The organism is Microcoleus sp. FACHB-672 (genome assembly GCF_014695725.1).
Lineage (GTDB): Bacteria > Cyanobacteriota > Cyanobacteriia > Cyanobacteriales > Oscillatoriaceae > FACHB-68.
This window is the reverse complement of the sequence record NZ_JACJOU010000018.1, coordinates 1-51523: the sequence shown is the minus strand read 5'-3', so window position 1 is coordinate 51523 and position 51523 is coordinate 1. Positions and strand designations below refer to the sequence as shown.

The 51523-nt window shown below is 47.0% G+C and carries 47 protein-coding genes and 2 pseudogenes; 29 read left to right on the top strand and 20 right to left on the bottom strand.

Annotated features, from left to right (window positions below; all coding sequences use genetic code 11):
• Positions 1 to 196: 196 nt before the first annotated feature.
• Positions 197 to 425: pseudogene (locus H6F56_RS26340) on the top strand (transposase); the annotation flags it as partial.
• A gap of 22 nt (positions 426 to 447) precedes the next feature.
• Here the strand turns inward: H6F56_RS26340 and H6F56_RS13650 are convergent.
• Positions 448 to 1344, bottom strand: coding sequence for a metal ABC transporter permease (locus H6F56_RS13650; protein ID WP_190669034.1), 897 nt, complete (start codon positions 1342 to 1344; stop codon positions 448 to 450).
• A 98-nt stretch (positions 1345 to 1442) separates the two neighbouring features.
• The gene (locus H6F56_RS13645; protein WP_242031997.1) at positions 1443 to 2168 is read right to left on the bottom strand and encodes a metal ABC transporter ATP-binding protein; all 726 of its coding nucleotides are present in this window, start codon (positions 2166 to 2168) and stop codon (positions 1443 to 1445) included.
• A 182-nt stretch (positions 2169 to 2350) separates the two neighbouring features.
• Here H6F56_RS13645 and H6F56_RS13640 point away from each other — a divergent pair, with 182 nt between their 5' ends.
• Both H6F56_RS13640 and H6F56_RS13635 read left to right on the top strand, forming a co-directional pair.
• Positions 2351 to 3331 carry a metal ABC transporter substrate-binding protein gene (locus tag H6F56_RS13640; protein WP_309236525.1) on the top strand — a complete coding sequence of 327 codons (981 nt, stop codon included), beginning with the start codon at positions 2351 to 2353 and terminating at the stop codon, positions 3329 to 3331.
• 148 nt (positions 3332 to 3479) lie between these two features.
• The gene (locus tag H6F56_RS13635; protein WP_190669030.1) at positions 3480 to 4772 is read left to right on the top strand and encodes a DNA cytosine methyltransferase; all 1293 of its coding nucleotides are present in this window, start codon (positions 3480 to 3482) and stop codon (positions 4770 to 4772) included.
• Positions 4773 to 4774: 2 nt separating this feature from the next.
• On the opposite strand, the gene H6F56_RS13630 is transcribed toward H6F56_RS13635, so the two are convergent.
• Positions 4775 to 6223, bottom strand: coding sequence for an LCP family protein (locus tag H6F56_RS13630; protein ID WP_309236524.1), 1449 nt, complete (start codon positions 6221 to 6223; stop codon positions 4775 to 4777).
• 298 nt (positions 6224 to 6521) lie between these two features.
• Here H6F56_RS13630 and H6F56_RS13625 point away from each other — a divergent pair, with 298 nt between their 5' ends.
• The 7 genes from H6F56_RS13625 (at position 6522) to H6F56_RS13595 (ending at position 14104) form a co-directional block, all read left to right on the top strand.
• Positions 6522 to 6662, top strand: coding sequence for a hypothetical protein (locus H6F56_RS13625; protein ID WP_190669029.1), 141 nt, complete (start codon positions 6522 to 6524; stop codon positions 6660 to 6662).
• A 46-nt stretch (positions 6663 to 6708) separates the two neighbouring features.
• Positions 6709 to 7770, top strand: a complete 1062-nt coding sequence (locus tag H6F56_RS13620; protein ID WP_190669027.1) for a mannose-1-phosphate guanylyltransferase — start codon at positions 6709 to 6711, stop codon at positions 7768 to 7770.
• A gap of 152 nt (positions 7771 to 7922) precedes the next feature.
• The gene (locus H6F56_RS13615) at positions 7923 to 9560 is read left to right on the top strand and encodes an ABC1 kinase family protein (protein WP_190669025.1); all 1638 of its coding nucleotides are present in this window, start codon (positions 7923 to 7925) and stop codon (positions 9558 to 9560) included.
• Between the two features lie 87 nt (positions 9561 to 9647).
• Positions 9648 to 11438: a bifunctional serine/threonine-protein kinase/formylglycine-generating enzyme family protein gene (locus tag H6F56_RS13610; protein WP_242031993.1), complete on the top strand. Its 1791-nt coding sequence runs from the start codon at positions 9648 to 9650 to the stop codon at positions 11436 to 11438.
• Positions 11439 to 11807: 369 nt separating this feature from the next.
• Positions 11808 to 12488: an N-acetylmuramoyl-L-alanine amidase gene (locus tag H6F56_RS13605; RefSeq protein ID WP_190669023.1), complete on the top strand. Its 681-nt coding sequence runs from the start codon at positions 11808 to 11810 to the stop codon at positions 12486 to 12488.
• A 106-nt stretch (positions 12489 to 12594) separates the two neighbouring features.
• Positions 12595 to 13206 carry a C39 family peptidase gene (locus tag H6F56_RS13600; protein ID WP_190669021.1) on the top strand — a complete coding sequence of 204 codons (612 nt, stop codon included), beginning with the start codon at positions 12595 to 12597 and terminating at the stop codon, positions 13204 to 13206.
• A gap of 94 nt (positions 13207 to 13300) precedes the next feature.
• Positions 13301 to 14104 carry an MOSC domain-containing protein gene (locus H6F56_RS13595; RefSeq protein ID WP_190669019.1) on the top strand — a complete coding sequence of 268 codons (804 nt, stop codon included), beginning with the start codon at positions 13301 to 13303 and terminating at the stop codon, positions 14102 to 14104.
• Positions 14105 to 14124: 20 nt separating this feature from the next.
• Here the strand turns inward: H6F56_RS13595 and H6F56_RS13590 are convergent, their stop codons facing one another.
• The 3 genes from H6F56_RS13590 to H6F56_RS13580 all read right to left on the bottom strand — a co-directional run bounded on the left by H6F56_RS13590 (position 14125) and on the right by H6F56_RS13580 (position 17220).
• Positions 14125 to 15321 (bottom strand): DUF3747 domain-containing protein, encoded by a 1197-nt coding sequence (locus H6F56_RS13590; RefSeq protein ID WP_190669017.1) that lies wholly within the window; start codon positions 15319 to 15321, stop codon positions 14125 to 14127.
• A gap of 910 nt (positions 15322 to 16231) precedes the next feature.
• Positions 16232 to 16420 carry a CsbD family protein gene (locus H6F56_RS13585; RefSeq protein ID WP_190669015.1) on the bottom strand — a complete coding sequence of 63 codons (189 nt, stop codon included), beginning with the start codon at positions 16418 to 16420 and terminating at the stop codon, positions 16232 to 16234.
• Between the two features lie 182 nt (positions 16421 to 16602).
• Entirely contained in the window at positions 16603 to 17220 is a 618-nt protein-coding gene (locus H6F56_RS13580) for a molybdenum cofactor guanylyltransferase (RefSeq protein WP_190669013.1), read from the bottom strand.
• Between the two features lie 557 nt (positions 17221 to 17777).
• On the opposite strand from H6F56_RS13580, the gene H6F56_RS13575 reads away from it, so the two are divergent.
• The 7 genes and pseudogenes from H6F56_RS13575 to H6F56_RS13545 all read left to right on the top strand — a co-directional run bounded on the left by H6F56_RS13575 (position 17778) and on the right by H6F56_RS13545 (position 24646).
• The gene (locus H6F56_RS13575) at positions 17778 to 18806 is read left to right on the top strand and encodes a hypothetical protein (RefSeq protein ID WP_190669011.1); all 1029 of its coding nucleotides are present in this window, start codon (positions 17778 to 17780) and stop codon (positions 18804 to 18806) included.
• The gene (locus H6F56_RS13570) at positions 18803 to 21646 is read left to right on the top strand and encodes a bifunctional diguanylate cyclase/phosphodiesterase (RefSeq protein WP_242031992.1); all 2844 of its coding nucleotides are present in this window, start codon (positions 18803 to 18805) and stop codon (positions 21644 to 21646) included. Before H6F56_RS13575 ends, H6F56_RS13570 begins: the two co-directional genes overlap by 4 nt.
• 106 nt (positions 21647 to 21752) lie before the next feature.
• Positions 21753 to 21851, top strand: a pseudogene (locus H6F56_RS27335) (transposase); the annotation flags it as partial.
• An 18-nt stretch (positions 21852 to 21869) separates the two neighbouring features.
• Positions 21870 to 22061 (top strand): hypothetical protein, encoded by a 192-nt coding sequence (locus H6F56_RS13560; RefSeq protein WP_190669055.1) that lies wholly within the window; start codon positions 21870 to 21872, stop codon positions 22059 to 22061.
• On the top strand, positions 22031 to 22183 hold the full coding sequence (locus H6F56_RS27330) for a hypothetical protein (RefSeq protein ID WP_190669009.1): 153 nt from the start codon (positions 22031 to 22033) through the stop codon (positions 22181 to 22183). Before H6F56_RS13560 ends, H6F56_RS27330 begins: the two co-directional genes overlap by 31 nt.
• A gap of 100 nt (positions 22184 to 22283) precedes the next feature.
• Positions 22284 to 22661: a hypothetical protein gene (locus tag H6F56_RS13550; RefSeq protein ID WP_190669007.1), complete on the top strand. Its 378-nt coding sequence runs from the start codon at positions 22284 to 22286 to the stop codon at positions 22659 to 22661.
• 5 nt (positions 22662 to 22666) lie between these two features.
• Positions 22667 to 24646, top strand: a complete 1980-nt coding sequence (locus tag H6F56_RS13545; RefSeq protein ID WP_190669005.1) for a caspase, EACC1-associated type — start codon at positions 22667 to 22669, stop codon at positions 24644 to 24646.
• Positions 24647 to 24712: 66 nt separating this feature from the next.
• Here H6F56_RS13545 and H6F56_RS13540 read toward each other — a convergent pair whose 3' ends face one another.
• The 4 genes from H6F56_RS13540 to H6F56_RS13525 all read right to left on the bottom strand — a co-directional run bounded on the left by H6F56_RS13540 (position 24713) and on the right by H6F56_RS13525 (position 28150).
• A complete protein-coding gene (locus H6F56_RS13540) occupies positions 24713 to 26086 on the bottom strand; it encodes a DUF4041 domain-containing protein (RefSeq protein ID WP_190669003.1) in 1374 nt (457 codons plus the stop codon).
• A 623-nt stretch (positions 26087 to 26709) separates the two neighbouring features.
• Positions 26710 to 26931 (bottom strand): DUF167 domain-containing protein, encoded by a 222-nt coding sequence (locus H6F56_RS13535; protein ID WP_190669001.1) that lies wholly within the window; start codon positions 26929 to 26931, stop codon positions 26710 to 26712.
• A gap of 48 nt (positions 26932 to 26979) precedes the next feature.
• Complete coding sequence (locus H6F56_RS13530; protein WP_190669000.1) at positions 26980 to 27420, bottom strand: dTDP-4-dehydrorhamnose 3,5-epimerase; 441 nt, start codon at positions 27418 to 27420, stop codon at positions 26980 to 26982.
• A 130-nt stretch (positions 27421 to 27550) separates the two neighbouring features.
• The gene (locus H6F56_RS13525) at positions 27551 to 28150 is read right to left on the bottom strand and encodes a DJ-1/PfpI family protein (RefSeq protein ID WP_190668998.1); all 600 of its coding nucleotides are present in this window, start codon (positions 28148 to 28150) and stop codon (positions 27551 to 27553) included.
• 209 nt (positions 28151 to 28359) lie between these two features.
• On the opposite strand from H6F56_RS13525, the gene rppB reads away from it, so the two are divergent.
• The 7 genes from rppB (at position 28360) to H6F56_RS13490 (ending at position 36370) form a co-directional block, all read left to right on the top strand.
• Positions 28360 to 29706, top strand: coding sequence for a two-component system sensor histidine kinase RppB (gene rppB / locus H6F56_RS13520; RefSeq protein WP_190668996.1), 1347 nt, complete (start codon positions 28360 to 28362; stop codon positions 29704 to 29706).
• Between the two features lie 175 nt (positions 29707 to 29881).
• A complete protein-coding gene (locus H6F56_RS13515) occupies positions 29882 to 31543 on the top strand; it encodes a TolC family protein (protein WP_190668994.1) in 1662 nt (553 codons plus the stop codon).
• A gap of 147 nt (positions 31544 to 31690) precedes the next feature.
• Entirely contained in the window at positions 31691 to 33013 is a 1323-nt protein-coding gene (locus H6F56_RS13510; protein ID WP_190668992.1) for a 3-isopropylmalate dehydratase large subunit, read from the top strand.
• Positions 33014 to 33451: 438 nt separating this feature from the next.
• Positions 33452 to 34144, top strand: coding sequence for an aquaporin Z (gene aqpZ / locus H6F56_RS13505; RefSeq protein WP_190668990.1), 693 nt, complete (start codon positions 33452 to 33454; stop codon positions 34142 to 34144).
• 231 nt (positions 34145 to 34375) lie between these two features.
• A complete protein-coding gene (locus tag H6F56_RS13500; protein WP_190668988.1) occupies positions 34376 to 34789 on the top strand; it encodes a VOC family protein in 414 nt (137 codons plus the stop codon).
• A gap of 297 nt (positions 34790 to 35086) precedes the next feature.
• Positions 35087 to 35809: a hypothetical protein gene (locus H6F56_RS13495; RefSeq protein WP_190668986.1), complete on the top strand. Its 723-nt coding sequence runs from the start codon at positions 35087 to 35089 to the stop codon at positions 35807 to 35809.
• A gap of 75 nt (positions 35810 to 35884) precedes the next feature.
• Positions 35885 to 36370 (top strand): gluconokinase, encoded by a 486-nt coding sequence (locus H6F56_RS13490; RefSeq protein WP_190668984.1) that lies wholly within the window; start codon positions 35885 to 35887, stop codon positions 36368 to 36370.
• A gap of 12 nt (positions 36371 to 36382) precedes the next feature.
• Here the strand turns inward: H6F56_RS13490 and H6F56_RS13485 are convergent, their stop codons facing one another.
• From H6F56_RS13485 to H6F56_RS13475, 3 genes are all read right to left on the bottom strand, one after another.
• Positions 36383 to 36613, bottom strand: a complete 231-nt coding sequence (locus H6F56_RS13485; protein WP_190669053.1) for a hypothetical protein — start codon at positions 36611 to 36613, stop codon at positions 36383 to 36385.
• Positions 36614 to 36756: 143 nt separating this feature from the next.
• Complete coding sequence (locus H6F56_RS13480) at positions 36757 to 37578, bottom strand: SDR family oxidoreductase (protein ID WP_190668982.1); 822 nt, start codon at positions 37576 to 37578, stop codon at positions 36757 to 36759.
• An 80-nt stretch (positions 37579 to 37658) separates the two neighbouring features.
• Complete coding sequence (locus H6F56_RS13475; protein WP_190668980.1) at positions 37659 to 38744, bottom strand: DUF2817 domain-containing protein; 1086 nt, start codon at positions 38742 to 38744, stop codon at positions 37659 to 37661.
• A 121-nt stretch (positions 38745 to 38865) separates the two neighbouring features.
• Between H6F56_RS13475 and psb32 the strand changes: the two genes are divergently transcribed.
• Complete coding sequence (gene psb32, locus H6F56_RS13470; RefSeq protein ID WP_199312823.1) at positions 38866 to 39591, top strand: photosystem II repair protein Psb32; 726 nt, start codon at positions 38866 to 38868, stop codon at positions 39589 to 39591.
• An 83-nt stretch (positions 39592 to 39674) separates the two neighbouring features.
• Here psb32 and H6F56_RS13465 read toward each other — a convergent pair whose 3' ends face one another.
• From H6F56_RS13465 to H6F56_RS13445, 5 genes are all read right to left on the bottom strand, one after another.
• Positions 39675 to 40058: a DUF4346 domain-containing protein gene (locus H6F56_RS13465; protein WP_190668978.1), complete on the bottom strand. Its 384-nt coding sequence runs from the start codon at positions 40056 to 40058 to the stop codon at positions 39675 to 39677.
• A 183-nt stretch (positions 40059 to 40241) separates the two neighbouring features.
• Positions 40242 to 42071, bottom strand: coding sequence for an aspartate kinase (locus H6F56_RS13460; RefSeq protein ID WP_190668976.1), 1830 nt, complete (start codon positions 42069 to 42071; stop codon positions 40242 to 40244).
• Positions 42072 to 42408: 337 nt separating this feature from the next.
• On the bottom strand, positions 42409 to 43668 hold the full coding sequence (locus H6F56_RS13455; RefSeq protein ID WP_190668974.1) for a tetratricopeptide repeat protein: 1260 nt from the start codon (positions 43666 to 43668) through the stop codon (positions 42409 to 42411).
• A gap of 335 nt (positions 43669 to 44003) precedes the next feature.
• Positions 44004 to 45572 (bottom strand): NAD(P)H-hydrate dehydratase, encoded by a 1569-nt coding sequence (locus H6F56_RS13450; RefSeq protein ID WP_199312821.1) that lies wholly within the window; start codon positions 45570 to 45572, stop codon positions 44004 to 44006.
• A 120-nt stretch (positions 45573 to 45692) separates the two neighbouring features.
• Positions 45693 to 46712 (bottom strand): hypothetical protein, encoded by a 1020-nt coding sequence (locus H6F56_RS13445; protein ID WP_190668972.1) that lies wholly within the window; start codon positions 46710 to 46712, stop codon positions 45693 to 45695.
• Positions 46713 to 46778: 66 nt separating this feature from the next.
• Here H6F56_RS13445 and mnmA point away from each other — a divergent pair, with 66 nt between their 5' ends.
• The 3 genes from mnmA to H6F56_RS13430 all read left to right on the top strand — a co-directional run bounded on the left by mnmA (position 46779) and on the right by H6F56_RS13430 (position 48710).
• A complete protein-coding gene (gene mnmA / locus H6F56_RS13440; protein WP_190668969.1) occupies positions 46779 to 47834 on the top strand; it encodes a tRNA 2-thiouridine(34) synthase MnmA in 1056 nt (351 codons plus the stop codon).
• Positions 47835 to 48046: 212 nt separating this feature from the next.
• On the top strand, positions 48047 to 48310 hold the full coding sequence (locus H6F56_RS13435) for a FitA-like ribbon-helix-helix domain-containing protein (RefSeq protein WP_190669038.1): 264 nt from the start codon (positions 48047 to 48049) through the stop codon (positions 48308 to 48310).
• A complete protein-coding gene (locus H6F56_RS13430) occupies positions 48297 to 48710 on the top strand; it encodes a type II toxin-antitoxin system VapC family toxin (RefSeq protein ID WP_190668967.1) in 414 nt (137 codons plus the stop codon). The genes H6F56_RS13435 and H6F56_RS13430 overlap by 14 nt, the downstream gene beginning before the upstream one ends.
• A 228-nt stretch (positions 48711 to 48938) precedes the next feature.
• Here H6F56_RS13430 and H6F56_RS13425 read toward each other — a convergent pair whose 3' ends face one another.
• Positions 48939 to 49376, bottom strand: coding sequence for a DUF3368 domain-containing protein (locus tag H6F56_RS13425; protein ID WP_206753407.1), 438 nt, complete (start codon positions 49374 to 49376; stop codon positions 48939 to 48941).
• 28 nt (positions 49377 to 49404) lie between these two features.
• Positions 49405 to 49659: a UPF0175 family protein gene (locus H6F56_RS13420; protein ID WP_190668962.1), complete on the bottom strand. Its 255-nt coding sequence runs from the start codon at positions 49657 to 49659 to the stop codon at positions 49405 to 49407.
• Between the two features lie 358 nt (positions 49660 to 50017).
• Between H6F56_RS13420 and sat the strand changes: the two genes are divergently transcribed.
• Complete coding sequence (gene sat / locus H6F56_RS13415; protein ID WP_190668961.1) at positions 50018 to 51199, top strand: sulfate adenylyltransferase; 1182 nt, start codon at positions 50018 to 50020, stop codon at positions 51197 to 51199.
• The last annotated feature ends 324 nt before the right edge of the window (positions 51200 to 51523 follow it).

Here is a 51523-nt window from a genome sequence, read left to right as displayed (position 1 = left end):
CTTTCTCTCTACTGTTTTATTAACTTTTGAATGAAGCTTTTGGCTACACAAAATCGTTTCGCCAATTCCCGTTGCGATATTTCTTCATTCTCATACACTTGGATTATTTTTTCCCGCAAGTCCAGTGAGTAGGCTTTCATCTTTACACCCTCAACAGCTCCCCATTACTGTACCTCTGTTATTCGAGAAACGCTATATTATTCTTGATAATACCTCTTTTCATAAAGGAGGAAATATCAGAGAAATTATCGAAGAAGCTGGATGCGAAGTGTGGTATTTACCCGCCCTACTCACCAGATTTAAATAAAATAGAAAATTGGTAGGCTGTGTTAAAAACGTGGATGAAACAGAGAGTGAAGGAATTTGAAACCGTCAGGGAATGTGTAGATGCAGCCTTCAAGTATTGTCCTAATGTTTTTGCGTAATGCTATAGCGCAAGGAAATGCTTCATGAACGAGAACGCATTAAAGCTTTCAACTCCTGCCACACCGGCATCTGTCTCGAACCGGCTCGGCGCTGAGTGAAGATACCTTGACTCGGACTAAACAGCAACGCTAACACAAACAACCCGGATGTAACGAGAACAATAGCAGGGCCAGAAGGCACGTTATAAAAATAGCTGAGATACATACCGGCAATGCTAGAAATAACCCCAATGCCGGCACCTAAAATCATGACTAAATGGAGACGCGAAACTAATAGATAAGCCGTCGCGCCCGGTGTGATTAGCAGCGACAAAACTAAAATAACGCCTACAGATTTCATACTCGCCACTACTGTTAGGGCGATCAACACCATTAAGCCAAAATTAAGTAAATTAACGGGCAAACCCGCCGCCTGAGCGCCCGCCGGATCAAACGTATAGAACAGTAATTCTTTGTACAGCAGCACCACAACCACCATAACAATTGCGGCTATGATGGCCGTGTCTCGAACTTCTGAAGTTGTAACACCCAGAATGTTGCCAAACAAAAAGTGATTAAGATCAATTTTGTTGTCTTTCTGGATAACCGTAATTAATGTAATTCCCAGGGCGAAAAATGCCGAAAAAACAATGCCCATCGCCGCATCTTCTTTAATCGGTGAGCGGGTGCGAATCCAGGCAATTGCCATTGCACTGAGAATGCCGGCAATGAACGCCCCCACAAAAATATTGACGCCCAAAAAAAACGCAATTGCCAGTCCCGGCAACACAGAATGACTGATGGCATCCCCCAGTAAAGCGAGGCGCTGCACCATTAAATAACTGCCAACCACAGCGCAAATTGAGCCAACTAAAATGGCAATAATGAGTGAGCGCTGCATGAACCCATATTGTAGCGGCTCTATTAAAGCTTCAAGCATAAGAATTTATGATAAAAATGCCATAGTTTTAGGGGAGGTGGTAAAAAATTTCTTGTTCTCCGAAATTCGGCTGTGGGAATCTCGAACGCTCTGACTGATTAGGCTGCTTCAGAAAAGAACATGACTTGACCCCCGTAAGCGCGGTACAAGTTTTCTTGACTGAGAACTTGCTGCCGGCTGCCGGTTGCCACAACTTCAGTATTCAGCAAAATCAAATCATCAAAGTGAGTAATTGATGCCCCTAGATCATGGTTAACAACGAGGACAATTTTACCCTTTGATGCTAATTCATGGAAAATATCAAATATTACAGCTTGAGTCTTTTGATCAATGCCAACAAACGGCTCATCGAAACAAAAAACCTCTGCTTCTTGAGCGAGTGCTCTCGCCAGAAACACGCGCTGCTGCTGTCCACCGGAAAGATCGCCAATTCGCCGGTTGTGGTAGTCACTCATGCCAACGCGATCTAAGGCATTTGCAGCAACTTGCCGGCTGACTGTAGAGAAGCGGCGAAACCAGCCGGTTTTTCTGACGCGTCCCATCATCACCACATCCCAGACAGTGGCGGGGTAAGTCCAGTCAATTTGCGAACGTTGCGGCACATAAGCCACTTGCTGCAACTGTTCTGACAGGGTTTTCTCCCCGTAGAGAACTTGGCCACTGGTGGCAGGAACTAATCCTAGCATGGCCTTTAAGAGCGTACTTTTACCCGCACCGTTTGGCCCAATAATGCCGGTGAGTCGTCCGCCGCGCACAACACAGCTTGCATCGCGCAACGCCTCTACCGTGCGGTACTGGACACCTAAATGACTAACGGTAATCATGAGATCGGAACTTAATAGGGTGTCGTTAAATTGATGTCCGAGTTGGGATATATCAAGATCGCGGGATAACTTGACGGTCTTCATAACCTGCTCTGTTGGAATGCTTTCTTTACAGCCTACTGCAAAAATGAAAGGAATATGAAAAAATCTATAAAGAGAAATAATCCGAGAGATATACAAAAGTGATTACTCACACACGAAGCATCAGAAACCTTTGGCTGCCGGCAGTTGCGGTTGTTTTGGGACTTTGGTTTAGTGGGTGTGGTCCCCAGGGGGGAAATCGTGAAGCATCAACCAGTGGCAAGCCAAATGTGGTAGCCACGAGCACGATTATTGAGGATTTAACGGAAGAAGTGGCGGGGGATGAAATACAACTCACCGGCATCTTGCAACCGGGTGCAGATCCTCACGTTTACGAGCCGGTGCCAGCGGATAGTGTTGCCTTAGAAAAAGCAGATTTGATTCTTTACAACGGCTACAATTTGGAGCCTGGGTTAATTAAGTTGATGAATGCTGCCGGTAACAAAGCACGTAAGGTGCCGGTGGGAGAAGTTATCAAGTCTTTGCAATTAGATAAAGCAGGAGAAAAAGTCCCCGATCCGCACGTTTGGGGGGATGTTAAAAATGTGATTCAGATGGTGAATGTCATTCGTGATGAGTTGATTTCGCTTTCACCAGAAGATCGAGAGAAATTCACCCAAAATGCAACGCGACTGACAGGGGAATTAAAACAGTTGGATAATTGGATTGGCAAACAAATCGCGACCATTCCTGCCGATAAGCGCCGGCTCGTTACCACCCACGATGCTTTTCAATATTATGGACGGGCGTATCAACTAAAAATTATCGGAACATTGATTGGCATTAGTACCGAGGAGCAACCGAGCGCCCAGACTGTGCGAAAATTAGTGGATGCAGTCAAAGCAGCGGGTGTGCCGGCAATTTTTGCAGAAACAACGATTAACCCGGCGCTAATTACAACAGTCGCGGAGGAATCGGGCGTAAAATTAGCACCCAATCAACTTTATTCTGATTCAATTGGGGCCGGCGGTGGCGCGGGAGATTCTTATATCAAAATGATAGTTGCTAATACCCGCACAATTGTAGAAGCCTTGGGAGGAAAATCTACGCCCTTTGAGCCGGCAGCTCAACCTCAAAAATGATTATAAGAAACCTATTTTATAACAAAGTAGAAGAAAAATTGATTAAAAATTTATGAATTTTTTGAACTTTGCTAAAATCCATCAGGGAAAATCTTAGTTACTGAGGCATTTTTGTCTTCTCTAATTGAAATAATGTAAAAAGCTTGTTATGAACGGAACGACCCGTCCAATCGGTGTTGATTTGTTTGCCGGCGCGGGCGGCATGACTTTGGGATTTGAACAAGCAGGATTTGATGTACTAGCTGCGGTGGAACTTGATCCCATTCATTGCGCGACTCACGAGTTCAATTTCCCGTTTTGCTCAGTTTTGTGCCAGAGTGTTGCCGATACAAATGCAGACGAAATCAGAAATTTATCTGCAATAGGAAATCGCGAGATTGATGTTGTGTTCGGTGGCCCTCCCTGTCAAGGATTTTCTCTAATTGGCAAAAGGGCACTCGATGATCCTCGCAACTCCCTCGTTTTTCACTTTCTGCGGCTGGTTTTAGATCTCAAACCGAAATATTTTGTGATGGAAAACGTGCGAGGTCTCACCCTCGGAAAGCATCAGAAATTCTTGGAGGAGATTATAGAGAAATTTAGATTAAATGATTATGAAATAGAAGAAAATTATAAAGTTCTTAATGCCGCTTACTATGGCGTCCCCCAAAATCGGGAAAGATTGTTTCTTTTGGGATGTAAAAAAGGCTTAACTTTACCGCGATACCCTCAAGTGATTACCTACCCTGCAACATTAAGCGGTAAAAATTCCAGCAAATTATCTATGTTTCCCGCTTGCCCTACCGTCTGGGATGCGATAGGAGACTTACCGGAAGTCGAAGATTACCCAGAATTGCTCAGCAAAGATTGGGTGATTGCAGAGTATGGAAAGCCGAGTCAATATAGCGGTCAACTTCGTAATCCTTACCCTATAGAGGATGATTACTCCTACCGGCGACCATTTAATTCGCAACTGCTGACTTCTAGTTTGGGCACACAACATACCCTGGAATCCATCAAAAGATTCGCCGGCACCGTTGCCGGTAAAATAGAGCCAATCAGTCGCTTCCATAAGCTTGCTCCGCAAGGCATTTGCAATACACTAAGAGCCGGCACGGCAAGCAATCGCGGCGCTTTCACCTCTCCTCGACCTATTCATCCATTCACGCCGCGATGTATTACGGTACGGGAGGCAGCGCGGTTGCACTCATACCCCGACTGGTTTAGATTCCATGTGACAAAGTGGCACGGCTGCCGGCAAATAGGCAACTCGGTGCCACCTTTATTAGCGAAAGCTGTGGCATCAGAGATTATCCATGTTTTAAATGTACCCCTGCAGAAGCCGGCAGAAATTTGGCAAATGGGAGAAGAAAAGTTACTCCAACTCAATATGTCTCAAGCAGCTAAGCTTTACGGTGTAAATTCACAAGTCATAGAACCGAGAACCAAGAGCAAAAGGTAAAATTAACGAGGAGGAGAAGCAGCGGATTTCAGATAAAACCTAACCCAATCTTGACCCACACGAATGGTCAAATCAGATTCTAGCTCGCCCGTAGAATCCGATTCAATATTGCCAAACCCTAATACTTTTTTAAGCTGTACTGCCCCTTGTAAATCACCTTTTTGAACAATAATCTGCGTCTTGAGCAGCCGGTCGGGCCAATCTTGCACAAGATAAACATTATCAAAGCCCTGGTTTTGGAGATAGTTAACTGCAAACATTGCAATTTCAGGCGAATCAGAGGCATTTTGAATTGCAATTCTCAGGGGACTGCGTGATTGGCGTGCAGCAAAGTTATCGGTTTTAGACAAGTCTGCCTCACCTTCTTCCGGAACCTTTGGTTTAGGTGCGAGGGCAAAATAATCGCGCATGACCCGATCTCGCCCTTCATTATCCAAAATCCAGTAGCTAGCCTCATATTCTTCTGGATCGCTAAAACGACCGGGTAACATCACCATTTTTAAATCATCGGGTTGCAGTTGAAGACTAAAATTCATCAGCGCTAGCATTTCTTCTAGGCTGAGATTCGTATCAATATACTTTTGCATCACCCGGATAATTTGAGGCAACCGAGGCAGCACCGTTGAACTGGAAAGCCGGTTTCGCAATGCTTTTAGTAAACTCTGCTGCCGCTGTACCCGACCGATATCACCTTTATTTTCATTGCGGAACCGGGCAAACTTTTCGGCCTGTTCCCCATCGAGGGTTTGCCAACCTTCGGCTAAGTCAATATTGAGTTTTTGGGTTTCATCCACATAAGACATGGGGTGAGGCACAAACACCTCAACTCCACCGAGAAGATCCACTAATTCCCGAAAAGCGCCGGTGCTGACGCGCACATAGCGATCAACCGGCACGCCGTTGAGGTTGCGATTCACCATCCGCGCGGCTAAAGCTGCGCCTCCCTTAACATTTGCCTCATTAATTTTCTGCGTGCCAAATCCCGGAATTTCCACCTGAGTATCCCTAGGAATTGACAGCATATTCACCGTGTTTTCCTTCGGATTGACCCGCAGCAGCAGCATCGTATCACTGCGACCAGCAAAAATTTCTGGAGAGTTTTCCCGCGCTTTGGGAACGCGGTCAATCCCCATAATTAAAATATTGACGGGTCGTGTCAGCCGGTAATTAAAGGTTTCTTGCCACACATCCTGAAGCGATCGCCCTGGTGGCTCTTTAGGGCCAAGCGGTAGGGAAAAAGGTGTCATCAGTGCTAGTGTTGCCCCCAGCGTGGCCGACATCGTTGCCGTCAGAATTAATCCTAAACCCCACAACATAGACCGGCTTGCGATCCCAGTGAATTTCAACACCGGCATTCGTTTGCCGGCGCTTGCAGACTTCTGTGGTTTTTCCACAACTTCCGATTGTTGAGAGTCTGCACCCTCTTTAAACGGATCTACTCCTTCTACCACCTTGACCTCACTCGCAAAACCACAGCCTGCGCGTACGGTTAAATTAAAATCAACGCGACTGATTATAGCCTGGGTTTTTTAATACACAGCGCCGTACCGATTGTAGATTTTAAATTTTAGAGTGTCGTTTCGCCGGCCAAGGTTAAAACAGTCCTGACTGTTGAAATCCCACAGAGATATCTAAAAGATTGTCTCGGTGATCGGCCAGACTTAAACCCGATAAAATCCGCACCCTGACTGTTTTCGAGCTTTAGGCAGACCGTGAAAATTTAACCCGAATCAACTGGATAAAAGAGCGTTGCTGAACCCTTACCCAATTTACATTTACGGGGCAGAACCGCTGGGTCGTATCCTCCCAATGGAAGATTTATCACCGGCAGCTCGACAATCATCGGTTGATCTTCACTCCACAGACGCAGAAAGCGGAAAAACCTTGTAGTATAAGGCGAAGAAAGATTGAGCTTCGCAACGACCTAGAGCCAACCATGAATCGCTCCTTAATCCCTGTTATTCTTGCCGGCGGCAAAGGTGAACGCTTCTGGCCGCTCAGCCGGCGGCACCGGCCTAAACAATTTTTAAGTCTCGACGGCAGTGGCAAAAGTCTCCTACAAGCAACCGCAGACCGCCTCCTGGCACTTGCCGGCGGTTGGGACGGGTTGTGGGTTGTCACCTCTGCCCAGCTTGCGGAAGGCTTGGGGGAACAGCTTCCCCAGTTGCCGGAAGAAAACTTACTGATCGAGCCAGAAGGACGGGACACCGCGCCGGCAGTCGCTTGGGCAACCTTAGAAATTCAGCGCCGCTACGGGGATGATACTGTCATCGGCTTTTTCCCTGCCGATCACTGGATTGGGGATGAAGTGGCATTTGGGCAAACGATTAGCGCCGCAACCCAACTAGCGGCCTCTGAGGCATCAATCGTCACCCTCGGCATCAAGCCGAACCTTCCCTCCACCGGCTATGGCTACATTGAGCAAGGCGAAAGTGCCGGCACCTTTGAAGAATTGCCGGTTTATCGCGTTAGCCGGTTTACCGAAAAACCTGACCGGCAGACCGCCGAAAGGTTTTTATCAACGGGGCATTTTAGCTGGAATAGCGGGATGTTTATTTTCCGGGCCGGTGTTGTCCTGGCTGAACTCCGCACCCACGCGCCAATCCTGATGCAGCAGCTAGAAGCACAAGGACGCGATGCTTACCCGCAATTAGAAAAGATAAGTATTGACTACGCCTTGATGGAAAAAACCCAGTTGGCCTACGTGCTGCCGGCCTCCTTTGGCTGGGACGACCTCGGCGACTGGAATGCCATCGAACGCCTGCTCAAAGGAGACGCCGTCAATGTTGAATTAGCCACCCATGTTGGGCTAGACACCACCGGCGCGATTCTCTACGCCGCAGATTCAGAAGAGGTGATTGTCACGATCGGTTTAGAGGATGTCGTCGTTGTCCGCGATGGCAACGTCACTTTAATCGTCAAAAAAGATCGCACCCAAGACATCAAGCAGGTGATCAAAAGCCTACAGGCAGACGCCAAATTCGAGAATCTGCTGTAAGAATAAGTCTGGAGTCATTTGGTCATCGGGCTTACGGTTTGGGGAGAGCTTGTGGTATTCCTCCACAGAAATAAAACACTGCTTACCCCATGCCCTAATGCCCGATGCCCGATGCCCCATGCCCAATTCCCAATTCCCAATTCCCAATCACCATGTTTTCTTTAACCAGAACCAGTGGCCGCCAGGGAGAAATCATCGAAGTAGTCTTACGCAACGGCTGGGACTATATGCGAGTGCTGCTGACCGGCGGCAAATCCGATGAACCCAAACTGCCCACACCGGCTGTCCTGCGTAAAATCTTAGTGGAGTTGGGTCCGGTTTATGTCAAGTTGGGGCAACTTCTGAGCACGCGCCCGGATCTGCTGCCGGCACAATACATTGAGGCCCTCACCGATCTGCAAGCCAATGTGCCGCCGGTTCCTTGGTCAGAAGTGGAAGTGGTGATCCGGCAACAATTGCAGAAGCCTTTAGAAGAAGTTTTTGCCACCCTGGAACCGCGTGCAGTCGCTGCCGGCTCAATTGCCCAAACCCATAAAGCCACCTTAAGAGATGGCCGGCAAATCGCCTTAAAAGTCCAGCGTCCCGGCATTGATGTCGTTGTCGCCCAAGATATCTCTCTGATCCGGGCTTTGGCTGAATTAGTTGCCCTCACAGAGTTTGGCAAAGATTACGATGTTGTTGCTTTAGCCGACGAATTTGCCACCGCGCTTCAGGCAGAACTTGATTTCACCCAAGAAGCCAGTTACACAAATCAGTTGCGGCGCAATTTGTCAACCAGTCGTTGGTTTGACCCTACGCAATTGATGGTTCCAGAAATTATTTGGGAATTAACCACTGAAAAGTTATTGGTTTTAGAGTGGCTAGACGGAGCGCCATTACTATTAGCTGATTTAAATGTCGGTTCTAATAATGGGGATGTCAGGGCTAAGCGTAAAGCTGTAACCACCCTGCTATTCCGTGCTTTTTTTCAGCAAATATACATTGATGGATTCTTTCACGCTGACCCCCATCCTGGTAATTTGTTTTATCTCAGAGATGGCCGGCTCGCTTTGTTAGATTTTGGGATGATGGGCCGGCTTGACCCGCGCACCCAGCAAGTTTTGACAGAAATGCTGTTAGCAATTGTTGACTTAGATGCGGCACGATGCGCTCAGTTGACCATGCAATTGTCGGATTCTGCTGTTCCGGATAAGCTGTCAAACTTGGAAAACGACTTTGCGCGGATGCTGCGGAAATATTACAACATCAGCCTCTCGCAAATTAACTTTTCTCAAGTATTTTACGAAGTGCTGCAAGTCTCTCGTGAAAATAAAGTTCGCTTGCCTGGTAGCTTGGGATTGTATGCGAAAGCACTGGCAAACTTGGAAGGAGTCGCCCGTCAATTTGACCCAGACGTTAATTTACTCGATGAAGTTAAACCCTTAATTACAGACTTGTTTCGCCGGCAGCTTTTTGGCGACGATCCACTGCAAGCCGTATTGAGAACTGCACTCGATATAAAAAGTCTTTCTTTGCAATCTCCCCGTCAAGTTGAGTTATTGCTAGAGCGAGTTACTTCTGAAACGTTGCGGTGGAATTTAACGGTAAAAGAACTCGACGGGGTTCGCCGCACGATGGATGATTCAGCCAACCGGCTCTCTTTTAGCATTGTCGTTGGATCACTGATCATCGGGGCAGCCATTGTCTTTTCTAACGGCCAAAGTGTCGTTAGCAGTGCCCTATTTTACGCAGCGAGTTTTCTGGGATTGTGGTTAATTGTCAGCATTTTGAGATCAGGCCGGTTGAGGTAATTTTAAACTGGGTCTTATTTTTTTAATAAGATTTCTTGAGAACAGCAAGATTGCCGGCGCGAGAGTGGTGCGGCAGTAAGGGCAATTATGCGAAAATCAATTAAATTGCCACTGCCCGGAGTACCCACTATGCTCGTTGTCGGCACCATACTGCGGAATCGTTACGAAATCGTCAAACTGCTGGGAAGCGGTGGGTTTGGCGAAACCTATTTGGCAAACGATTTAGATATTCCCGTCACCCCGAAGCCTAAATGTGTCGTCAAGCGGCTTCACCCCCAAACTATCGAACCGGATATCCAGCGGTTATTTCAAAAAGAAGCAGAAATTTTATATAAACTCGCGCAAAACCATGAGCGCATTCCCAAGCTGTTTGCCTATTTTGAAGAAAATCAAGAATTTTATCTCATTCAAGAATTTATCGAAGGGCATGACTTAAGCAAAGAATTGAGTCCAGGCAAAAAGTTAAGCGAAACCTATGCGATTAAATTATTACAGGATATTTTAGAAATCCTGGCCTATGTTCATCAGAACAATATCATCCATCGAGATATTAAGCCCCAGAATATCATGCGGCGAACAGATGGCAAGTTGATGCTAATTGACTTTGGTGCAGTTAAGGAGATTGGCATCCAGAAGACAATTTTATCAGGGAAAACTAGCCGCACGGTTTCTATTGGAACTCACGGCTATATGCCCAGTGAACAGGCAATGGGTAAACCAAAACCAAGCAGCGATATTTACGCACTGGGGAGGACAGTTATTTTTGCTTTGACTGGCATCGAGCCTTACTTACTCGAAGAAGATAATGAGGGTGAAGTGATTTGGAAAAATCATGCTTCTGTGAGTGACGCTTTAGCAGACATTTTAAGCAAAATGGTGCGAGATCACTTTACTGGGCGCTATGCGAATGCGACAGAAGCTTTGGAAGCACTGAATTCTTTCGTGTCAGGATCAGCGTTGCCAACAGCCCCATCTCAAATGAAGACTATTATCTCGGCACCAGTCCTTCCAACTCCTTCCGTCCCATCTCCACCGAGTAAAGCGAGCGCAGCACCCATCCTTCCAACTTCCTCTTTTCAATTCACAGGAGAATTTGTTAACCGGCAGCAAGGACAAGCTGACATTTTTGCAGAAAAACTCGGCAACAATGTCAGTTTGGAAATGGTGTCAATTCCGGGCGGCACATTTCTCATGGGTTCTCCAATAACGGAAAAAGAGCGATGTAGCGATGAAAGTCCGCAGCATCGGGTAACGATACAGCCGTTTTTCCTAGGAAAATATCCTGTCACTCAAGCGCAGTGGGAATTAGTGATGGGCAATAAACCCGCTAAATTTAAAGGCAATAACAGGCCGGTGGAACAGGTATCTTGGAATAATGCTATTGAATTTTGCCAGAAACTGTCGCAAATAACAGGGCGCAACTATTGCTTACCCAGCGAGGCTGAATGGGAATACGCCTGCCGCGCTGGCACCACTACACCGTTTCACTTTGGCAAAACTCTGACTCCAGATTTAGCCAACTATAATGGCAACTACTACTCTTTCGGCGGCCTTTACTGCTGGGAACTAGAAGGCGTTTACCGGCAACAAACAACCGATGTTGGGAGTTTCCGCCCCAACGCATTCGGGCTGTATGATATGCACGGCAATGTTTGGGAGTGGTGTCAAGATGTCTGGCATGAAAATTATAACGGTGCGCCTTCTGATGGCAGTGCTTGGGAAAGTGGTGGAGATAGCAATCGCCGGTTGCTGCGTGGAGGTTCTTGGTACAACTACCCCAGGAACTGCCGCGCTGCCTATCGTAGCGGTATCGTGCCGGACTTCAGGTACGTCGGCATCGGTTTTCGGGTGGCACTCGTTCCCGCGAGGACTATTTAACCCTTTTCTCTGTTACTCTTTTACCCTTTTTTTTAGCGTTTGATTTCACCGGCAATTAAAACACCAATTCTAAAACTATTGAAGTTTAGGGTGATCATCTCCTATCAATTGTTTTGATAAAGCACTGAGTCACATATTCCAGAATGACGGGTTGTCGCGTTAACCCTGATTCGCTGGGTTCAAAAAGTGATGCGACATGAAGCGAAGCATCATTAATTCGGGGCTGACGATGCCGGCTTTGCGCCAGTTAACGAATGTATCCGATAATTTACACAATTTTACATAAATTAGTCACTTTTTCTTCCTGATACTCTCTTTTCTGTCAGAAATAACTTCGTTATCACTAACCCTGAAACGAAAAATTAAGTTATGGCAAGCGATCCAAAAACCTATCAATTTGATCTTCCCACCACAAACCGGCCAACAGACGCTTCAATTCCCGAAACTTGGTATCCCGGCATTCGTAATCATTGGTCAGGATGTACAACGCAACGAGATGTCCATCCCATTGACGGCATTAAAGCAGTTGTCATTCACGCAACAGCCGGCGCGAGTTCCGAAGGCGCAATTTCAGTTATGCGAGACGGCAAAGCCAGTTTTCATTGGTTGGTTCCAGATGAGAATGAGCCTCAGCATGGTCAATTAATTTGGGCCTGTGTACCTGAAACCCTTGCAGCATGGCACGTTCGCAGCCAAGTGTCACACCCAGATGTGAATGCCGGCAAAACGAAAGTCAATCACTGGTCTTTGGGAATCGAAGTTGTCAACGCACAAACAAAAGCGGACACGTTTTCAGATTGGCAGATTGCTGTGACAGCAAAAATTGTTCGTTACTGTTGGGCAAAGTATCCCAATCTTCGCCATATTGTCTCTCATGCAAAGCTCGATCCAACACGTCGTAGCGATCCAGGTGTTAACTTTCCTTGGGATAAATTCAAGAATTTAGTTTTATCTTCAAATGAGCAAGCACCTTTTGCTGCTTTCACCACTACGGCTAGAAATGCCGATGATATTTCTCCAAGTGCCGGCGATTCAAATTGCTGCTTTTAGGCTTAGAATATCTGAGCTTATATTCTGGAGTCCACGCTTTCTGTCGGCATGGATTTCTTTCGGTAGCAATTATTTCAGAATCGTCCAAAATTTGTGAGGTCAAATCATGAAAGTTATTCAGGGTGTTCCCTACTTCTCGCAACTAGACAATAAGTTTGAACCCTACACAGCTTGTAACGTGACATCGCTCGCTATGTGCCTTTGGCACTTGGGAGTTCGAGGTAACGGCAGCCAGCGTCAATTAGAGGACGAACTCTATACACGTGCTGTTGATAACGGCTGGAATCGTTTTACGACGTCAGGTTTGAAGGGGATTGCTGAAAGTTATGCCGGCATCAAAGACGATCTCACTGAAAAAGGCACTCTCAAAGATATCCGAGAAGCCATTGATCAGGAAAAAATTTGTATCGTACACGGTTTTTTTACAGCAGTCGGTCATATTCTCGTGATCAAGGGATACACCGACAATGGATTTATCGTTAACGATCCAAATGGAGAATGGTCTCCCTGGACTTATGACAAGAATGAGGCAGGAGGTAACAATAAAAAGGGAGAAAGTGTTGAGTATTCTAACAAAGCTATTACAGCCTGCTGCGATAGTTGGAGTATCGGTGAGGCAGAAATTCGCTATTTTTCGCTAAGCGATTCTCAAGCAGAAAAAGAAGCAGAAACAATTTGGCTGCACCGCATCTATAAAGATAAAACCAGACTTGGATAAAGTGTTTTTAGCAATGGATTTGGTTGACATTTAATCACGCAATTAGCTTAAATTATTAAGGCATAATTGCAATTATTTTCGTCAATCAAATCCCATGACACCGGCAGCAATCAAGCAGTTATTTACTTATCCCATTAAAGGTCTGACGCCCCATGAGTGTGAGCGCGTCACCCTGGAAGCAGGGCATGGCATTCCCGGCGATCGCGCCTTTGCTTTAATGTACGTCGAAGCAGATAAGATTTCTGACCCTCAAGAAAGCATTCCCTGGCTGCCTAAAGGCAATTTTGCCATGCAGAACGATTGGCCTGGTTTAGCCGGCCTAGAGTGCCACTACGAGCCGCAAACAGGCAATTTAAGTGTTCACCGGCAGGGGGTTCCCCTATTCGTGGCAGACACCGGCACACCGGCAGGACGCGAACTCATCGGGGCATTTTTCACCGGATACCTGGCTTCCCTCGACCCCACCGCAACCGCACGGCACCCAGAGAAAGCCCCCCTGCGCCTCGTCGGCAGTGGCACCGGCACGACACGCTATCCCGACCGGCAGCCAGTGCATATTTCCCTCGTCAGTCAGGCAAGCCTTGATGCAATCACAACAGAAGCCGGTCAGCCGGTTGACGCCCGCCGATTTCGTCCGAACATCGTCATAGACGGCGTATCCGCTTGGGAAGAATTCAACTGGATCGGGAAAGAATTGCAGATCGGAGAATGCCGAATTGCCATCTCTGCCAGGATTGGCCGGTGTGCGAACATAGACGTTAATCCCGAAACCGGCGAACGCGATATTCCCCTATTCTCCTTACTTCCCCAAAAATTTGGCCACGCCCAAACCGGCGTTTTAGCCACCGTAATTGCCGGTGGCCCTATCGCGGTTGGTGAGCTTTTAAATCATCCCTAGAAGCGTTAGCGCCCTTGCAATTACGGTGTTGGGGTTGCTGATTCTGACTTGACGCAGTTCAACGTCCGCAGAGTCGCCGCAGCTGCGTAGTTACGGCGTGCCGCTTGATCTGGGTAGAAGGCGTTGCCGGTTTCATTCAGTGGGGAAGCGACATTACAATAGCCAGACATCTGAGTGATTAGGGGAGCTGCCCAGTGAGTTGAGGTGTCTGAGAAAACTTTAGGCGTTTGTTTGGCACCCAGTGTCGTGGGCAGTCCGCGCAGCGATTTGCCCTTTTCTGCCGCCCGTCGCAACACGGCCATCATTTCGGCCCGTGTCACCGACTGTGCCGGTCGGAAGGTGCCATCTTGATAACCACTGATCAAGTTGTTATCCCGTGCCCATTGAATCTTCGCTGCACTCCAGCGCGAGGTCTCCACATCCGGATAGGGGCTGGATGTCGCTTGAGTGGGGAGGGTGATATTGGCATTGGGGACGTTCTTCAAAGATTCCACCACCAAAGACACCAATTGCTCACGGGTTAAGGTTTCTTGCGGGCGGAAGGTATTGTCAGAAAAGCCGGCAACAAATCCTAGTTCCACAGCTTGATCGATTTCCTTGCCGTAAACATCCGTGCGGATGTCTGCGAATTTGGTTCCGCCGGTGTTACCCCCATCTGTTGGGGTGGCACCTAATGCTTGATCGCTGGTAAAGTAAATGTGCCCTAAAGTCTTGCCATCATAACTTCTTTTCGTCATCCGCCAGCCGGGATTCAGAACGATTTTAGAAAAATCATTGGAAACGCCATTCGTTCTTCCGATTTCAATCACAGGTGCATTTCGACTCGTGCTCGATCCCACCAGTCGCACATCTCCATCTCGCTTAACAACCCGCAGGCTGTACTGCAATCCTAAATCTTGATCCGCCATTCGGATAGAGTAGCCGTTACTGTCCAAGCTGCGCGAACAGATGCCGGTGAAGTCAAAGTTCAGCAGCAGCGGTTGCACCTGCACAGGACTCGACCCGCTTTCATTCCAGCAGGGACGTGCGCTCGATAGCTGTTCGATCACCAGCAGTTTATAAGTATTATTAGCAAGAGGTTGAGCCACCGCGACGAATTTATTTTGGTCAACTTCTGTTTTGCCAAAAGTTGCAGCGAGAAGTGGGCTTAAAGCGGTGATTGTTGAGAGGGCTGCTACGGTAAAGGCAGCGAATTTAACGGGAAAAGATGTTTTCATGGTGTCTGGGTTAAATTAAGCGGTTGGGTGGAGTGGGGTGCAAGGTAACTTTGTCTATGTATCGATTATTTCTGAGCGGCTTTCAACTGTTAAGAACATACGTTATGGTTTCTCAACTGTCTAGTAGGTTCTAAGCCGCAACTTACGTCCTTTTGAAGGGGGGAATGCTTCACCGGCATCCTTTTCAGGTTGTTTTTAGATGGTTTGCCGGCACCGCCTCCGGGAACTTTCCTTGTTGCAGTTAACAAACTGTCCAAATTTAGAAAGTTATTCCGGTTTAGGATAGCGAATAACTGCGCTGTGAGAGCGAACAAACAACGTCTACTCGCTGGACGGTTCTCGTTTGAGATGTGCTTACTTCAATCTCTAGGCTATTATCACCCTTATTGGTAATTGCTGAACTTATCTTTTAGAAGAAGTTGCAAACAGCCTTGTTTCATCAAGATTCTTAAGAAAATATTAAGACAATCGAATAGTGTGTAATTATAAGCTTTACCGCTCACTAATGAACGCCTAGCGCCGAGAAGACAATTTGGCCACTGCTAGAGAAAAACAAAACAGATGAAGTCGCTGGTTTTTGGAACTTCCCCTCAGCCCACCTCGTCCAAACACTAGACTATTCAGTGACTGTAGCGGCGCTATTTTAGGTGGCAGGCTCCGCTATAAGCTGACAAAAATACTGTTATCCAGCGATATTTGGGTTTCAAGCTCACAACGAGGATTTCTCAAAAAAGCAGTGAAGCTAACTCAAATTCGGAATCAAGCTTAATCGAAACCTGGGTGATTTTTAGCGGCAATTATTCCTAAAATTGCGTTCAGCTATGAATTTAAGTGGATTTTTATCAAATAAAAAATCCAGCATAGTTGATTATGCTGGATTTTTTATTATTCAAAGATTCAAGCAAAAACCTCAAGCTTTATCGATGAAGTTTTTTACGCCATCTTTAACGTCTTCTTTAGCGTGCATATTTGCCGCTTGTTCTTGTTTTACTTGACCTTCAACTTTGTCTTTCGGGTCACCTGTGACTTCACTCACCGCTTCTTGAATTTTACCTTCTATGTTTTTGGCAGTCGCTGCCGCTCTATCTTCAATGCTCATATTGTTCTCCGTTTTATTGAGTTTTGACTAAGAGGCTTTGTCATGCATTCATCTTAAGCAATTGAAAGAATAAGCAGCCTCTCTCTACAGTTAGACTTTTTTTAGACTATCTACCGAAAGGTAGAAGACGCAATCGGTGAACAATGAAGCTTAGGAGAAAATGTGATAATCGAGACAACTGTCTACGTTTCGCCTTTTACTTGTTCAAGATCGGTGGGGGTGTTGCAATTAAACAGCATTTGCCTATCGCTCACCGGCACCTCTTGCACAGGATATTGGGATAACCAGCGCTGAAATGATCGGCCCCCCTGGTTGATAAAGCCTGTGAGTGCCGGCAGACAACTGTGCCGGTAGAAGCCGCACAACGGTTGCCAGCCCTTGGCATCTCGCGGCAGCAAGGCAATCGCATCATCCTTGACATCATCCAGCAGCCCTATCCAACTCTGCAAAACCTCAACTTGCAACCGAGGCAGATCGCAAGCGAGTACCAGTACCCATTGTGTTTCCACCTGTGTCAATCCTTGGGCCAACCCCACCAGTGGCCCGTGGGGTTCCGTCTCGTCAGCCAAAGGCACCTCTCGGATAAACCGGCAGCTATTGGGCAAGATATCTTGATATCGTTCCGGCCAAGGTGTCACGACATACACCGGCGACGCGCACTTCACAGCAATCTCATAAACCTGTTTGAGTAGTGGAACGCCTTGAGGTGCAATCAAAGCCTTATCCCGTCCCATGCGGGAACTTTGGCCCCCCGCCAGCACAATCGCACTCAGCCCCTGATCGCTTTTTTCTACTTGCATAATTAATTTGCCAGAGTGAAATCTTATTCAAAATTTTAAGTTTTTCTGTAACTTAATTCCTCTGAAAGTGAGAGACTGTATTTTAGTAAGATTACCCTAGCCAAGTTAAATTTTGAAAATATTCCGATTGGGCCTGACTGTGCGAAATTATTAAAGTTATGAGCGTTACAGCTTGCTCAAATCCTAGCTGATTGAAACCGATATCAATCTTTTCTGCCACAGAAAATTATAAATTTGTCAAATTTGGCTATTTAGGAGAAAGAATTACCAGAACAACTCTAAATTTGGGTAGACCGGCAAGCGATTGCGTCTGAAAAGTAGATAGCGAAACAATTAATCAGTATTTATCCCGTAATAAAAAATGATAAGACACAAAAAGTTGCTAAATAAATTACTGATATCTTTAGCTTCTCAACATCGAGCAAATGTCGAAACATTTTTTCTCCCAACAGCCGCAGCCGCTGGTAAATTTGAGAGAAAAAATGTTGCTGTCTCTCCTGCCGGCCCATGAAGATAAGCATCTGTCCGGGCACTCTCAACGGTAACCTCACGCCGCCGTGAGTAGGCAGAATTTGAATAATTTTGTCACGACCGGCAATCGTGATGGGCGCATTCTATTGTGGAACACCACAGCGCTATTAATCGACGGCTGGAGTGTACAACAAATTCAAAGCAACTTTGTTGGGGTACTAGCTGCTGCTGTCGCTCACCACCCAAACCAGCCCCTTTGCTACGGAAGGAGTATCGCTCTGGAACCTATTGCAGTTGCAGATAGCAATCTTCATCAAGTTTTGTTAAAAGTCGCTCTTAACCGATTGCCAATCTGCTTGAGCAATAACAGGATTCCTTGTATTCGCTTTGCGATTGAGAAAGTAGAAAAAAGTGGGGAACCAGCAAGATTTTTCATCTGTGCGCCCACAAGTTGGGAAATTCAAGGACAAAGAAGGGGGAAGGGAAAAAATAAAAACTATCTGGGGATCTTTGAGTTTTCTGTGCCGGCTTGGTTAAACTGTTGGGAAGTGCCTGAAAAAGGCTGTCAATATAATGCCGATCAAGTGCCGATGAAAGGAGGGGTTTCTGGGCCAAATAAGCTTGATATCTTTTTTGATCAACTTTGGTTACAATTTACAGACAGAATCCTTCAAAAACAACTGGGCAAGAGCTGCCGGCTAGACAGGGATGTTGGGGATTTAGAGAACTGCTTAGAAAATTATTGGCCAGCCTTTCAAACTCATAAAATTTTTAGAAGGAAAGATAGCCGGCATGAGGATAATTGTTTGTTTTTAGATGCCGATCTCATCTGGCTGAGTGCGAAAGGTCAGTTAGTGGATCATGCCGATGCCGGTGCCGGCATCAATGTCTGGCCAGCAACGTGTATCTGGCCCAACCAAACAGGTGCCCAAATCGAGTACGGTGGTAGCGATGCCGACTTCGATCAAACCCCAGCAGAAGTCAAGCAGTTTCTACCTAACCTGAATAAATTTCACACAATAGAACAGCCCCTGCTGACACCGGCAGGCCAAACTCGAATTTCTCGGACACCGTCACCTACATTACTGAGTGCGATCAGACAGAAGCAGCTATGAAGAAGGCCAATAAGGAGCTAAAACCGACCGTAGAGAAGCTTGCCACCCCCCTATTACCCCCAGAAGACAGGAAACTCAAGCAAGCGAATGAGCAACTGCAACTTGAGATTGCTGAACGGGAATGGACGGCAAAAGCACTGCGGACTTCAGAGGCTGAACTTCGCGTCATATTAGCGGCAATACCCGATGTCATCGTCGTTTTCAACGCGCGAGGACGCTATCTTAAAATTGCGCCCACAAATCCCGCGCTTTTGTACAAACCGGCAACTGAGCTAATTGGCCGAGAACTGCATGAGGTTTTTGAGCCATCCCAAGCTGAACTGTTTCTCAGCTATATCCATCAGGCTTTAGAAACTGGGCAGATGATTAATGTTGAGTACGGTCTGCTTATGGGAGAGTCGGGAGGGGCGCACGGACAGGTGCCCACTCGATGGTTTGCCGCTAGCATTTCGCCAATGCAGGTAGACAAGGTGATTTGGGTGGCAAGAGACATTACACAACGTAAAGCCGCTGAAGAAGCCTTACGAGAGGAGCGTAACTTTGTTACAACCGTGTTGGATACTGCTGGTGCTTTAGTCGTCGTTCTTGACCCACAGGGGCGAATTATCCGCTTTAATCGGTGCTGTGAGCAAACCACGGAATACTCAGCGCAGGAAGCGGAAGGCCGGTTGTTCTGGGATTTGTTGCTACTTCCTGAAGAGGTTGAGCCGGCGGTTGCGGTTTTTAAAGAGCTGCAAACAAGCCAGTGTCCGCACCAATATGAAAATTACTGGGTGACAAAAAGTGGAAATCGCCGGCTGATTGCTTGGACAAATACCGTGCTTTGCGACCCAGACGGCTCAATCAAATATATTATCGCCACCGGCATCGATATCACCGAGCGCCAACGGGCACAAGCCGCACTCAAAGAGGCAAAGGAACAGCTGGAAATTCGAGTTGAGGAACGCACTGCCGCGTTAAAAGAATCGAACGACCAGCTAGTTGTGGAAATTGTAGAGCGCAAACGGGCGGAAAAACAGCTGCGTGAGCATAAGGAACACCTGCAAGAACTGGTGAAAGAACGCACTGCCGAACTCGAAAAAGCGAATGCAAAACTGCGCCAGGAAATCATCGAACGCGAATGCGTTGAACAAGCGCTGTTGCAAGAAAAAGAACTCGCTCAGATCACGCTGCACTCAATTTGCGATGCAGTCATTACCACGAATGCTTTGGGCTATATTACCTCTCTCAATCCCGCAGCCCAAAGATTGACTGGCTGGCCGGCTCAAGACGCCATTGGCAAGCCAGTGAGCGAAGTGTTTCGGCTTGTTCATGAAATCACCCGTGAGCCGGTGGACAACCCGGTAGAAGCCGCCCTGCGTGGCAACCGCATTGGAGAACTGGCTAACCCAACCCTACTCATTGCCAAAGACGGTACAGAGTTTGCCATTGATGAATCGGTTGCACCTATTCTCGCCAGTGCCGGTCAAATTATCGGTGCGGTGCTGGTATTTCACGATGTTACCGAAGAACGCGCCCTTGCCCGTCAGTTATCCTGGCAAGCCAGTCATGATGCCTTAACCGGCTTAATCAACCGGCGCGAATTTGAACAACATTTGAAACGGGCTTTGCTGATTGCTCAGACGCAAAATCAACAGCACGCACTTTGTTATCTGGATCTTGATCGGTTCAAGATTGTTAATGATACTTGCGGTCACGTGGCTGGGGATGAATTGCTGCGTCAAATTAGCACCCTTCTACAAGCCGGTGTGCGTAAAACGGATAGTCTTGCTCGTCTTGGCGGCGATGAATTTGCCGTGCTGCTTCACCAATGTCCCTTAGAACAAGCGCGGCGAATTGCAAATTCGCTCCGTGAAAGTATCCAAGCATTTCGTTTTGTTTGGGAGGATAAAACCTTTAGCATTGGTGCCAGTATTGGTTTGGTTGCAATTAACACAGAAAGTTATAGTTTGACCCATGTATTAAATGCAGCAGATGGGGCTTGTTATACTGCGAAAGAACAGGGACGAAATCGAGTGCACGTTCATCAAAGTGATGAAACCGAATTGGCACAGCACCACAGCCAAATGCAATGGGTTTCCCGAATTACGCAAGGGTTTGAAGAGAATCGCTTTCGTCTTTTTTTCCAACCAATTGTGCCAATTACAGATGGCTCATTAAACAGAGAGCATTATGAAGTGCTGCTGCGCCTTGAAGATGAAGCCGGCGATCTGGTTTCGCCAATGGCGTTTATTCCCGCAGCGGAACGCTACAACATTATGCACACGATTGATCGCTGGGTGATTCGCACGTTATTTACTCACCTGTCAGCGCACCACAATCAGTTGGATGCCGGCACCCCTCAACAGCCTGCCGGTTGCCTGCAAAGGCTTTATGGTATTAATCTTTCTGGTGCCACCCTTAATGATGACCAGTTCCATGATTTTCTGCAAGAGCAATTCGCTTTGCATGAAGTTCCGCCTCACGTTCTTTGTTTTGAGATTCCAGAAACAGTCGCCCTGGCTAATTTAACGAAAGTTGCTCAGTTCATCCACACTTTCAAGAAATTGGGCTGTTATTTTGCTTTAGATGATTTTGGCAGTGGCACGTCTTCTTTTGCTTATTTAAAAAACCTGCCGGTGGATTATCTTAAAATTGATGGCAGTTTTGTCAAAAATGTTGTGGATAACCCACTCGACTTTGCAATGATAGAAGCGATTAACCGCATTGCTCATGTCATGGGGTTACAAACGATTGCTGAGTTTGTGGAAAATGATGCAATCCTCATGAAGCTGCGGACGCTGGGAGTCGATTACGCCCAAGGCTATGGAATTGCTAGGCCACATCCCTCTCATTTTTAATCAGTCCTGTAAATTTTTGGAAGAATGCCGGCAGCGTAGGGATGAGGAAATTGCAAATGTAGCGGCTGCTGATATTTTTGCTGGGTAGGTAAATCCTCGAGAAGTCAGCTTAAGAGACGTTTTGAATGGGATTTTCTACCGAGCCGACAATGGCATCAAATGGCATAATTTGCCCAGTGATTTTCCAACGTGGCAAACTGTGTAAGGCTACTATTGGCTATGGATGAGATTAGGCATCTGGGAGCAAATCAATGCCGAGCTGGCGCAGCAAGTGCGAGCCAGTGAGGGGCGCTTGGCTCAACCGAGTCTGGCAAATATTGATAGTCAGTCGGTCAAACTGGGGCAAAAAGGCGCGAACAACACGGGTTTGATAGCAACAAAAAGGTGCAATGGCGCAAGCGCCACATTGTGGTAAATGTGTTGGGATTAGTTTTGGGTTGTTACGTCAGTTCTGCCAATACAGCAGATGTAAAAGCAGCGCCGCCGAATCTATATGCCTTTATTCAGCAGATAACAGGAAACATTTGTTTTTCTTAAGCTAGTCACTTTAAAATGTACGAGCGGACTTTCACCGTTGTAGCCGTTCCGCCACAGGCTAAAATCTTGTTCGATGCGTTTATAGCAAAGGGTTTACCATATGACGGATACTGCCTCTATAGAATTGACCATTGATTTTCAAAACTCTGGCACCAGTTCTACCCAACAGGAAAAGCTGACCCAAACCATCTGGAAGCAAATGCGCGATATTCCAGGTGTGAAAGTTGATCGTGTTTCTGACCCCAATCCTCCTGAAGAGAGCAAAGGAGCCGCATTTTTGTGGGGATTGCTCCAAGCCAAGGTTAGCTTAAGCAGCCTCAAGAATGTCTTTGGTTTCCTGGGCGATCGTTTGGGAGACAAGCCAATCAAAATCAAGGCGAAGTTTGCAGATGGGAGAGAGTTTGAAGTAGAAGCCCGTAGTCAACTAGAACTTCAGGCAGCAGAAGAAGCTATTCAACGATTCTCACAGTTGGAATAGCGCTAATGGCAAAATATGCATTGTTGATAGGGGTTAGTGAATATGAGCCGGGCTTAAAGCCGCTACCGGCAGCAACTAGAGACGTTGATGCAATGCAGGAGGTACTACTTGATCCAGAGATAGGTGAATTTGATGAAGTTATTCCCCTCAAAAATCCTAGATTGCTAGAAATGCGACGTGCGATTAGCAAGCTGTTTACGGATCGGGATGTAGACGATCTGTTGCTACTGTATTTTTCAGGACATGGAGTTACCGATGAGTTTGGAAAGTTTTTCCTCACAAATCGAGAGACGGAGAAACAAAGCCGTTTCGAGAAAGCAACCGCTTTGGAAGCCAGTTTTATACATGACCAGATGGATAATTGCGGCTCTGAACGGCAAGTAATCATCCTTGATTGTTGCCATAGTGGAGCGTTTCCAACAGGTATGGCCGCTAGGGATGGTGGCATGATTGACTTTCCACGGCAGCTTGGTGGCAAAGGGCGCGTTATCCTTACCTCCTCAGCAGCAACCCAATACTCTTTTGAACCGCGAGAAGGAGAACAACTAGCAGTTTACACACGCTATCTTGTTGAAGGCATTAAAACGGGAGCTGCTGACCTGGATGAGGATGGTTTTATCTCAATAAACGAGTTGCATGAGTATGTTAAGGAGCAAGTCCCTAAAGCCGCTCCTTCTATGCGACCAGAACGGTATGTTTTCCAAGAAGGGGAAGCGATTTTATTGGCAAAAGCAGCAAACAATGATCGCAAGCAACAATATCGCAAGCTAGTTGAACAATGTAGCTCTCAAGATGAAATCTCCCCAACTGGACGCCGCATCCTTGATCTCCAACGCAAGAAGCTCAAGCTTTCTGATGAGGAAGCTACCTTAATCGAAGCTGAAGTTTGGCAGCCCTACCGCGAATATAAGAGTAATTTAAAGCAATATGAGGAATGTTTCCAGGCAGAACTGAAGAACGACTTTTCCTTAGGCGATCACGCTCAACGGGAACTCAAAATTCTACAGCATGAGCTGAATCTTACGGATGAAGACGTAGAAAGTGTGACTAAGCGTATCTTCAGTAGTCTGGCTTCTTCCGCAATCCATCCTGACAAATCTTCAATTTCCATCCCCCCACCTCCCCCGCCTCCTTTATCTTTGCCTCTAAAACCCTTTTATTTTGATTACATAACTCTCGATAAGTTAGGTAAAGAAATTACTCGTCGTCGAGGGAATGCTTACTATTTCACTGAGAATTTTGACGATAAGGTAAAATTGGAAATGGTTTATATCCCTGGAGGGAGCTTCTTAATAGGTTCACCAGAGACTGAGTTAGGCCGACGACCTAATGAGACTCCTCAGCAATCAGTAACAGTCAAATCATTCTTGATTGCTAAAACACCAATCACACAGGCACAGTGGAGGGTGGTATCTTCCCTACCCAAGGTTAATTTGGACCTTCACCCTAATCCTTCTTGCTTTAAGGGATCTGCTCGACCTGTAGAAACTATTTCTTGGTATGAAGCTGTTGAATTTTGTGAGCGACTATCTCAGAGAACCGATCATGAATATTGCCTTCCAACTGAGGCAGAGTGGGAATACGCGTGCCGTGCTCAAACAACAACCCCGTTTCATTTTGGCAAAACGATTACACCGGATATAGCCAATTACGATGGTCGTTACAAATATGCATCTGGTCCTAAAGGTGCCTATCGGGAGGAAACAACCTCAATAAAAACTTTTCAATTTGCAAATGCTTTTGGACTATTTGATATGCATGGTAATGTCTGGGAATGGTGCTTAGATTACTTCCATGACAGCTATGATTGTTTACCTAATGATGGCAGCGTAGGGCTGACGGATAATTTGAATCAGTCTCGAGTAATGCGTGGCGGTTCATGGGATAACGACCCACCACTTTGCCGTTCTGCATTTCGCTTTGGTTGGGAACCAGAAGAGAGGCTTAACCGAATTGGTTTCAGGGTTGTTTGTCAGGCTAAGTAATCTTACAAAGCTCGCTTTGCTTCTGCATTACAGGATCACAACGGTCATGAATAAGATGCTCTTCATTTATTCATCATCCAATTCTTCATCCTCATCCCATGTGGGTGTATAGCTTGAGGGTGAGTGTAAAGTTCCGCTTCTTTCCAGTGCAAGTGTCTTTCTGTATTGTTCAGCTTCTGCAACTTTTGTGATTTTTAGCTCTGTTTTTTTGACAGCCTTGGTTCTTGAGGCGATTTCTTCCACTGCCAAGGCAATTTCATCCAAAGAAACTCTAAAAAACTCCTTACGGTCATTAAACTTATTTACACTTCTCTCCCAAAAATGCTCGTGTAAAAGCCTTTCCATTTCTAATGCATTTTCAGAAAATATCATTGCATGAACATCAAATGGAAAAGGAACTGCTGGGCCGCTGAGTTCTTTAACACGATCCAACGGTTCAAGGCGGCGTGTCACCCCAATCTTATAAACATTCTCTCCAAAAGAACCAATATTTGAAATAATATAGACGTGTGCTGATTTCGTCATCTGTACACGAGCCGTTGCTTTGCGCTCAACAGCTCGAGATTCTTCAAGCTGTTGAGTCAATTGTTGAATTTTGATTTCCAAACGTTCCTTTTGTTTTCCTACAGCTTGGACAACCTCTCGCCTTGCTTGCTCCAAAGCCTGCTCCCGACGTTTTACTTCTTGCTCAGCCTCTTTTTTAGCTTTTTCTAGTTCACGGCTTGCCCGTTTCTCTTCACGCATCTGTTCTCGGATTCTTTTTTGTTCTTCATCTTCCTCCTTCTTTTTCTCCTGGAATTCATGGGTAAGATATAGTTCCTCAAGTTTTAAGATGAGATACCTAGATGTAATTTCACATTTATTTATCTCCGACAACTTGTTGAGTTCCTGGAAAGACTTATTTATCCTCTTTTCTAAGGAAACTGCATTGTTATATTTAACTTTGGCGATCGCCGCGTCGCATTCTCCATTAAATGCTCTCAATAAAAGTTTGAGATAGTCATTTGTCATTTCTTCCCCTTTCGTTTTACTACCCTCAACTGTCCAGGGTACATGGCAGATGGCAGCTGTACGATTTTTTATCCTTCCGCTCTGTTTGGCTCTTATTTCCTCTAGCCGAATCTCATACTCTGTGGAGCTTCTAAAATCATACCTGGATTTGTAAAATCCGAAGTTTTGAACATATTCCTCCTCTTCTACCTCCTCCAATTTCTGTCTAAGATTTCTAATTTGGGTAAGAAAATTGTTTTGCTCCCTCTGAAGCTTTTCGAGTTCGCTTTCCTTAAGATAAATATTTGAATCCAGTTGCCTTTCTCGCTCCTCTTTGGAAGGCAAACTGCCATATCTACTTAAGTCGTGTCTTAATTGCTCCCGTTCACGGTAGATTTTTACTAACAAACCACTTAAAACGAGTACAGCTAATAGTAGAAGCAGTGACATAATGCAAATGTCTTGTATGGTATTTTCAAGCTAACTTAATAAATATCAAAAAGACAGGAGATTAGAAACTAACAAAGTTTAGAGCTATACTTCGCTATCGATTCCTTTTCCCTCTCCACATCTGTAGGAAGCTGCCAAAAGCTTTCAAGTATAACCAAAATTATGGATTATAGAATGCACTTGGACGTGGTTTGACAATGCTCGCATTTTGACTGGTGACTATAAATGCTTGTCTGAAAATCACGAAGGAATAGTTTATGTTATCATGATCCGGTTGATGCTGACGCGATTGACAAAGAATCGTCGAATGTGGGCAGTGAAAAACACTTAACCAACATTTACAAAAAGTTTCTTATTTTGCTTTGTTTACTCATTTTATTGCTCATGGAGTTTGCGAACTTGTTGGCATTGAGCCGAGATCCTGATACTCTTGGCGAAGAATTCCTTAACACCTAGAACCCTTTAACGCTAAAACCTATATGGCGTAGGCTTTTTCAGCCTCTATTTCCGATTTTGCAAAGATCTTGGCTCAAAGCCAATAAAATCTATTGCTGAATATCACGCTCATTCAAACAAGTTCTAGTTGAGGCTAAATTCAAAGTAGCCATCAAAAAATCCCTCTTCTATCCCAATTCAACAAGCTTATTCCTCGAAGATAAACCTGATTTAATCGTGATTTGGAATTTAGGAATCTCAAATTTTTTAGCCAGAAGTTTGATTAATTCCTCATTCGCTTTGCCATCCACCGGCGGCGACTTCAAATGTACCATAAAACTCCCATCTGGCTCTTCCTGTATGGTTTGTTGTTTGGAATTGGGTTTAACTTTAACTTTGATAACTTCCATACAGGTAAGTTTTTGAAAGAGAGGAACTGAAAGCAGCGGATTTAAGGATTATGCAGTAGCAGGACTGAGAAGCTGTTCTAAAGCTGCTTTAGCTACAGCCATATTATAAGGAATCCGTGGCTTCATTGGACGGTAATCTCGTTCGTTAGGAATGCCATGTCTTAACACAGCATTCATTATAAGACGCAGTTCCTCGCTAAAGTTTATCGCACCGTGAGGTACGCCAGGAGGAATCGTCACAACAGCCGGCAGATGTTCACTTAAAGCAATATACCGATATTGCCGGTTTTGTAAGATTACTAATACAAAACTCCCGCGCACCACGAGCAATTGATCAGTTTGGAAATGATGCACAAATATATCGTCAACAACCCCAGCCGCAACCTGCGATAACATGGTTTCGTGGCTAGACTGAGGTGTGTAAAGCTCAACCATTCCAGACTTAGCTGATGTTAAAGTCTGGATTTCTAGCTGCTTAATTAGACTCATAGCAGCCTGCCCAGATTAGAGCGGTTAGTTCTAATCTAGTAGATGTTTTTTGAATTTTTCTGACTTATATAACCAGTGGGTAACAAAATATGATATTCGGAAGCAGTGCTTGCTCTGCTCCCGACTCCATTTACACAGCAACCCGCTCTGAATGTTCGATCCGAGTGCCCAACAGTTTGAGGAATTCAGCCAGCCAGCGGGGATGAGCCGGCCATGCCGGTGCTGTTACCAAATTGCCATCTACCAGCGCTTCCGAGGCTGGAATCTCACTGTATTTTCCGCCGGCTCTGAGTACATCAAAGCTACAGGCTGGGTAAGCTGTACAGCGTCTGCCTTCTAAAACACCGGCAGCCGATAAAACCAACAAGCCGTGGCAAATTGCCGCGATCGGCTTTTTCGTTTGGGCAAAATGGCGCGTAATTTCCAATACCTTATCGTTCAAGCGGATATATTCCGGTGCTCTGCCACCAGGGACAACAAGGGCATCGTAGTCTGCAGCATTCACTTCATCGAACGTAGCGTTTAAAGTAAAATTATGACCGGGCTTCTCGCTATAAGTTTGGTCGCCCTCAAAATCGTGAACAGCAGTGCGGATAATCTCACCGGCTTTCTTATCCGGGCAAACAGCATGAACCGTGTGACCTACCATCAGTAAAGCTTGGAAAGGCACCATCACCTCATAATCTTCTACAAAATCACCAACGAGCATTAAAATTTTCTTGCCGGCCATTTTCAGACTCCTGTTAAGTTAACAATTACAAACGACATCCGCGCTTATCTGCGGAATCTGCGGTTAAAAAAATCCATATTAATTATTTAACATAACCGACTTTTAAATACCAAAAGCTCTAATTATTCTTATCCTAAAACAGAATAACCAAACACCAGATAATTCAACAACGCCAAACATAACCGGCAATCAGAAATGAGAAGCGAGCTGTGAACCAAAATAAACTTTTTCAGCTAACTCGGTGGCGATTGGCTAGTTGGTATGCCGGCGTCATGGGTCTAATTTTAAGCCTGTGTGGGTTAGGTGTCTACGAAGCCATCACTCACGCCCACTGGGTAACAATAGATCGCGAATTAGAATCTGTTGCCGGCACCCTGCACGATAGCATTGAACCGCTACTGAAACAGCCCGGACGCTTAGAACCGGCAGCCCAAAAACTCTTACCCGACCTCTGTTTAGTCGGCGAACCCTGCCATAACTCCCTGTCGGACTCCGGGCGTCATACAGCCGGTGCGCTGCATCAAGGCGCGTATTACGTGCGCTTAGTGGATCTTTCAGAACGCTTAATTGCCCTCGCCGGCAGCCAACCCACAGGATTGCCAGCCACCTCCACAGAAAAATTGTGGCGCACCCTCAAAGATGCCGGCGGCAACCGCTACCGTCAAATTTCTCTGCCACTACACACCCAAAACAACCGCGACTGGGGATATATTCAAGTCGGACGCTCACTCAAAGACTTTGATGACTATCTCGCCGCAATCGGATGGATTTTATTTTTAGGATTGCCCATCGCCATGATTGCAGTCGCCGGTGCCGGCTGGTGGCTGGCGGGACTGGCAATGCAACCGATTTACCGATCCTACCAACAGATCCAACAATTCACCTCCGATGCCGCCCACGAGTTGCGGACACCTTTAGCCGCGATCAGAGCAACCGTTGAATCCGTTCTCAGAATGGCTCACCTCAGCGACTGTGAAGCGCGAGACACCCTGCGAGTTATTGAGCGCCAGAACCATCGGCTGTCCCAGCTGGTTCAGGATCTATTACTCCTCTCGCGGATGGACAGAGAAACCCAACCCCCAAATCCCAAATCCCAGATTTTTTGTTGTCTCAACGATCTCATCAGTGACGTCGCGGAAGAATTAGCGGATCTGGCGATTGCAGCCGGTGTTAAGCTCACCACAGACATCCGAACTGACAAACCCGTGACAGTGGTAGGTGACGAAGAACAGCTTTATCGTTTAGCTTTAAACTTAGTCGTCAACGCCATTCAATACACCCCTGCCGGTGGTCAAGTCACGGTTATTTTAGAGCGCGGCAACCACCATGCTATGATTCACGTCCAGGACACCGGCATTGGCATCGCGCCGGCAGAGCAAACGCGAATTTTTGACCGTTTCTATCGAGTCAACAGCGATCGCTCCCGGCACACAGGCGGTTCTGGACTCGGCTTGCCGATCGCTCAAGCCATTGCCCAAGCTCACCAGGGTAGCATCCAGGTTTCGAGTGTCTTAAACAAAGGCAGCAGCTTTACAATTTTATTGCCCTTCCGGTAGGGGCTATGGGCTAAGGGAAAGAGGGGGTGAGGGGATGAAAATACAGAAAATTCCCCATTCCCAAGCGCCTTAAATCCTTGGTCAAGAGCGAACTGTTAAAGCGAACTGCTATTCTGCTTAAGGTTGCTTGACAAATCTGAAGTTGTTTCCAACACAGCAGAGCAAAAAAAAACGTATGTCAACCTTGCGTCATCTGATAGCTGCTGGACTGGGTGTTACAGTCGCCCTCAGCAACATCAAACCCAGTTCCTCCGAAACAGCACCCTCCCCCACTCCTGCCGATCCATTTGCAGGAGATTCATACTTATTGCGGAAAGATGTAACGTGGGCTACGCCCCCCGCCTCCAGCCAATCCTCGCCCAATGCAGAAGGGACAGCCGACGGGAGTAACGAGCAGCCTATCAGCGACAAAAGAGATACAGCAGAAGCTGAACAAGTGCCCTTACAACCGCGAGACAATCCCTTAAGAGGGGCATCAAGACCGGCTCCTGCCTACCTCAACCCTGACCCTAACCCCCTGCAATTTCCCACCAAACCGGAAGAGGTTAGAGTGCAGGGAACTCAGCCCATCACCTTGCAGCAGGCGATTGAACTGGCACGGCGCAATAATCAAGATTTACAGGTAGCCGAGCAACAATTACAACGTTCTCGCTATTCCCTGCAAGAAGCGCTGGCGGCAGAACTGCCTTCACTAGATTTAAATGCCGATGTCACGCGCTCAGATTCGGCACAGGGACAGCTACAAAATGAGCGGCTGGAGCAACAACAACCGGGTCAGGAGGGCGGGAGTACGATCTCACGCAGCTTGAGTGGCCAGTTAGAGTTAAGTTACGACGTGATTACATCGGGGCGTCGCTCTGCTAACATCAAAGCCGCAGATAGACAAGTCAAGCTGAATCAGTTAGAGGTCGAGCGCATTGATGAGCAATTGCAGCTTGATGTGGCGAATGCTTATTACGATGTGCAGCAAGCTGATGAGCAAGTGCGGATTGCTCAATCTGCCGTCAGAAATGCTCAACAAAGTTTGCGGGATGCCGAGGCATTGGAACGCGCCGGCGTGGGAACGCGGTTTGATGTATTGCGGGCGCAGGTGCAGTTAGCGAATGAGACGCAAAATTTGACCCAATCGCTGCGCGATCAGCAAGTTTCCCAGCGTCAGTTGGCTCAATTGTTGAGTCTGTCTCTGCCGACCAATATTTCAGCCGCAGATCCCGTAGAAGTGGCCGGCTTCTGGAATCTCACGCTAGAAGAGAGCATCGTGCAGGCGTTTAGAAACCGCGCTGAATTGGAACAACAGTTAGTACAGCGGGAAATTAACCAACAGCAGCGGCGGGTGGCACTGGCTGGAGGGCGTCCTCAAGTCAGCGTATTTGGCAACTACAACGTTTTAGACGTGTTTGCCGATGATTTTGACATTACCGACGGTTACGCAGTCGGAGCGCGGTTGAGATGGAATTTATATAATGGGGGCGCGACTAGAGCTAGGGCCAATCAGGAGGAAGTCGATACGCAGATCGCAGAAACTCAGTTTGCTGATCAGCGCAACCAAGTTCGCTTGCAGGTGGAGCAAGCCTACTACGACTTGAGGGCTAATTTTGAAAATATTCAAACGTCTTCTGTGGAGGTAGAGCGATCACGGGAAGCTTTGCGTCTGGCACGGTTGCGCTTCCAAGCCGGCGTCGGCACCCAAAGTGAAGTGATTGATGCTGAAAGTGAGTTAACTCGTTCTGAGGGCAACCGAGTGCGGGCAATTCTCGGCTATAATCGAGCGCTGGCCACGATGTTACGGGCCGTGAGCAATACCCCGACTGCCGGCGATGTGACAATTTCTCCTTAAGTTGTCTGCACTTGAGGCAATAACCACCTCAACAACCGGCTAGGTTGACAATATTTGTGAAGCAAACAGCAGAAGCGCTCATTAGTATAGATGGTGTAGCCTGTTGATTTGAAAGAATGCGCGGAGCGTCTCCGCAGGAGAATTGTTATGGGGATGACCCTCACTGAAAAAATATTGGCACGAGCTGCCGGTCGTGAGGCTGTGGAGCCGGGGGAAAATATCTGGGTTGATGTTGATTTGTTAATGACCCATGATGTTTGTGGCCCTGGAACGATTGGCGTGTTTAAGCGCGAATTCGGTGCAGATGCTAAGGTGTGGAATTCTGAGAAGATTGTTCTGATTCCAGACCATTACATTTTCACGGCGGATGAGCGGGCTAACCGCAATGTGGATATCTTGCGGGATTTTGCGCGAGAGCAGGGGATTAAATATTTCTACGACATCACTGATCGCTCGGATTTTAAGGCAAATCCGGATTATAAGGGTGTTTGCCACATTGCCCTGGCTCAGGAAGGTCATACCCGTCCGGGAGAAGTGCTGTTTGGTACGGACTCTCACACTTGCAACGCCGGCGCATTTGGTCAGTTTGCCACCGGCATTGGCAATACGGATGCCGGTTTTATTATGGGCACCGGCAAGTTGCTGATTAAGGTGCCGGCGACGATGCGTTTTATCCTTGATGGGGAAATGCCGGATTATTTGCTGGCAAAAGATTTGATTTTGCAAGTTATTGGGGATATCAGCGTCTCTGGTGCCACTTACCGGACAATGGAATTTGCCGGTGAGGCGGTTGAGCGGATGACGATGGAAGAGCGGATGACGCTGTGCAATATGGTGATTGAAGCCGGCGGCAAAAATGGGACGATTGCGCCGGATCAGACGACGTTTGACTATGTCCGCGCCCGCACCGACAAGCCCTTTGAGGCGGTTTACACCGACGCTGATGCGAAGTTCTACAGCACTTGGCGAGGTGATGTCTCTAAATTAGAGCCGGTGGTTGCCCAACCTCACTCCCCTGATAATCGTGCTTTGGCGCGAGAGTGCAGCGATGTCAAGATTAATCGCGTGTATATTGGTTCCTGCACCGGCGGCAAAACTTCTGACTTTATGAATGCCGCCCGTATTCTCAAAGGCAAGCAGGTAAAGGTGCCGACTTATTTGGTGCCGGCGACTCAAAAGGTTTATGAAGACCTGTTTAGCCAGAAATACGAGGGACAAACGCTGTCTGAGATTTTCCTCGCTGCTGGTTGCATTGAGCCTGCAGCCCCTTCCTGCGCCGCTTGTCTGGGTGGCCCAAAAGATACGTTTGGCCGGGTGAATGAACCTGAAATCTGCGTCTCTACCACTAACCGCAATTTCCCTGGACGCATGGGGAATAAAGAGGCCGGTATTTATCTCGCCTCACCTTACACCGCCGCAGCTTCCGCAGTCACCGGCTACGTGACAGATCCCCGCGAATTCCTCAGCTAAACCCAAAGGTGGCACCGGCTCCTCGCGAGACGCATAAATGTAACAGATGAGTTTATTCTACTTGTGACGAATAACTTATCTGTTACATCAGTTATTCCAACCATGCGTTATTAGAACAAATATATTGGGAATAATTTAAAAGTCAATATTCAGAAGTCAGACGGGACGAGAAAAGGAAGAAATTATAATTTCTTCTTTCGTGTTTTTCAGTGTCCCTCTTTTTCTGGTTGCTGGCTTATTAAATTTCTATACCATTTCTGTTCAGTCCTCCAAATTTGTTGTGGGTTATGCGTGAATTTAACATGACCAACCACCCTTAAATTTGTAGTGCCAAGATTCAGAAAGGTATTACGTTTGATATAAGCGTTAATCCGCTTTGCCGGCAACAAGCAACACACGTCGCAAGAACACTTGTTGAAAGGCGAAATAAAGAAAAGTATGAATAGCAGAGCAAGAATTTTCATTGCCGAAATGATCGGCACAATGGTTTTAGTCTTAGGGGGATGTGGCAGTGCCGTTTTAGCCGGCAAACAAATTGGCTATTTAGGGGTTTCCCTCGCCTTTGGTTTATCCTTATTAGTGATGTCTTATGCCATTGGCGGCATTTCTGGATGTCACATCAATCCCGCAGTTACTGTAAGTTTAGCTTTCGCCAACAAATTAAAGAAATCTTTGGTGCCAATTTATATTGGCGCTCAAGTAGTTGGGGCAATACTTGGTGCCGGCATTTTATATGCCATTGCATCAGGAAAACCCGGCTTTGATGTCAGTGCCGGTTTTGCAACGAATGGATATGGAGCGCATTCTCCTGAAGGTTACGGACTGTTTGCAGCAGCTTTAACTGAAATTGTCTTAACCTTCTTTCTGATCATCACCGTCATGGCAACAACCCATCCTAAATACATCCCATCCGGTTTTGCCAGTATTCCTATCGGTTTAGTCTTGGTTCTCATTCATTTAGTCGGAATTCCAGTCACCAATACTTCAGTGAATCCAGCCAGAAGTATTGGCGTGGCTATTTTTCAAGGCGGCTGGGCTTTACAACAACTTTGGTTGTTTATTTTAGCGCCACTTGTTGGGGGAATCTTAGGGGTTTTGGTGTATAACATCATTAGCTCTGAAAATAATTGAGATGATTAAGGGCTGAGGATTAAAGATTGAGAAACAAAGCTTCTGTGAGAGAGCATTGTCCATCATCTATTATTTCTTCAGCCTCTATTTTTAGATATTAAAATTATTTTGCATACTTTTATTTTTCACTGAATTGAATCTTTTATAAAAAAGCAAAAGCAAAAATAGAGCGACTTGAACCGGCTCCGGAGTTTATAATAGATTTGTTATTCTGGAAGAGAAGGGCTTTTTATGACTCTTGGTAGCCTGAATCACCTAAGCTTGACGGTGAGTGATCGATCCAAATCGGAACCGTTTTATAACGCGATTTTGGGATTCATGGGCTATCAGCAGGTGGAAAAAAACGATCAGTTCATCATGTGGTGGTTAAAGGATGCTGGAGCAATCCTAATTTACACCGGCAATCCAGATTCCTCGAACAAAACTCATGATCGCTACTCACCTGGACTGCACCATCTTGCTTTTAACGCCGGCAGCCGTGAACAAGTCGATAATTTATACAAGCTGATTGTCGAGATAGGCGCTACAGTTCTTGATCCGCCAGCCGAATACAACCATTACGCACCCGGCTACTACGCACTCTTCTTTGCCGATCCCGATGGAATTAAACTGGAATTGGTTTATATGCCCAATCTTCCTTCGTAATCAGCGAATTCTCCTAGTTTTCCTGCGAATCCTCTTTTATCCACCGACTGCCGGCAAGAAGATCAGGAATTGTTCTTGGGACGGCATCTTTTCCTCGTCATTGTGTGATTTTATTCACCAAGAGTGAGCGGCTTCTGGGAAAAAAGATCGGCTTGCTTCTACACCTATTGGTAGGCAATTATTAACCGATTGATTTCTACAGTTCTTACTAGAGATAGGTGGAGAGAATGCTGAGTAGTTCTACTATGGTGAGGTAAGAAATCTAAACGATTTAAAAGTTTATCAGAGGGCGAGATCATGTTTATCAAGCAAGTTAATCCCAGCAAGTTGCTGAAACTGCTTACCGGCATAGTAGGCGTTGCCGGTTTGAGTTCTTTAATGGGGCTGCCGGCGATTTCCCAGACTCCAACCAATCTAGATGGAACTTCGACAACCCCCACCGGCACAGGAACCCCAGGCAGTACAATTATCCTCCCCGGTAATAGCGGCAACAATTCTACCACGACGATTACAACCCCTGGTGGCAGCACAATCACAGTCCCGGGTGGTACAGCTAACCCCACCGGCAACACCAGCAATACTGGCACAACCAACAATACCGGCACAACCAACAATACCGGCAACACCGGCAACACCGGCACAACCAACAACACTGGCAACACCAACAACCTACCTGCCGGCACCAGTGTAACGCCCGGTACAAGTACGACACCGAGTGCGGTTCCCAGTACCTCCGGTGGCACCGAATCTAGAGATATCAACGGTGCGCCAGGAACGATCAGCACCCCCAGCGGTTCGCCAACTTCCCCCGGTTCCAACACCGGCACTACACCTATCACCCCTGGCAGTGTAAACTTTCCTAGCGGCACAACCAGTGGCCCAGGTAGCATTGTGGTGCCTAACGGAACACCGTCCATTCAAAACACGAACCCTAATGGCGGCACCACAGTCACGCCTAGTGGCAACACAGTTACCCCCGCTAATGGCACCACCACAACGCCCAATAGTGGAACGCGCTAAATTTAGCAAGATTCTCCAATTATGATATAAAGGCGATCCATTGGGTCGCCTTTATTGTTAACAGATAATATTGAGATGATAGTTCTGGTAATGGGAGTTTCAGGCTCCGGCAAATCCACAATTGGTCTGCTGCTAGCGCAATCTTTAAACTGGCATTTCAGCGATGCCGACGCCTTTCATCCGCCGGCAAACATTGAGAAAATGAGCCGTAGCATCCCGCTAGATGATGCAGATCGGCAGCCGTGGATCGAAGAATTGCAACGGGCTATCGATGGGTGGTTGCAGGAAGACAAAAATGTGGTGCTAGCGTGTTCAGCTCTTAAAGATCGCTACCGTCAGTTACTGGTGCGGGATCGGGAGCGCATGAAAGTTGTTTACCTCAAGGGTTCATTTGAGGCGATTGAGCAACGGCTGCGTTTGCGTGCGGATCACTTTATGAAAAGTGATTTGTTGCGAAGTCAATTTGATAGCCTTGAGGAGCCACAAGAAGGAATTTATGCAGACGTAACTGAACCGCCGGCAACACTTGTTGAAAATATCAGAACCCAGTTAGGAATCTAAATACATCTCGGTTCAAAACTCATACTCATTATCTAGCAAATCACCAAAACCATCAATACAATTTAATTCGTCGGCTTGGATTTCATGCTTATCAATCCAGTGTTTAGCCATCTCCACTGCTTCATCCTCTGACTTAGCGTTGCGAACTGCTATGTAATGGTTCCCATTCGAGTCCCAAACTTCGACATAGAAGACTTGTTGGGTTTGGATAATCCAACGTTTGTAAGTTTCTGCTGGTTTCATACTGGCTTATTAACGTGAACGCGCTAATTTTGACTCGCTAATGGTTAGGAATAGAGGCTAATGATTAAGGTAAGAGAGAGTTACATCGCATGAGTTCCGGTGCCATTCCCTTTCAGCGCGTGCCAAAAGCCAAATCCGATACTTTAAAGCAGCATCTCAGGATAAATTAGGGTATAACCCGCCGCCTTAATTTTCTGATTAGATACTCGTGCGTTATAAGGGCGAGTCGAGCGAGCTGAAGCATCCCAAGAAACCTTTTCTAAATTATGACGTTCACACACCCGATCAATGACTTCGCGGGATGTGAGGGGAACATCATGCACAAGATTGTAAATACCTTGCAATTGCTTCGTCAGAGCAAAATCGATTGCCCCCACAATGTCTTCTAAGCGAACCCAATTCGTCCTATCTTCACCGGCACCCGGACGAGTTGTGCCGGCAGCCCGACTGAAAATCTTGACAAGTTCTCGATCAGGGCCGTAAATTCCACCTAAACGGAGGATACAAACTTTCAAATTTTCACCGGCAGCGCCTAACAACACTTGTTCTGTCTCCGATAAAATTTCACCATTTTCATTAGCCGGTGCAACGGGGGTTTCTTCATCCACCCATTCCCCATTTTTATCCCCATAAACACTATAGCTGCCGGTGTAGATGAGCTGCTTCACACTCGAAGTCTGCTTTAACTGTTCTACTAGCGTTTTTGCCGTCTCCAGGTAGCTTTCCCGGTAGGCATCTCCACTCGGAGCACCCACACTCAAAAGCACTACATCTTGATCTTGAATCACAGAAAGCATTGCGCCAGCATCATTTCCTTTCACCACCACCACCTGTTGGGCGATCTCCTCAAGTTCCGCCACGCGACTTTGAGTTGTTGTTGTGGCTGTCACCAGATGACCAAATTCATGCCATTGACGGGCAAGTGCACTGCCGACGTAGCCACAGCCGATAATGGCAATCTTCATGATTTTATCCTCTTCAATACTGCTGTATTTGGGTGTAGTTTTTCCGAGCTATAGAATCCAGTGTACAAGTTAATGTTTAGTCACTGAGATATTATTTTGCAGGCTTGTTTAACTAAATTAATGCCTTGAGATACTGCGGTTTCGCGCCAGCGTGGATCTGCCGGCGCGAAAATTTCTACCAATTGTTGCTTTGCTCGTTCCCAAGCAGGATGATCTGGTGTTCCCCACCAGTGGGCACGGTTTTCTGCCCGCAAGGCTTGAACAACTTGGATAATCGGATAGGTGCCAAATTCTGCGGTGAGAAAGTCATAGCGCGTGTGGGGAAATTTTGCTTGACACCAGGTTCCTAAACCGCCGCGTGTGGGGTAAACTATGCCTTCGGTTGTCAAGGGTGAAACGACATCTGAACCGAAATCTTGAATTAATTGTTGAGCTTGTTCTGAGTCTGCCGGCACATCAATTAAAAGTTTATAACTAAATTTGCGACCAAGGCCGGTATGGAAATCAAGATGGATAACATTTGTCGCCTCTCCCACCCACCGAGGAAGATTTTCTGCTAAAATTTGTTGGGTTTCTGAGGGAGAATTGCCTCCAAAAAATAGCCCTTTGGGAAAGTCATATTGCCCGACAGGTAAAGTATTTTTTAATGCCGGCATCCCATAACGCAGAATCAGCGCCATCGCTTTGATTAAAAACGGTTCAAACTGGGATGGGGGTGAAGTGGGATTAAAAAAACTATCGAGTTTAGGGTAATTTTCTGGACTGCCGTGATACTCTTCGCCGGCTAACAGAAAATTACGATTCAAATCTGCATTGTCTTCATTGCACCGGCGTCGCCATGCAAAGCCATAGGGATTCAAAGCGTGGAGTAAAACTAAAGCAGTATCCGGAGGAAAACTATAATCCTGAAGATACCCCTCAAGCAGTGCAATTTGCACAGCCGAACCGAAAAAACCTTCGACTCCATGCAATCCGCTGGAAACAATTAGCACACGCTTAGGGTTAAGTGATCCTAAAATTGCCACATCAATCGTCATTTTTTCCCCATTTTGCCCGAATTCGTCAATCCCAAAAGTCTCTACAGAACATCCGAAAGCACTCGCCGCACAACGAAAGCGGTGCCGCGCAGTAAAGTAATCTGGAGAAAAAGCAGCCGTGTTAGACATCAATCAAAAAATCCCCGAATTCCTGAATGCCGGCAACAAACTCAACATTCAATCCTCAAGCCGTCAGTTTTACCGGCAATTTATATAGTATTTTTTGTAAACGATCTGTTTTAGGATTCTTATGATTAAACAGCTCCTCAAACAAATACTCAGCACTTTTCAATATCATACCCGTCTTCTTTTGTCAATAGCAGTGCTCGTTATAGCGGCGCAGTTCGTGATGGCACCGGCACACGCCACCGGCGTCTATCAACTGCCGAGTTTATCAGCCGGTGAGCGCACTTGGGTACTCGATGAAGATGATGCCATCAGCCGGCTTAATGAAGGGCGGATCAGCGCCTCTTTGGAAAAGCTAGCCGAGCAAACCGGCAAAGAAGTCCGGTTTGTCACCATCCACCGGCTTGACTACGGCGAAACCATCGAAAGCTTTACCGATAAGCTGTTTGAAAAATGGTTTCCCACCTCAGAAGCGCAAGCCAATCAAGCCTTATTGGTACTCGATACCGTCACCAACACCGCAGCGATTCGCACTGGGGATAAAGTGAAGACGGTTCTCTCCGATGAGATTGCCGAAAGTGTGGCTTCGGAAACCCTGCTTGTGCCTTTGCAGCAAGGCAATAAATACAATCAAGCCTTTTTAGATGCCGGTGATCGCCTTGTAGCGGTATTATCGGGTCAGCCTGATCCGGGTGCGCCGGTTGTGGTAGACACCACGAACGTTGAAAGCACGTTTAAAAAAGCAGAAGAAACCAACACCGGCAATGCAACCATTGTTGTGGTTGTGCTTTTAATTGCCGCTACGGTTATCCCAATGGTCACTTACTTTTTCTATCAAGGTTTTTCCTAAAATTTACACATTTAATCTGCATAAATTTACAATTTTCTTTTGATAAGAAAGCTGTAAATCATGCAAATTAAATGGTTTTTAGCTTAATCTTGAACGTAGTCTTGGCCATTGGCTAAAGCTATCTCAGCCCGGACAAATTCCCGACCGAGATAAGCTGCATGATCCAGCAGTGTCACGGGACTGGGCTGAGTTTCTTCAAAAATTTTAACGCAGAGTTGTTTAGCGGTTCTGCCGGCAAATTCAGTGGCGTGTGTGCGTTCCACCTTACCTCGGGCGGGGATAACTTCGCCGGTTTCCGGATCGACAGCTAAGCCGCGTTCATCAATAGCATTGGTGAAGTGTTTCGCGCAAATTAACCCCGATTCGCGATCTAGGTAAATAATAAAGTAACCGCCCGGATCGAGAACGAGGTGACGCTTAGACAGTTCTTCATCAATCGCAGCATCGTCTTCAAAAATTTGATTCATAGTCATTAACTGGATAAATTCTGTTTCTAGATCGTCGAGAAGTTGTCTTGTTCGTTTAACAGAACAATCCTATTTCTAGTTTAGAAGTCCTTGGCTGCTTAATCATTCATTCACTCGATCAAAAAGGGCGCGGGGCATCTAAAACACCCCCGCTTCCCAACCTTTTTCAAAGCAACTGCGACTTCACGCCGGCACCTCTATTTTTTGAGTGCCGGCTAATTCAAAGGCTGCGTGGATTGCTTGCAACGCCTGTACACCGCTTTCCTCATCCACCACACAGCTAATTTTAATTTCAGAAGTGGCAATCATTTGAATATTGATTTGCTGTTGCGCCAGTGCACCAAACATCTGCGCGGCAATACCGGGATGGTTAACCATGCCAGAACCCACTACGCTAACTTTGGCAATTGCCGTATCTAGCACCACCTCAACACTTCCCCACTCAGCCGCCAAAGCTGCTAAAGCCATCCGGGCATCCTCTGCATCAGCCCTGGCTACGGTGAAGGCAATATCCCGCGTTGCTACCCCATTAATAATGCGACAGCGCTGGGATTGGATGATTGTGTCAACACTGATATTGCGCTTTGCCAACAGTCCGAATAACTGCGCTGCCATGCCGGGACGATCGGGGATGTGGCGAATGGCAAGACGGGCTTGTTTCAGATCCAGCGCCACGCCGCGTACCGGGGGAGGAAGGGGGAGAGAGGATGCGGCGGTGAGGGCGTGAGCAGATTGTTCGCGCACCGGCGAACTATTGACTTCAAAGGTTTCGCAAAGGGCAGCAAGCGCACGATCGCCATCTTCGGCGTCGATAACGCAACTAACTTTCACTTCAGAGGTGGAAATCATTTGAATATTCACACCGGCATCCGCTAAAGTTTGGAACATCTGCGCTGCGACGCCGGGACGCCCAATCATGCCGGCACCGGCAATACTGACTTTGGCGATTTTCCGTTCCACCATCACTTCGGCTTCATTGGGTGCAGCATCCAGGTGACTGCGAAGCGTGGGGGCGATCGCAGAGGCGACGGCTTCGGCTTGATTGAGGGAATGTTTGGTTACGGTAAAGGCGATATCGTTGCTATTGCCTTCGTGAATCGACTGGATAATTAAGTCTACATCCAGGTTTTGTTTGCCGATCTCGCCAAATAAACGCGCCGCCACACCGGGACGATCGGGGACTCGCAGCAGGGAAACCTTTGCTTGATCGGTGTCAAATTCCACCGCATCCACCGGATGCACAATTTCTAAGCCTTTCAGAGGGCGGGGAACCCGTGCCGGTGAGATAACTTTTGTACCGGGGTCATCTGTCCAACTCGAGCGTACCACTAAGGGAACGCCGTAATTTCGCGCGATTTCCACGGCGCGGGGATGCAGTACCTTTGCGCCCAAACTGGCGAGTTCGAGCATTTCATCACAGGTAATTTCTGCCATTAGCTGGGCGTCTGGCACGAGGCGGGGGTCGGTGGTTAAAATACCGGGGACATCGGTATAAATTTCGCAGAAGTCCGCCCTGAGTGCAGCAGCGAGGGCAACGGCTGAGGTGTCGGAACCGCCGCGCCCCAAGGTGGTGATTTCTAAGTCGGCGATGCTGGTGATGCCTTGGAAGCCGGCAACCACAACGACTTTACCGGCATCAAGCTGGCGTTGCATCCGATCAGTTTCTATGCGTAAAATGCGGGCGCGGGTGTGTTCCGCTTCCGTGACAATGCCGACTTGTGCGCCGGTGAGAGAAATTGCCGGCTGTCCGAGTTCCTGCAATGCCATGCTGAGGAGGGCAATCGTTACTTGTTCGCCTGTGGATAGCAGCATATCCATTTCCCGCCGGCTGGGGTTTGAGGAGATTTCATTGGCTAATTTCACTAACCCATCGGTGGTTTTCCCCATTGCAGAAACCACCACGACTACCGAGTTGCCGGCTTTCACCGAGTTTATTACACGTTGAGCCACTGCCTGAATGCGTTCGACTGACCCAACGGAACTGCCACCATATTTTTGAACGATTAGCGCCATAACACTTCTCCCACCAACGCTGCTTGTGAATACCTGGCCGGCTGCGGCGTTTAAGCTGTCAGGGATGCCAGAAAATTTGTATTTGCGATCAATCTATTAACTTATCAGACTCGACTGCACCGAAACCGCTAAATTTTAGATTCTCTCGTCTGCCGGTGTGTCGGATATCTGTCTGAGGTTATAAGTTGTGGGGAGGACGGGGGTGATTGATGCGCCTGATGCCGACAGCCTTGTGGAAGATGATCCTTGAGACAGTGCCGGCATATTTCCAGCAAGATATAGAAATGTAGGGTTGCCTTGGGTCTATACTGTTGCCGGCTGTAATACTGCAATTCATCTAAGCGCCATACGAGTCCGGTTTAATTTCAAGGGCGCGGTTGTAGGAAGTAAGCGCCTCCTCATAGTGACCTAAATAGTCTAGACACATCCCCCGGCTATACCAAGCTTCGTGATCGTTAGGTTGAATTTCAACGACACGGTTGAAGGAAGTGAGTGCTTCTTCATGCCGACCTAATCTAGCTAGTACATTTCCTTGATTTTTCCAAGCTTCATGATCGTTGCGGTTAATTCCAACGGCGCGTTTTAAGGAAGTGAGTGCTTCTTCATAGCGGCCCAATTTATTCAGCGATATGCCCAGTTTTACCCAAGTTTTGTGGTAATCGGGTTTAATTTCAAGCGTGCGTTTTAAAGAAGCAAGTGCCTCTTCATACCGACCTAAATCATTTAGTAAATTACCTCGGTTATACCAAGCCTGGTGATATTCAGGCTTAATTTCAATCGCGCGAGCAAAAGAAGTGAGTGCTTCTTCATGCCGGCCTAATCTAGCTAGCATATTCCCTTGGCTATTCCAAGCCTCATAAAATTCGGATTTAATTTCAACGGCGCGGTTATAGCAAATGAGCGCCTCTTCATATTGCTCCAATTCAGCAAGCAATAGCCCGCAGTTATACAAAGCTTGGTAAAAGTCAGGTTTAATTTCAACGGCACGGTTGTAGGAAGTAAGCGCATCTTCATACTGCTCTAATTCAGCGAGCGAATTTCCCTGGCTATTCCACGCTAGGTGAAAGTCGGGTTTAATTTCAACGGCGCGGCTGTAGGAAGTAAGCGCAGCAAGAAAATCTTCTCTCCTGTATTGTTCATTGCCTCGATTAAACCATACCTCAGCCTCTTCCATCTCTTCCTTATTTTCCTGTAATTTTTCTTTTCCTGGACGCTGCGGTATTTGTGATAGTAAGTGCCGGCCTATTTCTGCTGCGACTTCCCCCAATCTCTCCCCGCGAATTTCCCCAAACTGTACCAACCGCCGCGCCAATTCTTCATGCGGCGCCGGCACCCTTTGCAATCGTTCCTCAAACCGGTGCAACCAGACGATCCACTCCGCATCTGTAACTTGTTTAGCTATCAAAAACCCCTTCACCGATCCGCGACTCCACCCCTCACTTACCCCATCAAGTAACTGCATGAAAATCGCCTCAAGTTCTGCATCACTCAGGGTTTGACGCGGTGGCGGAGGTGGCGGCGGAGGGGATGCCGGCTCGTTGTTACTAAATAAGCCCGGAAACTCTCTAAAAAGATAATTCCAAATATCGTTTAACATTTGACGGGCTAGAAAAAGTCTAATGATTATCCTAACAATTTTAGAGATAAGATTTCTTTAATCGCAACATTGACATCAGGAAAATAGACTGGAGCGATAAAAAGAACGCGATGCCAGCAGCGTTGATTGATTCTTCCCAAACCCACCAGAGGTTAAAATTGCCGGTTAATAGCGAAAGCCGATTAAAGCCGGCTCATATCCTAATTGGTTATCTTCAATACCGAAAACAGTTTGTAATAAGAAATCGCATCCACTACAAAGGCAAATATTGAACGCAATTAGCAAAATCTTCAGGAGTGCCGATTTTTGCAATAGCTCGGTAGGAATATCTAAAACTAAACCAGCAAATTTTTAGAAAAGTAAGATTGCACCACCGGCAGCAAATATTGCGTTAGCGTAAAGGCATCAACCCCTAACTCTGTGCGTTCCTGTGCAGCTAAAATGCCGGCTCTCGCGTGCCACCAAACTGCGGTTGTGACTAACGGTTCCACCGGCATCTCTCCGGCAACCGCCTGGGCAATTAAACCCCCCATCAAGCCGGTTAAAACATCCCCACTGCCACCCCTTGCCAGCGCCGGCGTACTTTCTGGATTAATCCAGACTGAACCATCGGCATGGGCGATCGCAGTTCTCGCGCCTTTCAACAAAACGATTGCTTGACTTTGCTGAGCAGCAGATTTTACTGCATGAATTCTATTATTTGTCAAGTCTTCAATGTCGGGAAACAGCCGCTTAAACTCCCCAGCATGGGGCGTCAAAACCGTTAAAGCTTGACGTTCCGCCAAAGTCGGGATTGTCCCCAGTTGCGCCAAGACATTCAACCCATCCGCATCCACAACAACCGGGCGATCGCTTTCTAACACCATTTCAACCACTGCAGCGGCCTCTAAAGTCAAACCGGGGCCGCAGGCGATGGCACTGTAGGAAGTCAGATCAATCCCCACCGGCAGCTGTTCAATCGCCCCCGAATCTGTTTCCGGACAGCCAATAATTAAAGCTTCTGGCAACTGGGCACTCAACAGCGGCTTAATCGACTCTGGCACCGCAATCGACAGCATTCCCACACCACTGCACCGCGCCCCTAAGCCGGTTAAAATTGCTGCGCCGGTATACTTGCGAGAGCCGGCAATCAGCAGCAGATGCCCCATTTTGTACTTATAGGTTGACTGGGGACGCGGCAGGGGAACCTGAGCAAGGGCAACGGAGGGCGTGACGCGACGAATTGCCGGTGCTTGCCCGACAACCGCCAAAATATCCACCAAAGGCAAATCAAAATCAATCAGTTCCACCTCGCCGGCGTACTGCAACGCATCGTCTTGCAGTAAACCCAACTTCCACAAACCCAAACAAAGCGTCCGCGTCGCCCGAATTGCCGTCCCCAATACCTCGCCGGTATCGGTATGCAACCCGGAAGGCAAATCAATACTCAACACCGGCTTGCCCCAAGTATTAATCTGGTTAATTGCATCGGCAATAGAGCCTTCTAAGGGTCGCTCCAGCCCAAAACCAAATAACCCATCAATCAACAGCTCAGAGTCCTTGAGGGCGTCAATAACCTCGTAAGAAGGAATCCCCAATCGCGTTGCATAATGTGCGTGCTGATCCGTCAGTTCCTTCAGCTGAGAACAAGCGCGGTAAATCGAAACTTCATAACCTTTGAAATGCAATTCTCTTGCCACTACCAAGGCATCACCGCCATTATGGCCAGGGCCAACCAACACCCCGACTCGCACCGGCATCGGATAAAGCGTTTGAATTCGGCGGATAATCAATCCAGCCACCTTTTCCATCAAAGCTGCCACCGGCATCCCAGCATCAAACACTCGCGCCTCAACCGCACGCATTTGTTCAGCCGTCACTGCAATTTGCTGAATCTGTTCTTGCCGGTGTTCAATCCCTACCAAAGTGCTAACTCCTAGCTTCTAGTCCTGAGTCAATTTCTAAATCCTATATCCCATGCCCAATCCCCCATGCCCCATGCCCAATTCCCATACCTTTAGGTTGGCGTAGCCTTGCCCAATCCCCTAACGACCATAGTAAACCCGCGCATTGCCCAGCCCTAAATCTGTTAAATATCGGTTCCAGCGCTCTGCAGTGCTTCTATCTGAGAATGGCCCAACTGCGATGTGGTAGCCGCGAGGTTGGTCTCGATCTTCAACGCCTTCTGCCGGCGCACCTAGCAAGCGCACTTGTTCTGCAATCGCCGTCAAATCTTGTGCTGATGCTGGAATGACGACAAAATAATCATTGTCGGTAATTCCCCTCGACACTACTGATGGTCTAGTGGAATAGGTGGCAGTGCTAGGGTTATATCGACCTCCTATCCTGGATAAGTTGGTGGAATAGGTGGCAGTGCTAGGGTTGTATCGACCTCCTATTCTGGATGAGTTGGTGGAATAGGTGGCAGTGCTAGGGCTGTATCGACCTCCTATCCTGGATGAGCCGGTGGAATAGCCGGCAGCCCTACTAGGGTTATATCGACCCTCAATCCGGGCGACTTCAGCCCGAATATATAGCGATTCAATCTCTTGCTCTCGCCGCTTTGCCAATTCTCGATCATAAAAAGTGCCGGCGTTGATTACCTTGCGCCCTTTGAACTGATCAATATACGCTTCCGGTGCGACTCTGCGGACTTGTTCGAGCATTTGGTCACTCTCCCCTTTCACATAAACCAAATATTGCCTGGGTACTTGTGCAAGTAACTGGGGGGTTGGTACATCTGAGAAATTCCAAGATTCTGCCCCAGCAGGGCTTTGGCACGCCATCAGCAAACAGCCGGCTAGCAGTAAAGCTTTTTGCAAGGCAGAGAGGAAAATGGCGTGAGAAAGGGAGGAATGAAATAGCCTTGCCCTTTGCAAGGGGGCAATACAACTCGGACGGTTATCACCGGCATCCCTGCTGTTGTTATCGCTGCTGGGTTGATTTTGCTGATTTATATTCATGCCGGTTTCCCCACAATGCTCTAGTCTGTAGTCTCGGACAAAATTTGCGCTCAGTCTACCACACGCAACCCCAGCTCTTTCAATCTCTTTGCATCTCCCCATCTCCCACTCTTCCTCTGCCGGTGTTAGCGTAGAGTAATAGGTAATTTTTTGCAGTTGTTCAAGATCATGAACAAAGTAGTGGTGGGCCTCTCCGGTGGAGTCGATAGTTCAGTTGCAGCAGCAACCCTCCACCATCAAGGATATGAAGTTGTGGGACTGACCCTTTGGCTGATGAAGGGTAAAGGTCAGTGTTGCACGGAGGGGATGGTTGATGCTGCCTATATTTGCGAACAATTAGGCGTTCCCCATCACGTTGTCGATATTCGTGAAGTTTTCCAGAGCAATATTGTGGATTATTTGGTGGCCGGCTACAGTGCCGGTGTGACGCCGCTGCCTTGCTCTCAGTGCAACAAAACGGTCAAGTTTGGCCCCATGCAGCGCTACGCCCGTGAAGAGTTGGGCATTGATAAAATTGCAACCGGCCACTATGCGCGGGTTAATTATGACTCTGCTACCGGGCGCTATCAACTGCTGCGGGCTTTAGACCTCAACAAGGATCAATCTTACTTCTTGTATGACTTATCCCAGGAAGTGCTAGCTGGGTGCGTGTTTCCTTTGGGCGAACATACCAAAGCCGAAACCCGTCGTCTCGCGGCTGAATTTGGCTTAAAGACTGCCGATAAGCCGGAAAGCCAGGATTTGTGCTTAGTAGAAGCCAATGGTTCCATGCGGGCATTTCTCGACAAATATCTCGCGCCGCAAAAAGGCGAAATTGTTGACACAACCGGCAAAGTGCTGGGACATCATGATGGCATCCATCACTATACGATCGGTCAGCGCAAGGGAATCGGGATCGCTGCCAGTGAACCGCTGTATGTGGTTGCCCTAGATGCCGGTCGTAATCAGGTGATTGTGGGAAATCGTGCCAGCGTTCATCAATCAGAATGCACGGTACACGGCGTCAATTGGGTGTCTATGGGGCAGCCGGCTACCCCCATCAAGGCACTCGCCCAAGTTCGTTACCGCACCCCTCCAATGCCGGCAACCGTGATTCCTTTGGAAGATGCCAGTGTTCGTCTTGTTTTTGATGAACCGCAGTTTGGGATTACTCCCGGACAAGCTGCCGTTTGGTATGCCGGTGATGTTTTATTAGGCGGGGGCGTCATTACTCCCGACAAGTAAAGCATCAGGACGCAAAACCTAATTATTTGTAGGATGGGTAAAGTGAAGCGTGAATTCTCTGTTTCACTTTGCCCATCCAGTTTTTGGGTTTAAAATCCTGGTTAAGTTGCGTGAAAACAGCAGCCGGTGGAGTCGCAATCAACCATGCTCTAGGGTTAAAGCAATACTACAGCCGGTCTGAAATCCCCCGCATTACGATGGAGACAAAAAATATGACCAATATCACTATTCAAAATTTTGATGATGACCTCAAAAACCGCCTGCAAAAGCGAGCAGAATATTATGGGCGTTCTATTGAAGAAGAAGCCGAAGAAATCCTCCGGGCTGTCTTGACAGAAAATACTCTCAAACCCTTAAATCTGGCCTTGGCTATCGAGCGACGTTTTGCTCATTTTGGAGATTTTGAAGTCCCAATTATCCCCAGAGAACCCTTACGCGAACCCCCTAATTTTGAAGATTTATATGATTGTACTTGATACTAATGTATTGTCTGAACTGATGCACCCTAAAGGCTCGTCAGTGGTTCGTCAATGGGCGGCAGCACAACCAATAACGAATCTTTTTACCACAACCATCACTCAAGCTGAAATTCTTTATGGGATTGCTTTGTTACCTTCGGGAAAACGCCAAACTGAATTTAGCCAAGCAGCTCAGTTGATGTTTTCTGAAGATTTTAGAAGACGGATTTTACCGTTTGATGAAACAGCAGCAATCGCTTTTGCTAGAATTGCCGCAGAAAGAAGACGAATAGGTAAACCAATCTCTCAAGCTGATGCTCAAATAGCCAGTATTTGTGACACTCGTCAAGCTACTCTTGCCACTCGTAATGTTTCTGATTTTGAAGACTGCGGCATTACAATTATTAATCCTTGGTAGTTTGAAAAAGTTAAGCAAATATTCAACTTTCTTTAATGCTGTTATGGATTAAATTTCTCAAAGAGCGCGTTGCAGCCAGGTGAAGATAACAGACCACAGATTTTCTGGCCAGGAAAGTGCCTTGAAAATACCCTTTTGAATTTAGAGCTGAGTCACCGCAGCAACTTCACTTGTACAGCTGTGTCATGCCGGCGTTGATACTTACGCTTAGTATAAAATTTTAGTTTTCTATTGCCTCAGAATTTGTGCTACTAACTCCGGTGCAATCCGAAATCCGGCTTTGTGAATCAATTCATTAATCACATTCGGCAATGATTCGAGTTCTCCTAGCTGTTTAGCCCGCAGCAAAATCCCCAAAATTCCTGTTACCTTCAATCCTAAAGATTTGGCAACTTTTCTGCCTTCGCGCTCATCTAGAAGCGTCCAATCTGCCTTAAGGTCAATAGCAAGGGCGATTGCTTCAGCTTTTCCTCGATCCAATGTTTGTTTCAAAAGTTGAGCAAGGGGTTCGTTACTTACCTCTTGACTCTGAATCCAATCCGATGAAATCGCCTCACGAATTGCTTGAGAACCCGGTCGATCTTCATTAACTTTCAACTCATCCAATACAGCAGTTGGAATCAGAATATCGCCAAACTGCTGATGTAACAGGATAAGCTGATTCACTATTGCTAAATTGAGAATCGGTGAAGTGTTACTCACTACGGGCATAGCTTAAATCATCATCTAATTCTGCAAAACTGTAATGCCGCACTACTCCACGAAGAGCAAGCAGTTGCCCAAACTCGTATTTATCCACCTCAGCTAGTTCTCGTGCTTTGCCAAAGGAGAGGATATCTTGTGTATAGAGAGCAATGGCTAATTCCCGACGCAGTTCCTGCTCAATACGCTGTTCTGGTAAACGAAGAGCTTGCAAAATCGAGTCAGAAATTGAGATTTGTAGCCCCATATTTGTCAAATTTATAATAAGTTGTCTATTACTATCATGGTACACGCACCCGCTCCAGTCAGTAGCTTGAAGCCGTCTAACAATCCTAAAGCAGTGGACCGATTGGAGACACCTGGGCTGAAGTTGAGGTTACTTATCACTGCTGATTGAGGTCGTTAGACTTCCCTATCTTGATATTGGAGGAGTTTCTAGCTAACTCATTTGGTAATAAAATCTGGGATAACCAAAGCAAGTAAACCGGCTCACCTCCTTCACACTTCCAGGAACCCTGCTTCCCCTATGCTCCCTCGCGAAGTAGGATAAATGAGGAAAACAGGATCGTTCCAACCAATTTCAGTCAACGCAGAGAGGGATTGTTTTGAGTCAGCATCTAGACGGTATTGCCCCCCACGGCGGCCACCTAATCAATCGTATTGCTACATCTGCCGAAGGGCAGGAATTTCAAGAACAAGCGGACGTTTTACCTCGCGTGCGACTCGATGAAAAGTCTTTTTCCGATCTGGAACTAATCGCGATTGGTGGGTTTAGTCCACTCACCGGCTTTATGGAGCAAAAAGACTATGAGCCGGTTGTATCTGATATGCGCTTAGCGAATGGACTGCCTTGGTCAATTCCAATTACGCTGTCTGTGAGCGAGGAAGTTGCAGAACCCCTGAAAGAAGGCAGTTGGGTACGTTTAGATGACCCCACCGGCAGGTTTGTGGGTGTTCTAGAACTGACGCAAAAGTATCGCTATAACAAAGCGCATGAGGTGGTAAACGTCTATCGCACCGATGATGAAAAGCATCCCGGTGTTAAAGTTGTCTACAATCAAGGGCCGATTAATTTGGGTGGGCCAGTTTGGTTGCTCGAACGTGACCCCCATCCTCTTTTTCCCAAATACCAGATTGACCCCGCTAAGTCGAGAGCTTTGTTTAAGGATAAGGGGTGGAAAACGATTGTAGGTTTCCAAACCCGCAATCCTATCCACCGCGCTCATGAATATATCCAAAAGTGTGCGCTTGAAACAGTGGATGGTTTGTTCCTGCATCCCTTGGTGGGTGTGACGAAGGATGATGACATCCCTGCTGATGTGCGGATGCGCTGTTACGAAATTTTGCTGGAACATTACTACCCCAAAGACCGGGTGATTATGGCGATTAACCCGGCGGCGATGCGTTATGCCGGCCCGCGTGAAGCGATTTTCCATGCGCTGGTGCGGAAGAATTACGGCTGCACGCACTTCATTGTTGGTCGAGATCATGCCGGTGTGGGTAATTACTATGGCACCTACGACGCTCAATATATCTTTGATGAATTTGAGCCGGGTGAATTGGGCATTTCGCCGATGAAGTTTGAACACGCTTTCTATTGCAAACTCTCACAGGGAATGGCGACTTCAAAAACCAGTCCGAGTAACCCGGATCAGCGTGTTCACCTGTCAGGAACGAAGGTGCGGGAGATGTTACGTGCCGGCCAGTTACCACCGCCAGAGTTTTCGCGTCCAGAGGTTGCTGCTGAACTAGCCCGTGCGATGCGAGTGCCGATGGAATCTTTTTAGCGATTGCCGGTATTAGGGAATTAGGGGATTTTCTCGTCGATTACGGAAACGTTTTAGGCGTGAATACTTTTACTCAAAGACTCTAGCAGCATGGGGAAGTTTTAAAGAATTATTTTTGAATAGTTAGTTCGCATTTTGAATGAAAAATTCAAATTCTCTGCATTCAAAATTATCTTTTTTACTTCCCTTTTTCCTCGGGATAAACGCATCTTACAGCGCTTTTGAGAGATATGAGGTACACTCAAGGGAACATTAAAGGTATTGAGAATCATAATGAAACCGTACTCAGTAGATTTGCGAGAAAAAATAGTCAATGCTTACGAC

What these genes read in the sequence shown, in the direction of transcription:
- H6F56_RS13650 (WP_190669034.1), bottom strand. Translation starts at nt 1,344, where the DNA reads ATGCTTGAAGCTTTAATAGAGCCGCTACAATATGGGTTCATGCAGCGC.
- H6F56_RS13645 (WP_242031997.1), bottom strand. Translation starts at nt 2,168, where the DNA reads ATGATTACCGTTAGTCATTTAGGTGTCCAGTACCGCACGGTAGAGGCG.
- H6F56_RS13635 (WP_190669030.1), top strand. Translation starts at nt 3,480, where the DNA reads ATGAACGGAACGACCCGTCCAATCGGTGTTGATTTGTTTGCCGGCGCG.
- H6F56_RS13620 (WP_190669027.1), top strand. Translation starts at nt 6,709, where the DNA reads ATGAATCGCTCCTTAATCCCTGTTATTCTTGCCGGCGGCAAAGGTGAA.
- H6F56_RS13615 (WP_190669025.1), top strand. Translation starts at nt 7,923, where the DNA reads ATGTTTTCTTTAACCAGAACCAGTGGCCGCCAGGGAGAAATCATCGAA.
- H6F56_RS13610 (WP_242031993.1), top strand. Translation starts at nt 9,648, where the DNA reads ATGCGAAAATCAATTAAATTGCCACTGCCCGGAGTACCCACTATGCTC.
- H6F56_RS13605 (WP_190669023.1), top strand. Translation starts at nt 11,808, where the DNA reads ATGGCAAGCGATCCAAAAACCTATCAATTTGATCTTCCCACCACAAAC.
- H6F56_RS13600 (WP_190669021.1), top strand. Translation starts at nt 12,595, where the DNA reads ATGAAAGTTATTCAGGGTGTTCCCTACTTCTCGCAACTAGACAATAAG.
- H6F56_RS13595 (WP_190669019.1), top strand. Translation starts at nt 13,301, where the DNA reads ATGACACCGGCAGCAATCAAGCAGTTATTTACTTATCCCATTAAAGGT.
- H6F56_RS13590 (WP_190669017.1), bottom strand. Translation starts at nt 15,321, where the DNA reads ATGAAAACATCTTTTCCCGTTAAATTCGCTGCCTTTACCGTAGCAGCC.
- H6F56_RS13585 (WP_190669015.1), bottom strand. Translation starts at nt 16,420, where the DNA reads ATGAGCATTGAAGATAGAGCGGCAGCGACTGCCAAAAACATAGAAGGT.
- H6F56_RS13580 (WP_190669013.1), bottom strand. Translation starts at nt 17,220, where the DNA reads ATGCAAGTAGAAAAAAGCGATCAGGGGCTGAGTGCGATTGTGCTGGCG.
- H6F56_RS13570 (WP_242031992.1), top strand. Translation starts at nt 18,803, where the DNA reads ATGAAGAAGGCCAATAAGGAGCTAAAACCGACCGTAGAGAAGCTTGCC.
- H6F56_RS13560 (WP_190669055.1), top strand. Translation starts at nt 21,870, where the DNA reads ATGAGATTAGGCATCTGGGAGCAAATCAATGCCGAGCTGGCGCAGCAA.
- H6F56_RS13550 (WP_190669007.1), top strand. Translation starts at nt 22,284, where the DNA reads ATGACGGATACTGCCTCTATAGAATTGACCATTGATTTTCAAAACTCT.
- H6F56_RS13545 (WP_190669005.1), top strand. Translation starts at nt 22,667, where the DNA reads ATGGCAAAATATGCATTGTTGATAGGGGTTAGTGAATATGAGCCGGGC.
- H6F56_RS13540 (WP_190669003.1), bottom strand. Translation starts at nt 26,086, where the DNA reads ATGTCACTGCTTCTACTATTAGCTGTACTCGTTTTAAGTGGTTTGTTA.
- H6F56_RS13535 (WP_190669001.1), bottom strand. Translation starts at nt 26,931, where the DNA reads ATGGAAGTTATCAAAGTTAAAGTTAAACCCAATTCCAAACAACAAACC.
- H6F56_RS13530 (WP_190669000.1), bottom strand. Translation starts at nt 27,420, where the DNA reads ATGAGTCTAATTAAGCAGCTAGAAATCCAGACTTTAACATCAGCTAAG.
- H6F56_RS13525 (WP_190668998.1), bottom strand. Translation starts at nt 28,150, where the DNA reads ATGGCCGGCAAGAAAATTTTAATGCTCGTTGGTGATTTTGTAGAAGAT.
- H6F56_RS13515 (WP_190668994.1), top strand. Translation starts at nt 29,882, where the DNA reads ATGTCAACCTTGCGTCATCTGATAGCTGCTGGACTGGGTGTTACAGTC.
- H6F56_RS13510 (WP_190668992.1), top strand. Translation starts at nt 31,691, where the DNA reads ATGGGGATGACCCTCACTGAAAAAATATTGGCACGAGCTGCCGGTCGT.
- aqpZ (WP_190668990.1), top strand. Translation starts at nt 33,452, where the DNA reads ATGAATAGCAGAGCAAGAATTTTCATTGCCGAAATGATCGGCACAATG.
- H6F56_RS13500 (WP_190668988.1), top strand. Translation starts at nt 34,376, where the DNA reads ATGACTCTTGGTAGCCTGAATCACCTAAGCTTGACGGTGAGTGATCGA.
- H6F56_RS13495 (WP_190668986.1), top strand. Translation starts at nt 35,087, where the DNA reads ATGTTTATCAAGCAAGTTAATCCCAGCAAGTTGCTGAAACTGCTTACC.
- H6F56_RS13490 (WP_190668984.1), top strand. Translation starts at nt 35,885, where the DNA reads ATGATAGTTCTGGTAATGGGAGTTTCAGGCTCCGGCAAATCCACAATT.
- H6F56_RS13485 (WP_190669053.1), bottom strand. Translation starts at nt 36,613, where the DNA reads ATGAAACCAGCAGAAACTTACAAACGTTGGATTATCCAAACCCAACAA.
- H6F56_RS13480 (WP_190668982.1), bottom strand. Translation starts at nt 37,578, where the DNA reads ATGAAGATTGCCATTATCGGCTGTGGCTACGTCGGCAGTGCACTTGCC.
- H6F56_RS13475 (WP_190668980.1), bottom strand. Translation starts at nt 38,744, where the DNA reads ATGTCTAACACGGCTGCTTTTTCTCCAGATTACTTTACTGCGCGGCAC.
- psb32 (WP_199312823.1), top strand. Translation starts at nt 38,866, where the DNA reads ATGATTAAACAGCTCCTCAAACAAATACTCAGCACTTTTCAATATCAT.
- H6F56_RS13465 (WP_190668978.1), bottom strand. Translation starts at nt 40,058, where the DNA reads ATGAATCAAATTTTTGAAGACGATGCTGCGATTGATGAAGAACTGTCT.
- H6F56_RS13460 (WP_190668976.1), bottom strand. Translation starts at nt 42,071, where the DNA reads ATGGCGCTAATCGTTCAAAAATATGGTGGCAGTTCCGTTGGGTCAGTC.
- H6F56_RS13455 (WP_190668974.1), bottom strand. Translation starts at nt 43,668, where the DNA reads ATGTTAAACGATATTTGGAATTATCTTTTTAGAGAGTTTCCGGGCTTA.
- H6F56_RS13445 (WP_190668972.1), bottom strand. Translation starts at nt 46,712, where the DNA reads ATGGGGAGATGCAAAGAGATTGAAAGAGCTGGGGTTGCGTGTGGTAGA.
- mnmA (WP_190668969.1), top strand. Translation starts at nt 46,779, where the DNA reads ATGAACAAAGTAGTGGTGGGCCTCTCCGGTGGAGTCGATAGTTCAGTT.
- H6F56_RS13435 (WP_190669038.1), top strand. Translation starts at nt 48,047, where the DNA reads ATGACCAATATCACTATTCAAAATTTTGATGATGACCTCAAAAACCGC.
- H6F56_RS13430 (WP_190668967.1), top strand. Translation starts at nt 48,297, where the DNA reads ATGATTGTACTTGATACTAATGTATTGTCTGAACTGATGCACCCTAAA.
- H6F56_RS13420 (WP_190668962.1), bottom strand. Translation starts at nt 49,659, where the DNA reads ATGGGGCTACAAATCTCAATTTCTGACTCGATTTTGCAAGCTCTTCGT.